Annotated in this window: 42 protein-coding genes; 23 read left to right on the plus strand and 19 right to left on the minus strand. The window is 71.3% G+C overall.

Annotation, left to right across the window (positions count from 1 at the left end):
* The 5 genes from VMR86_04275 to VMR86_04295 all read left to right on the plus strand — a co-directional run.
* Nucleotides 1-1568: 30S ribosomal protein S1 (locus VMR86_04275; protein HTO06253.1), on the plus strand; the 1568-nt coding region annotated here is incomplete at its 5' end.
* A 47-nt stretch (nucleotides 1569-1615) separates the two neighbouring features.
* A complete protein-coding gene (locus tag VMR86_04280) occupies nucleotides 1616-1957 on the plus strand; it encodes an integration host factor subunit beta (protein ID HTO06254.1) in 342 nt (113 codons plus the stop codon).
* Nucleotides 1958-1973: 16 nt separating this feature from the next.
* The gene (locus tag VMR86_04285; protein HTO06255.1) at nucleotides 1974-2486 is read left to right on the plus strand and encodes an HIT domain-containing protein; all 513 of its coding nucleotides are present in this window, start codon (nucleotides 1974-1976) and stop codon (nucleotides 2484-2486) included.
* Nucleotides 2483-2806, plus strand: coding sequence for a LapA family protein (locus VMR86_04290; protein HTO06256.1), 324 nt, complete (start codon nucleotides 2483-2485; stop codon nucleotides 2804-2806). Before VMR86_04285 ends, VMR86_04290 begins: the two co-directional genes overlap by 4 nt.
* A gap of 1 nt (nucleotide 2807) precedes the next feature.
* Nucleotides 2808-3899, plus strand: a complete 1092-nt coding sequence (locus tag VMR86_04295; protein HTO06257.1) for a tetratricopeptide repeat protein — start codon at nucleotides 2808-2810, stop codon at nucleotides 3897-3899.
* Here VMR86_04295 and VMR86_04300 read toward each other — a convergent pair.
* The gene (locus VMR86_04300) at nucleotides 3892-6567 is read right to left on the minus strand and encodes a PAS domain S-box protein (GenBank protein HTO06258.1); all 2676 of its coding nucleotides are present in this window, start codon (nucleotides 6565-6567) and stop codon (nucleotides 3892-3894) included. The two genes, VMR86_04295 and VMR86_04300, sit on opposite strands and share 8 nt — an antisense overlap.
* A 97-nt stretch (nucleotides 6568-6664) precedes the next feature.
* On the opposite strand from VMR86_04300, the gene VMR86_04305 reads away from it, so the two are divergent.
* The gene (locus tag VMR86_04305) at nucleotides 6665-7309 is read left to right on the plus strand and encodes a hypothetical protein (GenBank protein HTO06259.1); all 645 of its coding nucleotides are present in this window, start codon (nucleotides 6665-6667) and stop codon (nucleotides 7307-7309) included.
* Here VMR86_04305 and VMR86_04310 read toward each other — a convergent pair.
* The gene (locus tag VMR86_04310; GenBank protein ID HTO06260.1) at nucleotides 7299-9188 is read right to left on the minus strand and encodes a potassium transporter Kup; all 1890 of its coding nucleotides are present in this window, start codon (nucleotides 9186-9188) and stop codon (nucleotides 7299-7301) included. The genes VMR86_04305 and VMR86_04310 overlap by 11 nt on opposite strands.
* Before the next feature lie 112 nt (nucleotides 9189-9300).
* Here VMR86_04310 and VMR86_04315 point away from each other — a divergent pair, with 112 nt between their 5' ends.
* Nucleotides 9301-10866, plus strand: coding sequence for an AMP-binding protein (locus VMR86_04315; GenBank protein HTO06261.1), 1566 nt, complete (start codon nucleotides 9301-9303; stop codon nucleotides 10864-10866).
* Here the strand turns inward: VMR86_04315 and VMR86_04320 are convergent.
* From VMR86_04320 to VMR86_04340, 5 genes are all read right to left on the minus strand, one after another.
* Nucleotides 10863-11894, minus strand: a complete 1032-nt coding sequence (locus VMR86_04320; protein ID HTO06262.1) for a right-handed parallel beta-helix repeat-containing protein — start codon at nucleotides 11892-11894, stop codon at nucleotides 10863-10865. The two genes, VMR86_04315 and VMR86_04320, sit on opposite strands and share 4 nt — an antisense overlap.
* Before the next feature lie 16 nt (nucleotides 11895-11910).
* Nucleotides 11911-12345 (minus strand): nuclear transport factor 2 family protein, encoded by a 435-nt coding sequence (locus tag VMR86_04325; protein ID HTO06263.1) that lies wholly within the window; start codon nucleotides 12343-12345, stop codon nucleotides 11911-11913.
* Nucleotides 12346-12428: 83 nt separating this feature from the next.
* Nucleotides 12429-13469, minus strand: a complete 1041-nt coding sequence (locus VMR86_04330) for a hypothetical protein (protein HTO06264.1) — start codon at nucleotides 13467-13469, stop codon at nucleotides 12429-12431.
* Between the two features lie 57 nt (nucleotides 13470-13526).
* Nucleotides 13527-13997: a VOC family protein gene (locus VMR86_04335; GenBank protein ID HTO06265.1), complete on the minus strand. Its 471-nt coding sequence runs from the start codon at nucleotides 13995-13997 to the stop codon at nucleotides 13527-13529.
* A gap of 10 nt (nucleotides 13998-14007) precedes the next feature.
* Nucleotides 14008-15036, minus strand: coding sequence for a 3-deoxy-7-phosphoheptulonate synthase (locus VMR86_04340; GenBank protein HTO06266.1), 1029 nt, complete (start codon nucleotides 15034-15036; stop codon nucleotides 14008-14010).
* 215 nt (nucleotides 15037-15251) lie between these two features.
* On the opposite strand from VMR86_04340, the gene mutS reads away from it, so the two are divergent.
* From mutS to VMR86_04375, 7 genes are all read left to right on the plus strand, one after another.
* Nucleotides 15252-17804, plus strand: a complete 2553-nt coding sequence (gene mutS / locus VMR86_04345) for a DNA mismatch repair protein MutS (protein ID HTO06267.1) — start codon at nucleotides 15252-15254, stop codon at nucleotides 17802-17804.
* Nucleotides 17801-18991 carry an N-acetylmuramoyl-L-alanine amidase gene (locus VMR86_04350; protein ID HTO06268.1) on the plus strand — a complete coding sequence of 397 codons (1191 nt, stop codon included), beginning with the start codon at nucleotides 17801-17803 and terminating at the stop codon, nucleotides 18989-18991. Before mutS ends, VMR86_04350 begins: the two co-directional genes overlap by 4 nt.
* Entirely contained in the window at nucleotides 18991-21696 is a 2706-nt protein-coding gene (glnD, locus tag VMR86_04355) for a [protein-PII] uridylyltransferase (GenBank protein ID HTO06269.1), read from the plus strand. Before VMR86_04350 ends, glnD begins: the two co-directional genes overlap by 1 nt.
* Nucleotides 21693-22628 (plus strand): tyrosine recombinase, encoded by a 936-nt coding sequence (locus tag VMR86_04360; GenBank protein ID HTO06270.1) that lies wholly within the window; start codon nucleotides 21693-21695, stop codon nucleotides 22626-22628. Before glnD ends, VMR86_04360 begins: the two co-directional genes overlap by 4 nt.
* A 58-nt stretch (nucleotides 22629-22686) precedes the next feature.
* Nucleotides 22687-23550, plus strand: coding sequence for a segregation/condensation protein A (locus VMR86_04365; GenBank protein HTO06271.1), 864 nt, complete (start codon nucleotides 22687-22689; stop codon nucleotides 23548-23550).
* Nucleotides 23537-24202, plus strand: coding sequence for an SMC-Scp complex subunit ScpB (scpB, locus tag VMR86_04370; protein ID HTO06272.1), 666 nt, complete (start codon nucleotides 23537-23539; stop codon nucleotides 24200-24202). Before VMR86_04365 ends, scpB begins: the two co-directional genes overlap by 14 nt.
* Before the next feature lie 112 nt (nucleotides 24203-24314).
* Nucleotides 24315-25199 (plus strand): hypothetical protein, encoded by an 885-nt coding sequence (locus VMR86_04375; protein HTO06273.1) that lies wholly within the window; start codon nucleotides 24315-24317, stop codon nucleotides 25197-25199.
* A 1-nt stretch (nucleotide 25200) separates the two neighbouring features.
* Here VMR86_04375 and VMR86_04380 read toward each other — a convergent pair whose 3' ends face one another.
* The 4 genes from VMR86_04380 to hemF all read right to left on the minus strand — a co-directional run bounded on the left by VMR86_04380 (nucleotide 25201) and on the right by hemF (nucleotide 29341).
* Entirely contained in the window at nucleotides 25201-25683 is a 483-nt protein-coding gene (locus tag VMR86_04380) for a CAP domain-containing protein (GenBank protein ID HTO06274.1), read from the minus strand.
* Complete coding sequence (locus VMR86_04385; GenBank protein ID HTO06275.1) at nucleotides 25680-27041, minus strand: hypothetical protein; 1362 nt, start codon at nucleotides 27039-27041, stop codon at nucleotides 25680-25682. Before VMR86_04385 ends, VMR86_04380 begins: the two co-directional genes overlap by 4 nt.
* 392 nt (nucleotides 27042-27433) lie before the next feature.
* The gene (locus tag VMR86_04390) at nucleotides 27434-28366 is read right to left on the minus strand and encodes an alpha/beta hydrolase (protein HTO06276.1); all 933 of its coding nucleotides are present in this window, start codon (nucleotides 28364-28366) and stop codon (nucleotides 27434-27436) included.
* Nucleotides 28367-28420: 54 nt separating this feature from the next.
* Complete coding sequence (gene hemF, locus VMR86_04395) at nucleotides 28421-29341, minus strand: oxygen-dependent coproporphyrinogen oxidase (protein HTO06277.1); 921 nt, start codon at nucleotides 29339-29341, stop codon at nucleotides 28421-28423.
* A gap of 46 nt (nucleotides 29342-29387) precedes the next feature.
* Here hemF and VMR86_04400 point away from each other — a divergent pair, with 46 nt between their 5' ends.
* Nucleotides 29388-30158 carry a hypothetical protein gene (locus VMR86_04400; GenBank protein ID HTO06278.1) on the plus strand — a complete coding sequence of 257 codons (771 nt, stop codon included), beginning with the start codon at nucleotides 29388-29390 and terminating at the stop codon, nucleotides 30156-30158.
* Here VMR86_04400 and VMR86_04405 read toward each other — a convergent pair.
* Nucleotides 30102-30467 (minus strand): hypothetical protein, encoded by a 366-nt coding sequence (locus tag VMR86_04405; protein HTO06279.1) that lies wholly within the window; start codon nucleotides 30465-30467, stop codon nucleotides 30102-30104. The two genes, VMR86_04400 and VMR86_04405, sit on opposite strands and share 57 nt — an antisense overlap.
* A 279-nt stretch (nucleotides 30468-30746) precedes the next feature.
* Here VMR86_04405 and VMR86_04410 point away from each other — a divergent pair, with 279 nt between their 5' ends.
* A complete protein-coding gene (locus VMR86_04410; protein HTO06280.1) occupies nucleotides 30747-31829 on the plus strand; it encodes an inositol-3-phosphate synthase in 1083 nt (360 codons plus the stop codon).
* Here VMR86_04410 and VMR86_04415 read toward each other — a convergent pair.
* Both VMR86_04415 and VMR86_04420 read right to left on the minus strand, forming a co-directional pair.
* Nucleotides 31819-32364 carry a VOC family protein gene (locus VMR86_04415; GenBank protein ID HTO06281.1) on the minus strand — a complete coding sequence of 182 codons (546 nt, stop codon included), beginning with the start codon at nucleotides 32362-32364 and terminating at the stop codon, nucleotides 31819-31821. The two genes, VMR86_04410 and VMR86_04415, sit on opposite strands and share 11 nt — an antisense overlap.
* A gap of 2 nt (nucleotides 32365-32366) precedes the next feature.
* Nucleotides 32367-32720, minus strand: a complete 354-nt coding sequence (locus tag VMR86_04420; GenBank protein HTO06282.1) for a PEGA domain-containing protein — start codon at nucleotides 32718-32720, stop codon at nucleotides 32367-32369.
* 49 nt (nucleotides 32721-32769) lie between these two features.
* Between VMR86_04420 and efp the strand changes: the two genes are divergently transcribed.
* Nucleotides 32770-33318, plus strand: coding sequence for an elongation factor P (gene efp, locus VMR86_04425; protein HTO06283.1), 549 nt, complete (start codon nucleotides 32770-32772; stop codon nucleotides 33316-33318).
* 7 nt (nucleotides 33319-33325) lie between these two features.
* Here efp and VMR86_04430 read toward each other — a convergent pair whose 3' ends face one another.
* Nucleotides 33326-34540: an MFS transporter gene (locus VMR86_04430; GenBank protein HTO06284.1), complete on the minus strand. Its 1215-nt coding sequence runs from the start codon at nucleotides 34538-34540 to the stop codon at nucleotides 33326-33328.
* A 63-nt stretch (nucleotides 34541-34603) separates the two neighbouring features.
* On the opposite strand from VMR86_04430, the gene VMR86_04435 reads away from it, so the two are divergent.
* Nucleotides 34604-35383 carry a class I SAM-dependent methyltransferase gene (locus VMR86_04435; GenBank protein HTO06285.1) on the plus strand — a complete coding sequence of 260 codons (780 nt, stop codon included), beginning with the start codon at nucleotides 34604-34606 and terminating at the stop codon, nucleotides 35381-35383.
* A gap of 7 nt (nucleotides 35384-35390) precedes the next feature.
* Here the strand turns inward: VMR86_04435 and VMR86_04440 are convergent, their stop codons facing one another.
* Complete coding sequence (locus VMR86_04440) at nucleotides 35391-35852, minus strand: LiaF domain-containing protein (GenBank protein HTO06286.1); 462 nt, start codon at nucleotides 35850-35852, stop codon at nucleotides 35391-35393.
* Between the two features lie 62 nt (nucleotides 35853-35914).
* On the opposite strand from VMR86_04440, the gene VMR86_04445 reads away from it, so the two are divergent.
* Nucleotides 35915-36763 carry a hypothetical protein gene (locus VMR86_04445; GenBank protein HTO06287.1) on the plus strand — a complete coding sequence of 283 codons (849 nt, stop codon included), beginning with the start codon at nucleotides 35915-35917 and terminating at the stop codon, nucleotides 36761-36763.
* A 44-nt stretch (nucleotides 36764-36807) separates the two neighbouring features.
* Nucleotides 36808-37536: an FKBP-type peptidyl-prolyl cis-trans isomerase gene (locus tag VMR86_04450; GenBank protein ID HTO06288.1), complete on the plus strand. Its 729-nt coding sequence runs from the start codon at nucleotides 36808-36810 to the stop codon at nucleotides 37534-37536.
* On the opposite strand, the gene VMR86_04455 is transcribed toward VMR86_04450, so the two are convergent.
* On the minus strand, nucleotides 37533-38522 hold the full coding sequence (locus tag VMR86_04455) for an adenylate/guanylate cyclase domain-containing protein (protein HTO06289.1): 990 nt from the start codon (nucleotides 38520-38522) through the stop codon (nucleotides 37533-37535). The genes VMR86_04450 and VMR86_04455 overlap by 4 nt on opposite strands.
* The gene (locus VMR86_04460; protein HTO06290.1) at nucleotides 38512-39474 is read right to left on the minus strand and encodes an MBL fold metallo-hydrolase; all 963 of its coding nucleotides are present in this window, start codon (nucleotides 39472-39474) and stop codon (nucleotides 38512-38514) included. The genes VMR86_04455 and VMR86_04460 overlap by 11 nt, the downstream gene beginning before the upstream one ends.
* A gap of 58 nt (nucleotides 39475-39532) precedes the next feature.
* Between VMR86_04460 and VMR86_04465 the strand changes: the two genes are divergently transcribed.
* The 3 genes from VMR86_04465 to VMR86_04475 all read left to right on the plus strand — a co-directional run bounded on the left by VMR86_04465 (nucleotide 39533) and on the right by VMR86_04475 (nucleotide 42223).
* Nucleotides 39533-40336, plus strand: a complete 804-nt coding sequence (locus VMR86_04465) for an endonuclease/exonuclease/phosphatase family protein (protein HTO06291.1) — start codon at nucleotides 39533-39535, stop codon at nucleotides 40334-40336.
* A gap of 73 nt (nucleotides 40337-40409) precedes the next feature.
* Nucleotides 40410-41696, plus strand: coding sequence for an ATP-binding protein (locus VMR86_04470; protein ID HTO06292.1), 1287 nt, complete (start codon nucleotides 40410-40412; stop codon nucleotides 41694-41696).
* A complete protein-coding gene (locus VMR86_04475) occupies nucleotides 41693-42223 on the plus strand; it encodes a response regulator (protein HTO06293.1) in 531 nt (176 codons plus the stop codon). Before VMR86_04470 ends, VMR86_04475 begins: the two co-directional genes overlap by 4 nt.
* Nucleotides 42224-42235: 12 nt before the next feature.
* On the opposite strand, the gene VMR86_04480 is transcribed toward VMR86_04475, so the two are convergent.
* Nucleotides 42236-43517, minus strand: a 1282-nt coding sequence (locus VMR86_04480; protein ID HTO06294.1) for a hypothetical protein, incomplete at its 5' end; no start/stop codon positions are given.

Genomic DNA, 43517 nt, shown 5'->3' on the forward strand with positions numbered 1-43517 from the left:
CCACCTGGGAGTTCGCCGACGACGACGGAGTCGCGCGCATCCAGGTCGGCCAGAAGGTCGACGTCCTCGTCGAGCAGGCCGAGAACGAGGACGGAGTCATCGTCCTCTCCAAGGAGAAGGCCGACCGGCTGCGGGTGTGGGACCACCTGCAGAGCGCCTACGACAACTCCGAGGTCGTCGAGGGAGTCATCAACGGGCGCGTGAAGGGCGGCCTGTCGGTCAACCTGAAGGGCGTCAAAGCCTTCCTGCCCGGGTCGCAGGTCGACCTGCGGCCGGTGCGCAATCTCGACCGCATGATCGGCGAGCCGCACAAGTTCAAGATCATCAAGTTCAACAAGCGCCGCGGGAACATCGTGCTCTCGCGCCGCGCGCTGCTCGAGACCGAGCGCCAGTCACTCCGCCAGAAGACACTCGAGATCCTGAAAGAGGGCCTCGTGGTCGAGGGCATCGTCAAGAACATCACCGACTACGGTGCGTTCATCGACCTGGGCGGGATCGACGGCCTGTTGCACATCACCGACATGTCGTGGGGCCGCATCTCGCATCCCAGCGAGGTGTTCCAGGTCGGCGACCAGGTGCGCGTGCGCGTGCTGAAGTTCGACCCCGAGACCGAGCGCGTGTCGCTGGGCCTCAAGCAGACGCAGCCCGACCCGTGGGTCTCGATCGGCGACCGCTACCCGATCGGCCTGCGCATCCGCGGCAAGGTCGTGTCACTGGCCGACTACGGCGCGTTCGTCGAGCTCGAGCCCGGCATCGAGGGCCTGATCCACATCTCCGAGATGAGCTGGACCAAGCGCGTGAAGCACCCCTCGAAGGTGGTCGCGATCGGCGACGAGGTCGACGTGCTCGTGCTCGAGGTCGACCCGCAGAACCGGAAGATCTCGCTCGGCATGAAGCAGACCGAGCCCAACCCGTGGAGCCTGCTCGAGGAGCGCTATCCGCCCGGCACCAAGGTGCGCGGCGTGGTGCGCAACGTCACGAACTTCGGCGTGTTCGTCGGCATCGAGGATGGCATCGACGGCCTGATCCACGTGTCCGACATCTCGTGGACGCAGAAGATCCGCGACCCCAAGGAGCTGTTCAAGAAGGGCGACGAGCTCGAGGCGGTGGTCCTCAAGGTGGACACCGACAGCGAGAAGTTCTCGCTCGGCCTGAAGCAGCTGCAGCCGAACCCGTGGGACGAAGTCCCGCGCAAGTACCCGGTGGGCTCCAAGATCAAGGGCAAGGTCACGAGCATCGCCGACTTCGGCGTGTTCGTGGAAGTCGAAGAGGGCATCGAGGGCCTGGTCTACGCCTCCGAGGTCGGCCGCAACGTCGAGAACATCTCGGACGTGGTGAAGGTCGGCGACGAGGTCGAGGCCCTGGTGGTGCGCGTCGACGCGGCCGAGCAGAAGATCGCCCTGTCGATGCGCGCGATCCACGAGCGCGAGGAGCGCGCCGCGATCAAGCGCGTCGCCGCCCAGACGGGCACGCAGAAGGCGACTCTCGGCGACCTGTTCTCGTCCGACGCACTCTCCAAGCTGCGGGGCGGTGGCTCCCAGGGCTCGGGCGGCGGCGGGGATTCGTGAACGCAAAACCCTAGTACGGAGACACGCGGGTGGGGGATCTCTCCGGAATGACCAAGAGTGACCTGATCGAGCGGGTCGCGGTCAAGGTGCCGCACATCTCGAAGAAGGACACGGAGACCGTGGTCAACACGATCTTCGACTGCATGACTGAGTCACTGCGCAAGGGCGACCGCATCGAGATACGCGGCTTCGGCAGCTTCCAGGTCAAGGTGCGCGAGGCGCGCGAGGGCCGGAACCCGAAGACGGGCGAGGAAGTGAAGATCCCCGCGAAGCGCACGCCGTTCTTCAAGGTGGGCAAGGAGCTCAAGGAACGGATCGAGGCCAAGCGGAAGCAGGAAGTCGGGGGGGCGGGCGCGCGACCGAGCGCCGGCGCAGTCCCCCGCTCCTAGCTTTGCGAGTCATCCGATGAGCGCCGCCGAGGACGCGCGTCGGCCGCTCTGGGCGCCGTGGCGCATCGAGTACGTCGAGCACGCCCGCGATCCGCGCCACTGCATCTTCTGTGACTCGGAAGAGCAGGTCGAGGACCGCGCGCGGCTGATCCTGCACCGCGGCAAGAGCGCCTTCGTGCTCCTGAACCGCTACCCGTACTCGCCCGGTCACCTGATGGTCGCCCCGTTCGTGCACTCGGGGCGGATCGGCGAGCTGGACCCGGCGACCCAGGCCGAGCTCATGGGCCTGTTGGGGCGCTCGGCACGCATCCTCGAGTCGACCTACAATTGCGACGGGCTGAACGTGGGCGCGAACCTGGGCGCCGCCGCCGGCGCGGGGTTCGCCGAGCATCTGCACTTCCACCTCGTGCCGCGCTGGAGGGGCGACGTGAACTTCATGACCACCGTCGGGGAGATTCGGGTGATTCCGACCCACATCGAGCGCACGTTCGACGAGCTGGCGCCGGCGTTCGCGGAGCTCGCGCGATGAGGAGCTGGCTGTCGGTGACTTTCGGCGTGCTGCTCGCCGCGCTGCTCGTGTACGTGGTGATCAGCAACAACGACATCGTGATCGTGACGCTGCCGCTGGTGAAGTGGCCCACCAAGCTCTGGTCGGCGATGGTCGCCTCCGCGGTGGTCGGCGCGGGGGCGACGCTCCTGCTCACGAGCTGGCCGCTGCTCCGGCTGAAGCTGCAGTCACGCAAGCACACGCGCCGCATCGCGCAGCTCGAGCAAGAGGTGCACGGCCTGCGCACCCTGCCGATCGCGAGCGAAACCGCGGCGGCCCCCTCGAGCGTACAGAAGGTCTAGCTTGCGCGACTGGCTGCGCTGGGGTCGCCCGAGCAAGCCTGCGCCGGAACGCACCGCGACTGCGCAGCTGCGCAGCGCCCTGCACCTGGTGCTGGCGGGTGACTTGCCCGCTGCCGAGGCGCAGCTGGCCGAGGCCGCACGGCTCGATTCATCGTCGTCCGACGTGTATCTCGCCCTGGCCAACCTGTACCGGCTGCGCGGCGACATCGGACGCGCGATCCAGGTGCACCAGAACCTGCTGCTCAGGCCCGACATCTCCGACGAGCTGCGGCGCGAGGCGCTGCTCGGCCTGGCGCTCGATTTCCGCGCCGGCGGGTTTCTCAAGCGCGCGGGCGCGTCGTTCGAGGACCTGCTGCGGCTCGAGCCGGGCAACCTGCAAGCGCTGCGCGCGCTCGAGCGCATCAAGATCGACAGCGGTGACTGGGAGGGCGCGGTGCAGATCCGCAACCAGATCGGCTCGCGCGATCCCGCCACGCCCAAGGTGCTCGCCCATCTGTGGACCGGTCACGGCCGCGGGCGCGCGGCGCGCGGCATCGAGGCCGAGGCGCGGCGCGCCTTCAAGCGCGCCGTCGCGCAGGACCCCGACTGCGCCGAGGCCTACGTGGCGCTCGGCGACCAACGCTTCCGCGAGGGCAGCACCAAGAAGGCGATCGGGCTGTTCCGGCGCGCGCTCGGCCTGCATCCCGCGATCGGCCGGCTCTTGTACCCGCGCCTGTACGAGTCGTACGAGAAGCTCGGCGACATGGCCGGACTCGAGAGACTGCTGCGCGAGCGCATGGACGTGGAGCCCGAAGACGCCGACGCGGCGCTCTGGCTGGCGCGCGCGATCGCGGCGCAGTCACGCGCCGACGAGGCGCTCGCGCACCTGCAGCGGCTGCTCGACCGCGCGCCGGCCCAGCTCGCGCTGCACGCCGAGATCGGGCGGGTGCTGTTGCGCGAGAACCGCGAGCTCGAGGCGCGCAAGGCGTTCGAGGAGCTGCTCGAGCGCCTGCCCACGGAGCCGCGCGCGCTGGCCTGCCGCAGCTGCGGTGCGCAGGACCTGGTGCTGCACTTCCGTTGCCCGCAGTGCGGGGAGTGGGACAGCTTCAGCTGAGCGCGCGCTGGACCGTCTCGACCAGGCTCGCGGCGCTGAACGGCTTCTGCACGAAGCCCGCGATGCCCTGTGACTCGAGCCGGCGCAGCGCGTGGTCCGCGGCGTAGCCGCTGGTGGCGAGCACCGGCACGCCGGGGGCGAGCTCGCGCAGCGCCGCGTAGACCGTCTCGCCGGACTCGTTGGCGAGGGTCAGGTCGAGCAGGACTGCCGAAACGCGGCCGGCGTGCGCGCGGAGTCTCTCGAGCGCCTCGGCGCGGTCCTGGGCCACGAGCACCTCGTAGCCTGCCGCCTCCAGCGCGCGGCGCGCGACCTCGCGCACCCCGCGTTCGTCGTCGATCACCAGGATCGCGCCGCGCCCTGTCGCCGGCGCGGGCGCGCGCGGCGCGCGCTCCGGGGGGGCTGCGGGTGCGCGCTGCGTCGCCGGCAGCACCACCCGCATGCGCGTGCCACGGCCGGGCGCGCTCTCGACCAGCACGGTCCCGTGGTGCGCGCGCACGATGCCGTGCGCCACCGCCAGGCCGAGCCCGCGGCCGGCGCCCTTGGTGGTGAAGAACGGGTCGAAGATCTTCGCCAGCGCCTCTGCGTCGACGCCGCAGCCCGTGTCGGCGACCTCGAGCGTCACGGCGTGGGGAGCGGCGTCCGCGCCGTCCGCAGTGACTCGCAGCGCGACCGTCCCGCCATCGGCGGGCAACGCTTCGCAGGCGTTGGTCAGGAGGTTCATCAGCACCTGCCGGAGCTGCGTGGCGTCGCCTTCCACGCAGGCGGGCGCGGCGGGCGGAAGCCAGTCGATCTTCGCGCGCGCGGGCAGCGAGGCACGCAGCAGCGCGAGCGTGTCGTCGACCAGCCCGCGCAAGTCGAGCGGCTCGAGCTCGATCCGTTCGCGGCCGGCGAAGGCCAGGATCTGGCGCACGAGCCCCGCGGCCCGTTCGCCCGAGCGCTGGATCTCCTCGAGTGACTCGCGCAGGACGGGATCGGAGATCGAGCGCTCCAGCGCGAGCTCGGAGTTGCCCAATATCCCGACCAGCAGGTTGTTGAAGTCGTGGGCCACGCCGCCGGCGAGCAGCCCGAGGCTCTCAAGGCGCTGTGACTCGCGCAGGCGCGCCTCGAGCTCGCCGCGCTCCTCCGCGAGCCGACGCCGCTGGGTGACTTCCGCGACCACACCGACCGCGCTGCCCGAGCGCCCGGCGATGCCGTGGCCGCGCATGAGCAGCCAGCGCGTCTCGCCGCCGGGGCGCGGGCAAAGGCGGAACTCGACGTCGAAGGTCTCACCCTGCTGCGTGCGCTCGAACGCGAACGTGCGCGCGGCCTCCAGGTCGTCGGGGTGGACCAGCGCGAACACGCCCTCGGGCGAGCCCGGCATGGGCTGGCCCTCGGGCAGCCCGAAGATGCGCGCCGCGTTCGGCGACCAGCGCACGGTCGCCCCCGGGGCGTCCCATTCCCAGGTGCACATGTCGGCGCCCTCGAGCGCCAGGCGCAGTCTCTCCTCGCTCTCGGCCAGCGCGCGCTCCGAGGCCTTCTTCTCCGACAGATCAGTGAGCGTGCCGACCCAGCCCGCGAAGCGGCCGTCGGGACGGAACTCGGGCAGCGACTGGTTGAGGATCCAGCGCACCTCTCCGTCGGGCCGCACGATGCGCTGCTCGAGCACCAGCGGCCGGCCCTCCGCGAGCGCCTTGCGCGAGAGGTCGATGATCTTCGCGGCGTCTTCGGGGTGGAGCGGGCCGTTCCCGATCGTGCCCAGCGCCTGCGCCACCGGAACGCCGGTGAGCTCGGCCCAGCGCTCGTTCAGATACACGTGGCGGCCGCGGTGGTCGATGCGGAAGATCCCGACCGGTACCGCGCGCGCGAGGCTCTGGAAACGCTTCTCGCTCTCGCGCAGCGCGTCGACCGCGCGCCGCTCCTCGGTCACGTCGCGCGTGGTCATGACCATGTGCCGGCGGCCCTCGGGCGAGGTGAAGCTCTGGCCATGGGTCTCGAGCCAGCGCCACTCACCGTCGGCGTGGCGGACGCGCTGCACGAGCTCGACCGTGGGGCGCAGCTGACAGTCCTCGAACTGCGCCGCGGCCAGCGGCAGGTCGTCGGGGTGAGTCAGTCGCTCGATGCCGAGCGCCATCTCCCGGGCCCACTGCTGCGGCGTGTAGCCCAGCACGCGCTCGATGCTCGGACTCACCCACACGAGCTTGCCCTCGGCGGTGTACTCACTCACGATGTCCCAGGAGTTCTCGGCCAGCAGCCGGTAGCGCGCCTCGTTCTCGCGCAGCTCGGCCTCGGCGCGCCGGCGCGCGCGCTCGTCGCGGCCGTGCATCAGGATTGCGCGCTGGCCGCGGTACTGGATCGGCGCCAGCCAGACTTCGAGGTCGATCACCTCGCCGTCCTGCGCCACGAAGCGCACCTCGAAGAAGCGCACCGACAGACCCGTGCGGAGCATCTGCTCGATCGCGGCCTGCACGCGCGTCCGGTCGTCGGGGTGGATGAAGCCGTAGATCGAGCGGCCGAGCAGCTCGCGCCGCGTGCCGAGTCCGAGCAGCTTCTGACTCGCGCCGTTCGCGTACACCACCCGGTCGTCGACCGAGATGCCGATCAGGTTGGGCGTGGCTTCGAGGATCGCCTGGAGCCCGGGCAGCGGCGGGACGGCCCGGCCCCGGAGCAGGCGCGCAAGACGGCGGAGCATACGCGGATTCTGCCCCTCTCGAGCCGCAGAGTACCACTGGCTCCGCAGCGATCCGCTGCATTTCGGCGTACGGGGCCGAGTGGAAGCTTCCGCGCGCGTGAGCGAGCCGGTCTCTCGGGTGGCGGGTGCGTGTCTCGTCGGGGCGGCGATCGCCTTCTGGCTCGCCTGGTTCCTGATGCCCCTGCCGGGAACCACCGACACCGCCTTCATCCTGGAACAGGTCGGGGCGAGCCGCGAGCGGGTGTTCGCCTCGGTGGCGGCGCAGCTGGTGTCTTCGGCGCTGTTCGTGCCGGGGCTGCTGGGGCTCTTGGCGGGCAGCGCCCTGCGCGGCTCGCGCGGCGGCTTCGCGGCCGCCTCGCTGGTGGGCATCGGCGCGACGGGACTCGCAGCCGACGCGATCTACCACCTGCTGGCGTTCGAGATGACCGCCCCGGGAGTCACTCGCGAGGTCATGGTGCCGCTGATGGACCGCTTCCAGGGGGCCGACCTGTGGTTCGTGACTCCGCAGCTGCTCGCGCTGCTCGGGGGCACGGGCTGGCTGGCGTGGGCGGCCGCGCGCGCGGGCGTTGCGCCGTGGCGGGCGCCGCGCTGGGTGTGGCTCGCGCTCGCTGCCGTGCTCGCGGGCGCGGTGGCGGTGCGCGCGGCGGGCCTGCCGCGCCGGGTCGTGGCCATGACCGTGCTCGGGCTGTTCTCTCTGGCGCTGGTGGAGCTCGGCGCGGGTCTGTGGCGCGCTAGATCGTGATCTGCATGCCGAGCTCGACGGCGCGCCCGGGCGGGATGCCGAAGTAGCCCGCGGCCGGCTGCGCGGTGTAGTGCAGCGCGGCGAACAGCTTCTTGCGCCAGGTGGCGAGATCGCGCTTGCCGGAGGCGAGCACGGTGACTCGTCCGAGGAAGAAGCTCGCGGTCTCCACGCTGATCGGCACGCCGGTGGCCGCGATCTGGCGCACGATCTCGGAGATGGCGGGTGTCTGCGTGAAGCCGTAGCGCGCGGCCACGCGCACGAAGCCCTCGCCGAGAAACTCGACGCGCACGCGATCGTTGCGCGGCACCACGGGCACGTGCTCGGTGGTGATGGAGAGCAGCACGATGCGCTCGTGCAGCACCTTGGAGTGCTTGAAGTGGTGGCCGAGCGCGAGCGGCAGACCGTCGGGGTAGCCGGACATGAAGACCGCCGTGCCCGCCACGCGCTGCGGCTTCTCGCGTGCCACGTCGGCGATGAAGGCGGTGAGCGGCAGGGTCACGTCGTTCAGGTGGCTATTCAGGAGGTCGGTGCCGCGCTTCCATGTGGTCATGACGATCAGCAAGAGGAGGCCGGTGACGAGCGGGAACGCACCGCCGTGCGGCGTCTTGGGCAGGTTCGCGCCGAAGAGAGACAGGTCGACGGCGAGGAACACGAAGCCCAGCGCCAGCGCCGCGGGCCAGCCGATGCGGCGCGCCGCGACCGGCACGAACAGGAACGTGGTGACCGACATGGTGCCCGTGACTGCGATGCCGTAGGCCGACGCCAGGCCCGACGAGTTGCGGAACTCGAGCACCAGGAAGATGCACGCCAGCATCAGGAACCAGTTCACCGCGGGCACGTAGATCTGGCCTTCCTGCCGGCTCGACGTGTGGATCACGCTCATGCGCGGGAGATACCCGAGCTGGATCGCCTGGGCGGTCATCGAGAACGAGCCCGAGATCACCGCCTGCGAGGCCACGATCGTGGCCAGCGTCGCGACGCCCACCATCGGCAGCACCGACCACGCGGGCAGCATGTCGAAGAAGGGGTTGGTGTCGCCCGGGAAGCCCGTGCGCAGCAGAAACGCGCCCTGTCCGAAGTAGGACACGAGCAGCGCAGGCAGCACCACGGCGTACCACGCGAGCGCGATCGGCCGGCGCCCGAAGTGACCCAGGTCCGCGTACAGCGCCTCGGCGCCGGTCACGCACAGGGCGACCGAGCCCAGCACGAAGAAGCCCGGGCCCTCGCCGCTCGACAAGAGCGCCCAGCCGTGGCGGGGATCGAGCGCGTGGAAGATCTGCGGCTCCTTCAGGATCCAGGGCAGCCCCGCCGCGGCGATCGCGGCGAACCAGATCAGAGAGACCGGCCCGAACCACGAGCCGATGCGGCTCGTGCCACCCCGTTGCAGCAGGAACAGCGCGATCAGGATCACCAGCGCGATCGGCCAGATCAAAGGCGAGGTGCCGGGCACCGCCACGTCGAGGCCCTCGATCGCCGACAGGACCGAGATCGCGGGCGTGATCATGCCGTCGCCGTAGAGCAGGGCGGTGCCGCCGAGCGCGACCAGGAAGGCGATACGCCCGAAGCTGGCCGACTGGAAGTTGCGCTGCACCAGTGCCATCAGCGCCAGCACGCCGCCTTCCCCATGGTTGTCGGCGCGCAGCACGAAGGTCAGATACTTGACCGTCACGGTCAGCGTGATCGCCCAGAAGATCAGCGAGAGCACGCCGAGCACGTGCTCGGGGGAAGCGGACGCGCCGTGCGGGCCCAGGAAGCACTCGCGGACCGCGTACAGGGGCGACGTGCCGATGTCGCCGTAGACCACGCCGATCGCCCCCAGCGCGAGGCGGCGCAGCGCGAGCGACGAAGCTCCCGCGTCCGGCGACACCCCATGCTGCACTACGCGACTCGGATAGCACGCCTTGCTGCACTGCGGCAATGGACCCCGTGCGAGCCGGCGGTTGACCCTCCCCGTGAGGCGCGGTGAGAATCCGCGGGCAGGGAGACGGCACATGGCGGACGCGACTCGACCCCCGGACCTCTTGACCCTTCACGCGAAGCTCCAGCCCGACAAGCTGGCCGTGGTTCACGATCGCCCCGACGGCAAGATCGTGCGCTGGTCCTTCGCGGAGCTCGAGGCCGAGGCCAACCGGCTGGCGAACGGGCTGCTCGCGCTCGGGCTGCGGCCCGGCGAGAAGCTGGTCTGGTGCGGCCAGAACTCGCCCGGCGTGGTGCGCGTGGTGCACGCCGCGCGCAAGCTCGGCGTGGTCGCGGTGCCGCTGAACTACCGGCTCTCACCCGAAGAGGCGCAGTACGTGGTCGACAACTCGGACTCGGTGTTCGTGTATGTCGACGCCGAGTACGCGCCGCTGTTCCAGAAGATCCGCAGCGAGATCCCGAAGGTGCGCGAGATCGTGGTGTACGACGGCGCCGCGCCCGCGGGCATGCGCAACGGCGACGCCCTGGTCGCGGCGGCCAGTGACTCCGAGCCGCAGCTGACTGCAGCCGGGAACGCGGCCCAGACCATGATCTACACCTCGGGCACGACCGGGAAGCCCAAGGGGGCGGTGCGCGGCGCCGCGAACGCGGCGCAGAGCGGCGCGCTGCTCGGCATGATCGGCTACCAGCCGGACGACGTCTATCTCACCACCGGCCCGCTCTATCACTCGGGGCCCGGCGGCTTCATGGGCGTGGCGCATGCGCTCGGCAACACGGTCGTGTTGCAGAAGAAGTTCGACGCCGAGGACTGGCTGCGCCTGGTCGAGAAGTACCGGGTCAGCACCACCTTCTCGGCGCCCACGCCAGTGCGGCTGGTGTGCAACCTGCCTGCCGCCACCAAGGCGAAGTACGACAAGACCAGCATGCGCCGCTTCATCGCCAACGCCGCGCCCTGGTCGTTCGCGCTGAAGCAGATGTATCTGGCCGACTTCCCGGACGACTCACTGTTCGAGATCTACGGCTCGACCGAGCTGGGCGTGAACACCGTGCTGCGGCCCGAGGACCAGCTGCGCAAGCCCGGCTCGTGCGGCAAGCCCGCGCCCATGGTCGAGATCAAGCTGTTCGACGACGACGGCAAGGAAGTGACCCAGCCGCGCGTGCCCGGTGAGCTCGCCGTGCGCAGCGTCGGCGTCTTCGACACCTACCACAAGGCGCAGGAGAAGTTCGACGAGGACCGCCGCGGTGACTTCCACACCGTGGGCGACGTCGCGTATTTCGACGAGGAGGGGTACTACTACATCTGCGACCGCAAGAAGGACATGATCATCTCGGGTGGGGTCAACATCTATCCCGCCGAGATCGAGGCGGTCCTCGACGCCCACCCGCGCGTGCTCGACGTCGCGGTGATCGGCATCCCCAACGAAGAGTGGGGCGAGGCCGTGCACGCGGTGATCGTGAGGCTGCCCGACGTGATGCTCAGCGAGGAGGACATCCTCGTGTACGGCCGCGAGCACCTGGCGGGCTACAAGATCCCGCGCTCCGTCACCTTCGCCGACGAGATCCCGCGCAACGCCTCCGGGAAGATCCTGAAGAAGCTCCTGCGCGAGCCGTTCTGGCAGGGGCGCACGACGCGAGTCTAACGCAGTGGCTTGGGCGGGTGCTTCGGCTCGGTCTTCTTGAACGGGTCACGCACGACGTTCGAGTCACCGTCGACCTGGCACACGATGTCTGCGCCCCCGTTGCCGGGGCCGTCCGCCGAGCCCCAGTAGTTGCCGCGCGCGTCGAGCTCGTGGTGCGACGCGTTGTCGATCCCGCACGGGATGGCGGTCTTCACGCCGTTGCCCATGAGCGTCGACGTCGTGACTCGCCCGTCGCTCGTCCCGTCGAGGTAGACCCCGTACAGGCCGTTGCGGATCGCGACGTCGGACGCGAGCTCGAGCTGCGCCATGTCGGCGTAGAAGCCGCCCATGGCGTTCCCGATGGCCGAGCTGTTCTCGATCTTTGCGCTGCTGTTGACCACGAAGAAGCCGTGCTCTCCGTTGCTCTCGGCGAGGTTCCCCGAGGCCACCAGGCCGTCCGATCCGAGCTCGAAGCCCGAAATCTGGTTGCCGGTCGAGCGATTTCCGGTCACGACGGCGCCGTCGCCGTAGACCTGAAAGCCGGAGCCACCGTTGTCGGTGGCGACGTTCCCGAGGATCCGGGTGTGCTGGGCAAAGGTGACGGAGAGGCCTGCATCGAGGGAGTGACGCAGCGTGAAGCCGTTCTGCGGCCCGCCGATGGTCGTTCCGTCGGCGCCGGTACCGACCTGCAGCACCGCTCCCTCCGATTTGCCGGCATCGATGATGGTCACACCGGCGCCGTCGCGCGAACGCAGAGTGACGCGCCGCTGGATCGGGACCACGCAGAAGCAGCCCCCGATGGGCTGCGCGGGCTCCTCGCCCGGATCGTCGAAGTCACCATCTCCGTTCACGTCGCCGTAGACTCCGGGACCCACTTGGACGGTATCTCCCGGGGCGGCTTCGAAGAGCGCCCAGCTGATCGTGCGGCACGGCGCCGCGGAGCTGCCGCAGCCCGCGAAGTCCGAGCCGTTCACCCCGGTGTTGATGGTCTTGCCCGAAGCCGCGCTCGCAGCGACCAGCAGGGCAAGCGCGAGAACCCCGATCTGCATCTCGCCTCCTTCCGACTCACGAGACGCGCTGGCCGTCGGGAGTGACTCTGCCCGCGATCTGGTCGGGCGTCGGCGCCTGGCCATAGACGCGCTCGTTGGTCATGAGATCGTCGTCGTCGAAGTCGTACACCGCCCAGAGCCGCACCTCGAAGGGAGTGCCGGTCGTGCGCGGCGTGCCGCGCAGCCAGAACTCGATCTGCACGTGGGCGTCGTCCGGGTGAGTCAGCGCGATCAGCTCGTTGCGCTGGTCGGGCACGACCGCGCGGCCCTCGAGCCAGTAGCGCATCACGTCGTCGTGGCCGTCGATCACCCGGCCATCGGGCAGCTCGTAGCGCGCATGACTGAACGTCTTCATGGTCCGGTCCCAGGCCTGGACGTTCTCGCTCTGCATGTGCTCGATCACGAGCGCCTCGCGCGCGGCGCGGCGTTCAGGGGTGAGTGATCGGGACATGCGCGCCACGCTACCGCACGTCCGCGTTCAGCAGCAACGCCGTGCCGGCGAGCACGATGATTCGCATCTCTTCTCCTGCCAACTCAGCGTAGGGGCTTCAGTGAGATCTTCAGCTCGGTCTTCTTGAATGGGGTGACGGAGACACTCGAGCCCAAGCCGTCGGAGCAAGCAGCGTCGCCCGGGTCCGCGCCGGGTCCGAGCGAGGTGCCCCAGTAGTTGCCCGTGGCGTCGATCTGGTGATTCGTCAGGTTCTCCAGGCCGCAGTTCGTCTTGTTCACCAGCGCGTTCCCGACGATCGTGGAGCCGTCGACCCGGCCGTCGGAGCTGGCGTCGTCGTACTCGATTCCGTAGGAGCCGTTTCCGGAAGCGACGACCGAGTGCAGATCCATCAGGGCGTTCGAGGCTTCGAAGCCGTTCACGGCGTTGCCGATCGATGCGCTCTTCTCGATCTCGGCTCCGCCATTGATCACGATGAACCCCGTGTGCGCGTTCTTCTCCGCCGAGTCACCCGAGGCTACGACGTTCGCGGCGTCGAGCTCGAACCCGTCGAAGGTGTTGGCGAGCGCGCGGTTGCCCGTGAGCGTGGCGTTGGCTCCGAAGACGTCGAAGCCGTTCACGTTCTGCTCTGCGAGGTTTCCGATGATGTGCGTGTGGCTAGCTTCCGGCAGGACCTCGGCTCCCGCACTGTGACCACGCCGGAGCGTGAAGCCGTTCTGGGCTCCGCCGAGCGTCGCTCCGGCCGCGCCGCCGATGAGTCGAACGACGATCTCGGCCGTTCCCCCGCCATCGATCGCGGTCATGGCTGCACCGTCGCGAGAGCGGAGCGTGATCCGCTTGTCGACGCGCACGACACACAGGCAGCTTCCTTCGCCGAGCTCTGCCGGCTCTTCGCCGGCGCTCGTGAAGTCACCGTTGCCGTCGATGTCGCCGTAGAGCCCCGGGCCGACCAGCACGGTGTCTCCTGCCGCCGCCTCGGAGATGCCCATCGCGATCGTGCGACATGGGGACGTCGGGCTGCCACAGCCCGCCGAGTCCACGCCGTGCATGCTCACGTTCAGCGTCTTTCCCGAGGCCGCGCCAGCCGCGACCGCCACCAGGACCCCCGCGATCCTCGCGATCCGCATGATACGCAGCATGCTACGCGAACCGGGGCGACGGAATCAGTGAATCCGTTCACAGCCTCAGCGGGACAGCGCTGCGATCACCTCGGGCGGCGCCTGCACGAGCTCGATCAAGACTCCCTCGCCCGAAGCAGGTGACTCCGGGCTGCCCTTCGGGTGGATGAAGCACACGTCGTAGCCGGCGGCGCCCTTGCGGATGCCGCCCGGGGTGAAGCGCATGCCCTGGCTCTCGAGCCAGGTCACAGCTGCGCGCAGGTCGTCGACCCACAGGCCCACGTGATTCAGCGCCGGGTCGTGCACGCGCGGGCGTTTCTCGGGATCGATCGGCTGCATCAGGTCGACCTCGACCGCGAGCGCGCCCGAGCCCGCCTTCGCGATGTCCTCGTCGACATTCTCCGACTCGCTGCGGTAGCTGCCTGCAGGTGTGAGTCCCAGGAGATCGATCCACAGCCTGCGCAGCGCTGCCTTGTCGGTGCCCCCGACGGCGATCTGCTGCAGGCCCAGCACGCGGAATGGACGGCTCTGCGACATGGGCGACATGCTACACGAGCCGCCCGGCGGCTTCGCGCAGGAGCGACTCGGTCTCTTCCCAGCCCAGACACGCGTCGGTGATCGAGACTCCGTATGCGGGCGATCGGCCGGGCGCGAGCTCCTGGCGGCCCTCGCGCAGGTGACTCTCGAGCATGGCGCCGAGCAGCGGCGTTCCGGGCGCGCCGAACTGCTCGAGCACGGCGCGGAACACCGCCGGCTGGCGGCGCGGGTCCTTGCGCGAGTTGCCGTGCGAGCAGTCGACCAGCACCGGCCGCGGCAGGGCGAGCGGCGCGAGTGACTCCGCGGCGCGGGCGACGCCGTCCGGACCGAAGTTCGGGCCGTTCGCGCCGCCGCGCAGCACCAGGTGCGCGTCGGGATTGCCCGGAGTCTCGATGCGCGAGAAGCCGCCGTCGGGCGAGATCCCCAGGTGCCGGTGGCAGCCGCGCGCGGCGACGATGGCGTCGACGGCCGGACCGATCTCGCCCGAAGTGGGGTTCTTGATGCCCACCGGGCAGGGCAGACCGCTGGCCATCTCGCGGTGGATCTGGCTCTCCGAGGTGCGCGCGCCGATGCACGCCCACGCCAGCAGGTCGCCGGTGTAGTGGCGCACGATCGGATCGAGCAGCTCGCTGGCGCAAGGCACGCCCAGCTCGTTCAGCGCGAGCAGTGTCTCGCGCGCGCGCTCGAGCCCGGCCGCCAGGTCGCAGCTGCCGTCGAGCTCCGGATCGTTGATCAGCCCCTTCCAGCCCAGCGCGCTGCGCGGCTTCTCGAAGTAGGTCCGCATGATTAGCGTGAGCGTGCCCCCGAGCTCGTCTCGAAGCCGCGCCAAGCGCCGCGCGTACTCGAGTGCGGACGCCGGCTCGTGGATCGAGCAGGGGCCCACGATCGCCACGAAGCGCGGGTCTTTGCCGTGCAGCGCGTCGCGCAGCGCCCCACGGCCGCGCTCTACGGTGGCGGCCGCGCGCGGGCTGCGCGGCAGGCGCGCGGCCAGGGCAGCCGGCGTGGGCAAGTGACTCGCAATTTCCCGGACCTGGCTCATGGGGCCCTCCAGAACGAAAAAAGCCCCGAGAGGTCTCTCTCGGGGCTCCGCGGTTTCGGCTGTCAGCGTGCGCTAGGCGCTCGTGCCTGCTCCCTCGGCCCCCGTCTTGGGCCAAAAGAAGTAGAAGCCGAAGTAAGCCTGGCGCGAATTCACGGTGGCTGCTTTTACCAGAGGCAGCCATGCCCGTCAATCGGCCCTCACGGTAGACTCGGCCCGTGGAGCCGCGCGCCGACACGCCCATGATGCGCCAGTACCGCGAGCTGAAGCAGCGCGCGGGCGACGCGCTGCTGTTCTTCCGGCTGGGCGACTTCTACGAGCTGTTCGGCGCCGACGCCGAGCGGGCGGCGCCGCTGCTCGACCTGGTGCTCACCACGCGCGACCGCGACTCACCCGACCCGGTGCCGATGTGCGGCGTGCCGTTCCACGCGCTCGAGGGCTACGTGCGGCGCTGTCTCGCGGCGGGTCTGTCGGTGGCGATCGCCGAGCAGGCCGAGAACCCGCAGACCGCCAAGGGGCTCGTGCGGCGCGAGATCAGCGAGGTGGTGACTCCCGGGCTCGTGGCGAACGCCGACCGGCTCGAGGGCGCGGCGGCGAACTACCTGGCCGCGGTGCTCTCGGACGGCGAGCGCTTCGGACTCGCCTATCTCGACCTCTCGACCGGCGAGTTCGCGGCCACCGAGACCGACCGGCGCGAGGTCTTCCTGGCCGAGCTCGACCGCGTGGCGCCGCGCGAGATCGTCGCGCGCGACGCCGAGAAGGAGCTGCCGCCGCACCCGTCCGTGCGGCGCGTGCGCGACGCCGACTTCGACCCGCGCGCGGTGTCCGAGCGCGCCGGGCTCCTGCCGCACGGCCTGGGCGCAGACGAGCGCACGCCCGACGCGCGCGCGGCGGCTGCGCTCGTGGCGGCCGTGGCCGAGCTCCAGCCCGCTTCGCTCGCGCAGCTCGGCGCACTGCGCCGCTACCGCGCCGCCGAGCACCTGCTGCTCGACCGCGCCACGCGCCGGCACCTCGAGCTGTTCCAGAACCTGCGCGACGGCGGGCCCGAGGGGACGCTGTTCGAGACACTCGACGCCACGCGCACGCCGCTGGGCCGGCGCCGGCTCGCCGGCTGGCTGGGTGAGCCCCTGCTCGCGCCCGAGGCGATCGCCGAGCGCCAGGAGCGCGTGGCGCGCTGGCTCGAGCCCGACAGCCGCCGCGAGTCTCTGCGCGATGCGCTGCGCGGCGTGGGTGACCTGGAACGCGCGGCCACGCGCGCGCTGCTGCCGACCGGTGGCCCGCGCGAGCTCGCGGCCCTGCGCGCCTCGCTCCACGGCGTGGCGCGCGTGGCCGGGGTCACTCCGCTCTCCGACCCGCTCGAGGGCCTGCGCGCGGAGCTCGAGCGCGTGCTGGTCGACGAGCCGCCGCCCGCGCCGCGCGGCGAGCCGCACACCGGCTACGTGCGCGACGGCGTCGACCCGGAGCTCGACCGCATCCGCCGCGAGTCCGCCGAGGGTGAGTCGTTCCTGGCCGGGCTCGAGGCGCGCGAGCGCGCGCGCACGGGCATCCCCGCGCTGAAGGTGCGCTACAACCGCGTGTTCGGCTGGTCGATCGAAGTCACCAAGGCGCGGCTCTCGCTCGTGCCCGGCGACTACCGGCGCAAGCAGACCACGGCCGGCGGCGAGCGCTACACGACCGACGAGCTCGAGCGCTGGGAGGGAGTCACCCTGCGCGCGCGCGAGCTGGCGGCCGCCGCCGAGGCGCGCGCGCTCGAGGACCTGCGCGCGCGGCTGCGCGCCCGGAGCGAGCGCCTGCGGCGCACGGCCGGCGAGATCGCCGAGCTCGACACCGCACAATCGCTGGCCCACCTGGCACGCGAGCGCGGCTGGGTCCGGCCCGCGATCGACCGCTCGCTCGTGCTCGAGATCGAGGCCGGCCGCCACCCCGTGGTCGAGCGCTCGACCCGCGACGGCTTCGTGCCCAACGACGTGCACCTGGACGGCGAGGAGGCCCGGTTCGTGATCCTGACCGGCCCCAACATGGCCGGGAAGTCGACCCTCCTGCGCCAGGTGGGGCTGATCGTGCTGCTGGCCCAGGCGGGCTCCTTCGTGCCCGCCCGCGCGGCCCGGATCGGGGTCGCCGACCGGATCTTCACCCGGGTGGGGGCCTCCGACTCCCTGGCCACGGGAGAATCCACCTTCATGGTGGAGATGCGGGAGACGGCCACCATCGTGCGCGAAGGGACGGGGCGAAGCCTGGTGCTGCTGGACGAGATCGGGCGGGGCACCTCGACCTTCGACGGCCTGTCCATCGCCTGGGCGGTCGCGGAATACCTCCACGATACCCCGGGGTTGCGCCCGCGCGTCTGGTTCGCGACCCACTACCATGAGCTGGCGGACCTCGCGCGCACGAAGTCGGGAGTTCGGAACTTCCACTTCACCTGCGCCGAGCAGGACGGGGAGATCCTCTTCCTGAGGCGCATGGAGCCCGGGGCCGCGAGCCGAAGCTACGGAATCGAGGTGGCGCGTGCGGCCGGTCTCCCCCCCAAGGTCATCCGGCGTGCACGCGAGGTGCTGCGGAACCTGGAAGGGGGAGAGTTCGATGAGCGGGGAGTGCCGCGCCTGGCACAGGGCGCCGGGGCCACGGCGGAGCCGGCGCAGCTCGGTCTGTTCGCCCCCGCCCCCGATCCGCTGCGCGAAGCACTGCGCGCGCTCGAGCCCGAGCGCATGACCCCGATCGAGGCGCTGGTGGAGCTCGAGCGCCTGAAGCGCTCGCTGGGGAGCGAGTCGTGAAGCCGGCGGCGCTCGCCTTCGTGCTGCTGTTCGCGCTCGGCTCCGTGGGCGCGGGCGTGCGCCCGCCCGGCCTTTGCGACGTGAAGCAGATCTCGGTCAGCGACGAGCCCGCGCTCACGCGCGTGGTGATCGAGCTGTCGGACAAGGCGCGCTTCGAGACACACGAGATTGCGAATCCGCGCCGGCTCTACATCGACGTCGACGGCACCTGGCTCGAGGGCGCGGTCGCCGCGCCGCAGCCGGGCAGCGTCGGGTCACTGCTGCGCGTGGTGCGCGGCGGCCAGAACACGCTGACGCGCTCGCGCATCGTGCTCGAGCTCACGCGCGGTGGCGTCGCTGCCAAGGTCTACGCGCTCGAAGCGCCGTTCCGGATCGTGGCCGAGCTGCCCAAGGCGGCGCCCAAGCCGGACGTGGCCGCCGCGCCCAAGTCATTGGCCCCGGCGGCCAAGACCGTGACTGCCGCCGAGGCGGCGGCACAGAAGGACTGGGACGAACGCGCGGTGCGCCGCGTGGTGATCGACGCCGGCCACGGCGGCAAGGACCCGGGCGCGCTCGGCGACGAGGGGCTGCACGAGGCGCGGATCACGCTCGCGATCGCGCGCGAGCTCGGCCAGGTGCTCGAGTCGCGCGGCTTCGAAGTCATCCTGACCCGCGACCGCGACGTGTTCCTGCCGCTGGGCGAGCGCACCGACATCGCGAATCACAAAGACGCCGACCTGTTCCTGTCGGTGCACGCGAACGCGGCCAAGAACAAGAAGCTCGCGGGCGTGGAGACGTATCTCCTCGACACGCGCTACGACAAGCAGACCGCGCGCGTCGCCGCGCGCGAGAACGGCACCAGCGTGAAGGAGCTGTCCGACCTGCACATGCTGCTCGCGTCGCTCAAGCTCGGGAACAACGAGCGCTACGCGGCGCGCTACGCGAACCTGGTGCAGAGCTCGCTGATCCGCCGGCTGCGCAAGAGCTACACCGAGACGATCGACCTGGGCGTGAAGCGCGGGCCGTTCCTGGTGCTGTTCCAGGCCGACATGCCGGCCATCCTGGTCGAAGTCGGCTTCGTCTCCAACGCGGCCGAGGGCCGCCGCCTGGCCTCGCGTGACTTCGCGCACGCCGCCGCCGAGGGCATCGCGGACGGCGTGTCTGCGTACCGCGAGCAGCAGGAGCGCCGGATCCTCGCGAGGCGCTAGTGCAGCCGGTCTGCGAGGACTTCTTCAATTCGACGGACCGCGGCCGGCCGGGACCGTCGTCGGCGCACCTGAATCCCTCGGTGCGCGCGTATCTCGACGCCGTGCGCGCGCACTTGCTCGGCATGCACGACGCGGGCGCGCCCGCGCGGCGCGTGAACGAGGAGCACGCGGAGCTGATCGACCGCCTGGTGCGCAAGCTCTTCCGGCTGGCGGAGGACCGCTACTTCGAGAACTTCCCGCGGCTCAACTTCCGCTTCGCGGTGGTCGCGGTAGGGGGCTACGGCCGGCGCGAGCTCTCGCTCGGCTCCGACGTCGACCTCCTGTTCCTGTACCGGGGCAAGGAGAACCCCTACGTCGAGACCATCACCGAGACGATCGCGACCCGGCTGTGGGACGCGCGCGTGGTGGTCGGCGCCGCGACGCGCACGGTGTCGGAGTGTCTGCGGGTCGGCAAGGAGGACCTCTCGACCCTCACCTCGTATCTCGACGCGCGCTTCCTGGTGGGCGACCCGGCGCTGTTCGCCGAGCTCGACCGCGAGGTGCGGGCCTATCTGAAGGAGAACGCCGAAGGCTTCATCGAGGCCAAGCTGGCCGAGCAGGCCAAGCGCCACGAGGCCTTCGGCGAGTCACTCTATCTGCTGCAGCCCAACCTGAAGGAGAGCGTGGGCGGGCTGCGCGACTACCACACCGCCATGTGGATCGCGCGCGCGGCGATCTGGGAGGTGCGGCGGCCCGAGCACCTGCGCGTGCAGGGCTTCGTCGACGGCGACGAGGAGCGCGAGCTCCTGGCGGCGCTCGAGTTTCTGTGGCGCATGCGCAACCAGCTCCACCGCAAGGGCCGCAAGGACGACCGGCTGCACTACGAGGCGCAGGCGCAGCTCGCGGGCTATCTCGGCTTCGCCGAGGAGGACCCGCTGCACGGCGTCGAGGCGCTGATGCGCAGCTACTACCTGCACGCGCGCGCGATCCAGCGCGCCTCCAGGCGCGCGATCGATCACGCGCGCCAGCTCGCGATCCAACGGCGCGAGGCGACGCGCGACGCGTCGCACCCCGTGGCCGAGGGCTTCGCGATCTCGAACGGCCGGCTCGAGATACCAGCCGCGTCGCTCTTGCAGGAGCGCCCGATGCGGCTGCTCACGGCCTTCGCAGTGGCGCAGCACCACGACGTCGAGGTCTCACCCCGCGCGCAGCGGCTGATCCGGCAGCACCTGCACCTGATCGACGAGGGCTTCCGCGCCGACCCCGAGGCGAGCGCCTTCTTCCGTCAGATCCTGGCCGCGCCGATGCGCGTCTACCGCACGCTGCAGACCATGGACGAGGTCGGGCTGCTCGGCGCCTACATCCCGGAGTTCGCGCACCTGGTGGGCATGTGGCAGCAGGACATGTACCACACGTACACCGTCGACATTCACTCGCTGTTCCTGGTGGAGCAGCTGCGCCGCATCCAGCGCGGGAGATACAAGAACGAGCTCGCGCTCGCGACCGAGCTGATGCGCGAGGTGCGCAGCCCGGTGCTGTTGTATCTGGGCTGCATCCTGCACGACATCGGCAAGGGCCGCGGCGGAGGTCACTCCGGCAAAGGCGCGGCCATGATTCCCGTGCTGGCGAAACGCCTGGGTCTCACGGCCGACGAGACGGCGATCGTCGAGTTCCTGGTGCTCCACCACCTGACCATGAGCGCCCTGGCCGAGCAGCGCGACGTGCACGACCCGCGGCTGATCCTGCGGCTCGCCAAGCTGTGCGGCTCGCGGCTGTTTCTGCGGCTCCTGTATCTCGTGACCGTGGCCGACATCCGCAGCGTGTCGCCGGTGGCGTGGACCTCGTGGAAGGCGGGGCTGCTCGAGCGGCTGTACCGCAACACCGCGGAGTGGCTCGAGGCCGGCCAGGAGACCGAGAGCGCCGAGCAGTTCCTGCTCGAGCGCGCCATGAGTCAGGCCAGCGCCACCTCGGCGCGCGCGGTCGAGATGCTCGCCCAGGACGGGATCGAGAAGGCCGACGCGGAGGCGTTGCTCGACCAGATGCCGCGCCGCTACCTGCTCGAGAACGCGCCGGAGGAGGTGGCGGCGCACCTGCGCACCGCGTTCGCGTTCCTGGCCGACCGCCCGCCCGCGCGCGTCCAGCCGTTCCGGCCCACGCTGCAGAATCCGCGCTCGTGGGGGCTGGTGGTGGTGGCGCCCGACCGGCCGGGTCTGTTCGCCACGATCGCGGGCGTGCTGTCGAGCTGCGGTCACAACATCCTCGCCGCCTCGGCTTACACCACGCGCGACGGGCTCGCGCTCGACGTGTTCGACGTGGACCCGATCGCGGGCGGCACCGAGGAGCACGAGCTCGAGCGCGCGCGCATCGAGAAGCGGCTCTCGGCCGTGCTGTCGGGTGAGTCGGAGATTCCCGCGCCGCAGCGCCCGAGCCTGCCGCGCGTGCTGCGCGTGCAGGCGCCGAGCGCGCGCGTGGACAACGACGACTCGGACTTCTACTCGATCATCGACGTCGAGGCGCTGGACCGGCCAGGGCTGCTGTACGACATCTCTCGCGCGCTGTTCGAGCAAGGTCTCTCACTCGTGGTGGTGCGCGCCTCGACGCGCGCCAGCCGCGCGACCGACGCCTTCTACGTGACCACCGTCGACGGTCACAAGCTGGTCGAGCCGGACCTCCTGCGCCGGGTCGAGGAATCCGTGCTGCGCGCGATCGGGCAGGGCGGCGAGTGACCCTGGGCCCGGCGATCGATGCGTTCCTCACGCATCTCGCCGTCGAGCGCGGTCTCTCGCCGGCCACCGTCGAAGCGTACGGGCGCGACCTGGCCCGGCTCGCCGAAGGCGTGGGCGAGCTGGCGGTGGCGCGGCTCGACGCGCGCGCGCTGCGCGCCCACATCGACGCGCTCGAGCGGCGCGGCCTGGCGGCCTCGACGCGCGCGCGCTCGCTCTCGGCCTGCGCGCAGCTCCTGGCCTGGCTGCGCGCGGAGAAGCTGCTCGAGAGCGATCCGCTCGCCGACCTGTCGCGGCCCAAGCGCGGGCGGCGCGTGCCCAAGGTGCTGTCGGCCGAGGAGGTCACAGCGCTGGTGCACGCGCCCGACGAGAGCGACGTGGGCATCCGCGACCGCGCGCTGCTCGAGCTGCTCTATGCCGCCGGCCTGCGCGTCTCGGAGCTCACGTCCCTGCGGCTGGCCGACCTGCGCATCGCCTCCCGCGCCTGCACGGTAGAGGGCAAGGGCCGGCGCGAGCGGCTGGCGCTGTTCGGCGAGCCGGCCGCGCGCGCGCTCGAGCGCTATCTGGCCGAGGTGCGGCCGCGCTGGCTGCGGCGGGGCGAGGCGCCCGAGGTGTTCGTGAGCGCGCGCGGGAAGCGACTCACGCGGCAGGCCGTCTGGTACCGGATCCGCGCCTACGGCCGGGCCCTGGGCATCGCGCACAAGCTCACTCCGCACGTGCTGCGACACTCGTTTGCGACGCACCTGCTCGAGGGCGGCGCCGACCTGCGCATCGTGCAGGAGATGCTCGGCCATGCCGACATCGGCACGACCGAGATCTACACCCACGTGAGTCGTGCGCGGCTGCACGAGCTCGTGAATCGCCGCCACCCGCGCGGCGACGCGCGCCGCGCTGGCCGCACGCGGGGCGATGGGTTAGGTTCGCGCTCGTCGTAGGGGGAACGACCTGACCGCCGAGAGCTCACCGGAAACGCCTTCGGCTGCGTCGCCAGCGATGGACCGCGAGGCCACCGCCGTCGGCCGGTTCTCGTGCGCCGTGAAGCTGCCCGCGTTCGAAGGCCCGCTCGACCTCTTGCTGCACCTGATCCGCGCGAACGAGGTCGACATCGCCGACATCCCGATCGCGCTGATCAGCGAGCAGTATCTCGCCTATCTCGAGCTGATGCGCATGCTCGATCTCGACGTGGCGGCCGACTATCTTTTGATGGCGGCCACGCTCGCGCACATCAAGTCGCGGCTGCTCCTGCCGCCCGACCCCGATCTCCTGGCCGACGACGGGCTCGGGGATCCGCGCGCCGAGCTCGCGCGCCGCCTCGCCGAGTACGCGCGCTACAAGGACGCCGCGGTGGAGCTGGCGCGCCGGCCACTGCTCGGCCGCGACGTATTCAGCGGCGCCGCCGACACGAGTGACCTGCCCGAGAAGGAGGGCGTGCTCACGGTCAGCCTGTTCGGCCTGCTCGAGGCCATGCAGAGCGTGCTCGCGCGCATTCCCGCGGAGCAGGCGCGGCACACGGTCGCGCGCGCGCGACTCACGCTGCAGGAGTGCATGGTCCAGATCATGGACGCGCTGCGCGAGGCGGACCCGTCGAGCGTCCGCTTCGAGGACCTGTTGCTCGGGCCCGAGCCGACGCGCGAGCGCGTGGTGCTCGCGTTCCTGTCGATCCTCGAGCTGGCGAAGATCCAGGCGCTCCTGATCTTCCAGAACGCCGAGGAGTCGGGCCGGCCCACGGGGCCGATCCGCGTGCGGCTGGCCGTGGCGCTCGACGACGCGGCGATAGAGGAAGCGGGCGCGCGCGCCGACGCCGAGCTCGAGGCGCGCAGCAGCGACCAGGAAGGGGAGACCGATGGCGGAGTCTGAGCTGGACCGCAGCGCGCTCGAGGCGCTGATCTTCTCGTCGGAGGGCCCGCTCGGGCTGGCCGCGCTGAAGCGGGCGTTCCCGCGCGTGACTCCGGGCCAGATCAGCGCCGCCGTGGCGCAGATCAACGCGGACCTCGCGGCCACCGGCCGCCCGTACGAGATCGCCGAGATCGCCGCGGGCTGGCAGTTCCGCACGCGCCCGGCCTTCGCCGAGGTGATTCTCTCCGCCACCCCCGACCGCAAGCTCCGGCTCTCGCGGCCGGCGCTCGAGACACTCGCCTTGATCGCCTACCGCCAGCCACTCACCCGCGCCGAGATCGAGGATCTGCGCAGCGTCGACTGCGGCGCGGTGGTGAAGAGCCTGCTCGAGCGCGACCTGGTGCGCATCGTCGGTCGTCGCGATGCGCCGGGCCGTCCGGCGCTGTACGGCACGAGCGCGACCTTCCTCGAGACCTTCGGTCTGCGCGCGCTCTCCGACCTGCCGGCGCTGCGCGAGATCGAGGCGATCGTCGCAGCGCCGTCCGAGGAGCTGCCCGCCGACGAGAGCGCGCTCGAGCCCGGTGAGAGCGGCTCGTCTGAGCAGCCCGACGCGCTTCCCGACGAGGAGGAGTCACTCGCCGACGACGCTGCCGGCGAGCTGCTCCTGCACTAGCGCGCAGCCCCCGCGCAGGCCCCGCACCCAACCCTGCGCCTCGGCGCAGCGCCCGCTGGTTTTATCAACCTTTGCCGAGACTTGCGCTGGATTCTTCGAGTAGAATCCGAGCGTGACCCCACGCTTGATCACCCGCTCGCTCGCAGTCTCCCTGGCTGCCGCCGCTGCGCTCGCCGCCAGCGCGCGCGCCGACACGTCACTGTCCGGTGTATGCCCGGACGGCAGCTTCTTCGTGGTCCAGAGCCGCGAGTCGGTGCCGTGCGCGAACCCGCACTTCGCCGATCCCTCCGAGCTGCCGCCGGTCCGGCCGTATCTCCTGCCGCGCCCGTACACCTGGTACGTCGACCAGGAGGCGCGCAGCGCGAACAACCCCTACAACCTGCTCGAGACCGCGCAGAAGATCCGCGCGGCGCGCGCCGGGATCGCAGGCGCGGCGCAGGCGCCCGATGGCAGCGCGAACGCCCCCCAGGCCGCCTCCGGGCCCGCGCACAACCCCGCACCCGCTGAAGCTCAGTCCAACCGCGCTCCCGCGGCGGCCCCGCTCGTGTCACTCGCCGACGACGACCTGCGCGACCTGGTGCGGCTGATCGCCCTGCGCCAGGAGGCCGCGCCCGCCACGCTCGACCTCGAGGACGTGCACGGCAAGCGCACGCTGAAGATCGAGATCGCCTACTCGGCGGCCTTCGAGGCTTACGCGCTCCAGACACTCTCCCACGAGCCGGCCGCGAGCCACGTGATCGTGTGGAGCGCGCAGGCGCAGCGCGACGTGGACTTCCGCGCGAACTTCTTCGTGGTCCAGAACGGCCGCACCTACCGGCCCGACCCGCAGACCCCGGCCGAGGCCGGCTTCCTGCTGGGCGCCCCCGGCACCCTGCCCACGGGCGAGATGGCCGTCGGCTATCTCGTGGTGCCCGCGAGCTTCGACCCCAGGGCCCCGCTCGAGGTGTTCTGGAACGACCGCAGCGTGGAAGCCACGCTCGCCGCGCCTGCGCCCTGAGTCAGTTGTAGGTCGCGTACAGCTCGACGACGAGGGTCTGGCCGTCGGGCCCTTCGACCACGCCCACGCCCGCGGTGTTGAACGCGGGGTTGAGCAAATTCTCGCGGTGGTCGTGCGAGCGCATCCACTCCTCGACGATCGCGTCGAGCCGGTCGCCGCTCACGGTCGACGCGCCGATGTTCTCGGCCAGCAGGCGGAAGCCGGTGATGCCGGCGCCAGTCACCCGGTTCAGGGCGTTGTGACCCTCCGGACTCTCGTGCGCGAAGTAGCCGCGGCGCGCCATGTCCTCGGCGTGCGCGCGCGCCACCTGCGCGAGCTCCTGCGAGCCGCGCAGGGGGATCAGGTGATGCTCCGCTCGCACGCGGTTCACGCGCGCGAACAGCTCCGCCTCCGGGCCCGCCAGCGCCTCGAGCGGGGCGGTCCCGAGCCAGACCGCGGTCGTGAACGCCGCGGCGAATCCGAACAGGCCGCGCCAGCTGGTCACTTCGCGGGGCCCTCGTTCTCCCACTTCTCGAAGGCCTCGGCCGAGCTGGCCTCGCGGCTCACGAGCTTGCCGTTCTGGTAGTGAGACACCACGTCGGGCGTGCCGTCGAAGTCGAGGTCTTCACGTTTCTCGACCAGCTGGCCGTCGCGGTAGAGCGACACGACGTCGGGCCGGCCGTCGCCGTTCCGGTCCTCCTCTTCGCGCTCGATCTTGCCGTGCGAGTAGATCGTGACCTCGTCGCGGAAGCCGTCGCCGTTCTTGTCGATCTCGGTGCGCAGCAGCTCGTCGCCGTTGTAGAAGCTCCAGGTGTCGGCCTGGCCATCGCCGTTGGAGTCGGTGCGGCGCCGCACGAGCTTGCCGTCCTCGTACACGCTCGTGGTCTCCATCACACCGTCGCCGTTCAGGTCCTCGTCGGCCGATACCAGCCGGCCCTTCGCGTCGTAGTGGCGGATGCGGTCGACGCGGCCGTCGAAGTCGTCGTCGAGCGCGTCGGTCACCGGGCGGCCGTTGGCGGTGTAGATCCACTCGTCGGGCCGCCCGTCGCCGTTGCGGTCGAGTGTGTCCGGCGCGCCGAGGCCGGGCTGGTTCGGCAGGAGCGGCCGGTTCGCGGGGGCGGTATCCGGCGTCGTCGAAGGCGAGGGCGCGGGGCTGGTGCTCGGGTTGCGCTTGCCCAGTGACCGCTCGAGCGCCGCCAGCTCGTCGCCGATCACCGGGTGCGAGGCGCCGGGCGCAGCAGACACTGCCGGCGTCGCGCTCTGGGCGCGCTGCTCGAGCTCCTTGCGCAGCGCCTCGTTCTCGCGCACGAGCCGGTCGCGCTCGACGTCGTCGGCGGTGTGCACGGTGCGCGCCGCGGCCTGCGGCTTGGGCTCCATCTGCTCCTTCTTGGCCTCGTCGGCTTTCTCGCCGAGTGTCTGGCCGAGGAAGAAGAACGGGTACCCGAACAGCGGCCCGATCGGCAGGAACTCCTTCTTCTCCTGGGTCGACGACGCCTCCTCGGTGGTCTGCCCGATCAGCGTCAGGTTCGAGCCGCCGGGCGCGCCCGCGGTCGAGCCCGAGCTCGAGCCCGAGGCGGAGCCGCCGGCCGGCACGCCAGTCCCGGAGGAGCTGCTGGAGCCCGAGCTCGTACCGGGCGCCGAAGCGCTGCTCGACGAGGTCGAGCCGGCGGGGCCGATCGCCGAGCCGGGCATCGCCGGCGCGGACTCACCCGGGTACATCACGGTGGCACCCATGCCGGTGATGATCTCGGGCCGCTGCTCCTGGGCACCGTTGCGATACCCGATGCCGCAGCCGCACAGGACGAGGGAGACGAGCACGAGGAATGGGAGTCTCTGCACCATGGTTCGGACCTTCCGCTGCAAGTTCAGCGCCTCGCGGTCCGGATCACGAGATTTCAGTGAGGTGCGCGGCGAGCTGCCGGCCGGCTGCCGACGCGCTGCGCAAGCGCTGTGAAAAGTCTTGCTCACCCGGTGGAAACGCACGTCCCACGACCGCGGTAGGGGGCCGTACACGCAGGGATTTTACTACGTGTGCGCGCCGAGCGCGGTGCGCCGCGGCGCGTCAGGTCTGCGCGGGCGCCTTAAACCGGGACACGGCAGCGACGAATCGCTGCCGTGTCGAGCAAGCATCCCTCGGGTGCATCACGTCCAAGGGCGCCCATCCCAGGGCCTTTGGTTGCTTCTCTTGGAGGGAATGCAGCCAAAGTAAACGACCGCCGCATACGCTGCAACTCGTCTGTGAAGGTGCGCAGTTCTCATGCGTTTTCGCGAAGCCTGCGCTCCAGCCACGCGAGCAGGTCGCGGCTGACCTCGTCGCGATTTTTCTCGTTCAACATCTCGTGCCGGCCCTCCGGCCAGATGCGCACGTCGACGTGCTCGAGACCGGCGGCGCGCAGCTCGGCGGCGAGCTTCTCGACACCCGCGCGCCCGCCGACGGGATCGAGCTCGCCGGCGACGAGCAGGATCGGGAGCGCGCGCGGAATCTTCGCGAGCACGTCCTTGCGCTGGTAGCGCGCGAGCCCGCGCGCCATGTCGCCGAAGCTGCGCGCGGAGAGCACGAAGCCGCAGCGCGGATCCGCCACGTAGCGGTCCACCTCGTCGGGGTCGCGCGACAGCCAGTCGAAGGGCGTGCGCGCGGGCTCGAAGGCCTGGTTGAAGCGGCCGAACAAGAGCTTCTGGAGCACCGGGCTGCGCGCGCGCTCGCCCAGCCGCAGACACTCCGCGCGCGCCACCGCGCGCAACGCAAAGCCGAGCGGGCCCATGCTCGCCGCCGAGCCCGACAGCACCGCCGCGCGCAGCCCGACGCCGTGGCGAGTCAGGTAGTCGGCCGCGATGAACGATCCCATGCTGTGGCCGAGCAGCGCGTAGGGCAACCCCGAGTGACTCGCCGCGGCGCGCTCGCGCACCGTGTGCACGTCGCCGACCACCTTCTCCCAGCCATCGGCGTCGGCGAAGTGACCCAGCAGCGCTGCGCTCTCGGCGGTCTCTCCATGGCCCCGGCAGTCGGCGGCGTAGACGGCCCAGCCCGCGGCCGTGGCCTCGCGCGCGAAGCGCTCGTAGCGCGCGGCGTGCTCGCCCATGCCGTGCACGATCTGCAGCACCGCGCGCGGCGCGCCGTCGGGCAGGAACGCGCGCACCGACAGCTCGACGCCGTCGGCGGAGCGCAGCCGGAAGGGCGCGGCCCTCAATCTGATGGTCGCATGGGCACCCTACCCATGCTCCGGCATGGTCGCATGGGCACCCTACCCATGCTCCGGTCCGCCTGCCCAGTCACGCGGCTTGAGATACTCGCTGGCCAGCCGCTCCTCGGCGCTACCGCGCTCGGCGTGCCAGTCGTAGCGCCAGGCCGCGAGCGGCGGCATCGATGCGAGCACCGACTCGATGCGCCGGCCCGATTGCATGCCGTACTTCGTGCCGCGATCGTAGACCAGGTTGAACTCCACGTAGCGGCCGCGCCGGTACAGCTGGAAGCCGCGCTCGCGCTCGCCGTACGGGGTGGCCTTGCGGCGCTCGACGATCGGGAGATAGGCGCGCAGGTAGTGATCGCCCACGCTGCGCACCAGCGCGAAGGCCTGCTCGAAGCCCCCTTCGGCGAAGTCGTCGAAGAACAGGCCGCCGATGCCGCGCGCCTCGCCTCGGTGGGGCAGGAAGAAGTACTCGTCGCACGCCTTCTTGAAGCGCGCGTACAGCCCGGCGCCGAAGGGCGCGCAGGCGGCGCGCGCCTCGCGGTGCCAGTGCACGCAGTCCTCGTCGAACGGATAGTACGGAGTGAGATCGAAGCCACCGCCGAACCACCAGGCGGGCGGGTCGCTCTCGGCGCGGAAGAAGCGCAGGTTCGCGTGCGAGGTCGGCACGTAGGGATTGCGCGGGTGCACGATCAACGAGAGAGACACTGCCTCGAAGCGTTTGCCCGCGAGCTCGGGCCGGCGCGCCGTCGCAGCGGGCGGAAGCGCGGGCCCGCGCGCGTGCGAGAACAGCACCGCAGCGCGCTCGAGCAACGCGCCGTCGGAGAGCACCATCGGCCGTGACTCGACGCCCTCGCCGGCGTCGCCTGCGGGGCGCGTGAAGCGCGTGCTGCCGTCCGCGCCTTCGAGCCCGGCGCAGATGCGCTCCTGCAGGCCCGCGAGATACGCGTGCACGCTGGCGCTGTCGGGCTCCCCCACGCGGCCTCCCTTCTCTTGCACCAGAGGATGAACCAGAATCGCCCCGATGCCCAAGCCGCTGCGGGTCGCCTCGCGCTTCTGCGGCCCCCCGGGGATCGCGAACGGCGGCTACCTCGCGGGGCTGCTTGCGCGCGACCTGCCGGGCGCCGTCGAGGTGCGCCTGCGCGCGCCCGCGCCGCTCGACCAGCCGCTCGAGCTGCACAGCCACCCGGACGGATCACGCACGCTGGAGCACCAGGGGACCGAGCTCGCCCGCGCCGTGCCCTCGGCGCTCGAGCTCGAGCCGCGCCCGGCGCCGGACCCCGCCGACACCCTGGCCCGCGCCGGGAGCTGTCGCGCCATGCGCACGCACCCGTTCCCCGGCTGCTACGTGTGCGGGCCGGCACGCGAGGACGGCCTGCGCGTGTTTCCGGGCATGGTGGCGGGCAGCGACGCCGTGGCGGCCGTCTGGACGCCGGGCGCCGAGCTGTGCGACGCGACCGGCCGGGTCGCCCCGGAGTTCCTGTGGGCCGTGCTCGACTGCCCCTCGGCCTTTCCGCTGCTCGAGTCCGAGGCCGCGCGCGCGCTCGAGCCCATGGTGCTCTCGAAGCTGTGCGTCGCGCTCGAGGGCGAGCTGCGCGCGGGCGAGGCCGCGCTCGTGGTCGCGTGGCCCATCGCGCAGGATGGCCCGCGCGGCAGCGCCGGCGCGGCGATCTTCGGCGCGAACGGCCGGATCGTCGGCCGCGCGCGCGCGACCTGGGTCTCGCTCGCGAAGCGGGCGCTAGACCGCGACCCGCCAGCCCTCGTCGAGGAGCTGCTGCCGCGTCGCGCGCAGTGACAGCGGGCGCACGTCGCCGCGCTCGCCGTTCAGCCGGGTGAGCAGCTGGCGCGCGAGTAACTCGGCCTCGGCCCGGTCGTGGACCAGCGGCGTGAAGAAGGCGTAGGCGCTGTGCTGGCCGATCACCGTGGCGTCTTCGGCGTGCGCCTGGTCGGTGTAAGTCCGCGTAGTGGGGTCGAAGGCGAAGTACACGCGCACCTCGTTGTAGGCCTTCGAGGCGCCCAGGCCCGTGCCGTACTCGGCATCGATCGCGGCGGGGCGGCCGCAGGCGGGGCAGACGAAATCGAGACAGATGGGAACCAGCGGCACGAGTTTCTCGCGCTCGCGGCAGTCGCGGCTGCGGCAATGTGCGGCTCCGCGGCGAATCCGGACCATGTTGACGAGCCCTCCGTGAGGATGCGATCGGCCTCTCCAAGTTCCGTGCCACGCAGCCCGCGCGCGGAACTCGTGGAGCGCGGCCCGCATGGGTGGTTTCTCCCTTGGAGCTCCTCAAAAGTGGAAGCGCTCCACCCAGTCCGCCCCAAGACTCGACGCGTGCCGTAGACTGAGTGACGCTGGACCGGGAACGGCGGGGAGCACCGAAACCGAATGCCGACGCTTCGACTGGCGATTGCCGGCGTGGGGAACTGCGCCAGCTCGCTCCTTCAGGGACTCGAGTACTACCGGACGCAAGATCTCGCGCGCGCCAGCGGCCTCCTGCACGCGCAGATCGGCGGCTATCGGCTCGAGGACATCCGGGTCGTGGCGGCGTTCGACGTCGACGCGCGCAAGGTCGGGCGGCCGCTCGAAGAGGCCGCTTTCGCGCCCCCGAACTGCACCAAGACCTTCGCGGAGAAGCTGCCGGCTTCCGGAGTGACCGTGCAGATGGGTCCGGTCCTGGACGGGATCGCGGAGCACATGGCGCGCCATCCCGCGGACCGCGCCTTCCGGGCCGCGCAGGCCCCGCCGGTCGACGTGGCCCAGGCGCTGCGCGAGAGCGGCGCCGAGGTGCTGGTCTGCTACCTGCCGGTCGGCTCCGAACGCGCCGTACGGCACTACGCCGAGGCGTGTCTCGCCGCGCGCGTGGCGTTCGTGAACTGCGTGCCCGTGTTCATCGCGTCGGACCCGGCCTGGGCCGAGCGCTTCCGCGCCGCGCGCATTCCGATCGTCGGCGACGACATCAAGAGCCAGGTCGGCGCCACGATCGTGCACCGCACGCTGGCGCGGCTCCTGGCCGACCGCGGAGTCACTCTCGACGCGACCTACCAGCTGAATACCGGCGGAAACACCGACTTCCTGAACATGCTCGAGCAGGAGAGACTCGCCAACAAGCGGCTCTCGAAGACCGAGTCCGTGCAGTCACAGCTCGACGAGCGGCTCGCGGCCGAGAACATCCACATCGGTCCGTCGGACTACGTCGCCTGGCAGAAGGACAACAAGGTCGCGTTCGTGCGCATGGAGTGGCGCGGGTTCGGCGACGTGCCGATGAATCTCGAGCTGCGGCTCTCGGTCGAGGACTCGCCCAACAGCGCGGGCGTGGCGATCGACGCGATCCGCTGCGCCAAGCTCGCGCTCGACCGCGGTCTGGCCGGGCCGCTCGAGGCGGCGTCGGCGTTCTGCATGAAGCGGCCGCCGAAGCAGATGCGCGACGTCGACGCGACGCGCGCGCTCGACTCCTGGATCAGCGCTTAGCCGCAGCCAGGTGCAACGGCTCGCGCAGCGCCTTGTGGAACTTCTGCGACTTCGGGCCGACCGGGTCGGGGTTCTTGGCCGTGAGCAGGCGCTGCGCCTCGGCGCGGTCGGCGTCGGAGAACGCGCGCGTGGTGGTGCAGAACTCGACCAGCGTGCCGTTGGGGTCCGTGGTGTAGATCGACGTGCACCAGTGGTGGTCGATCTCCATCACGTCGTAGCCGGCGTCGAGCCAGCGCTGCTTGCGTGACTCGATCTCGGCCAGGTCGCGCGCCGTGAAGGCGATGTGATTGACCCAGATCGGCAGCCCGAAGCCCTCCGAGAGCGCGGTCGGGAAATCGCTGCCGATCTTCTCGTCGTGCAGCTCCCAGAACGCGATCATGCCGTCGGAGCCCGTGTCGTAGAAGAGGTGCTTCGCCCAGCCGTCGGGCGTCGAGCCCACCTCGACCTTCACCAGCTCGAAGCCCATGACTCGTGCGTAGAAGACGTCGTTCGCGAGCGCGTCCTTGGTCGCCACTGCCAGGTGATGGAAGCCCATGCTCACTCCCTCGGTTTGTCGATCTCGATCTTCAGGTTGCGTTCGAGCTCCGGGTCGGAGCTCGGCCCCGGCGCGAGCCGCTTCACCACGTCGGCCGGGGTGAGGAAATCGATGCCGTCCTGCGCTTCGTGCAGCTCGAGCGGCACGGGCTCGGGCCGGTAGCCCTCGCGCTTCAGGTACACCATGTGGGCCGCGTCGCGACTCACCTCGAGCTGCATCGGCGTCTGGCCGACGAGGTGCCCGTCGAGATAGATCTGCGCGCCGGGCGGATCGGTCTCGACGCCCACGTACTGGTAGTGCGCGCAGGCCAGGCCCAGGCATGCCGCGGCCAGGGCCGCCAGGAGTCCACTCTTCACGGCGTCCGAGTTTACAGCTCCCGGGGGAGCGGGCTAAGGTGCGCGTCCCTTGGCGTTGATCGACACCACGCAGATGCGGCAGGGCACGTTCGTCGTGATCGGGCAGGACCCGCACGTGATCGTCTCGTACCAGCACGTGAAGCCGGGCAAGGGCGGCGCGTTCGTGCGCATGCGGCTCAAGAGCCTGACCAGCGGAGCCGTGCTCGACAAGACGATCAAGAGCGGCGAGACCCTGCCCGCGGCCGAGATCGCCAAGCGCCAGATGCAGTTCCTGTACGAGGCGGGCGAGAACATCGTGCTCATGGACCAGGAGAGCTACGAGCAGCTCGAGATCCCGCGCGCGAACATCGAGAACGCCGACCTGATGGCCGAGAACTGCACGGTCGAGGTGCTCCTGCACGAGGGCCGGCCGATCGCGGTCGAGCTGCCCAACTTCGTGATCGTGGAGGTGGCCGAGACCGACCCGGCGACCAGCGGCGGCAAGCTCAAGGCCGCGAAGCTCGCGACCGGCGCGGTGATCCAGGTGCCGAGCTTCATCGCGCGCGGCGAGAAGCTGCGCATCGACACGCGCGAGCGCGTGTACGTGGAGCGCGCCTAGCCGGCAGTCACTCGAGCTCTCTGATCCGGCTGCCGGCGAGGAAGCCGAGCACCACCAGGAGCGTGGCCGCGCCCGACAGCGTGCAGGCGGTGAGCGGCCCGAACTGACTCACCACCAGCCCCGAGAGCGGCGCGCCCACGACCCCGGACGCACCCATGCTCGACAGGCTGAAGACCGAGAGCACGCGCCCGCGGTGCGAGGCCGGCGCCTTCTCCTGGAACAGCGTGCGGCTCGCGTTCATGAACACCGCCGCGCCGACGCCGAACACGAACACGGCCGCGAGCGCGCCCCGGAAGGGCAGCCCGAGCCCGAGCGCCCCCATGCACAGGCCGCCGGCGGCCAGCGCCGCGAGCTGCGCGCGCCCCTTCCGGCGCAACCCGCGGCGCGCGATCAGCCACAGCGTGCAGGCGATGATGCCCAGCGGAAAGCAGCCCAAGAGCAGCGACAGGTCGGTCGTGTCTCCCCCGTAGTAGTCGCGCACCAGGAGCGGAAACACGACCAGGAGCGGCCCGACGAACAGCACGCCGATCGCGATCGAGAGCAGCGCGATCGGACGCAGGATGGGCGAGCGCAGCACCTCGACCACGCCCTCGGAGAGCTCGTGCAGGGAGAGCGTGCGCGGCGGCGAGTGACCGTGCGCCAGGGGCGGCAGGCGCCAGACCGCGACGGCCCCGGCCAGCACGATCGCGGCCTGCGCGCCGATCAGGGCGGCAAGGCCCGCGCGCTCGCCGATGCGCGCGGCGAAGGAGCCGATCGCCTGCATGCCCCATTGCGTCACCGTGAGCAGACTCACCGAGCGCATCAGGTCGCCGAAGGCGAGCTCCGAGAGCAGTGAGTCGCGTGCGGGCATCAGGAAGGCCGAGAGCACGCCCAGGGCCGCCACGTAGGCGACCACGAGCGCGAGCGAGAGAGCGCCGGCGGCCACGCGCGCCGCGAGCGCGGCGGTGAGCGCGGCGCTCGCGAGATAGAGACCGAGCAGGACGCGCCGCCGGTCCGCGCGGTCCGCGACCACGCCCCCCAGCAGGATCAGGAGCAGCGTCGGGACCTGTCCCGCGGTCTGCGCCGTGGCGAGTGACCCGGCGCCGCCGCGCAGCTCTTGAGTCACCAGGGCGGGCACGATCACCTGGTTGAGGCCGATCGACAGGAACCACGCGCCGACCGCGACCACGTACCAGGTCCAGGCCCGGACCGCGGCCGGCTCGCTCGCGACGCGCGTCTCCACGGCCGGATATTGGCACAGCGCGCGGGCTCGACAGCGCGGGGCCCAGGCGCGAGGTTCAAGCGCGTGATTCCCGACGTGTCCGATCTCGACGAGGCGTACGGCCGCACCACCGCGCGCTTCTACGACGCCGCTTACCAGCACAGCCCGCAGATCGGCCGGGACATCGACTTCTACCGCGCGCTCGCCCGCGAGTGCGCGGGGCCGGTGCTCGAGCTCGGCTGCGGCACCGGGCGCGTGCTGCTGCGCATGGCCGAGGACGGCTTCCCTTGCACGGGGCTCGACGCCTCGCGCCACATGCTCGACGCGCTGCGTGCCAAGTCGCGCTTCCCGAACCTGCGGCTGGTGCACGCGCCCATGCAGCGCTTCGACCTGGCTCACGACCGCTTCACGCTGATCTACTCGGCGTTCCGCGCCTTCCAGCACCTGTACACGGTCGAGGACCAGCTGCAGTGTCTCGCCTGCGTGCGCCGGCACCTCGCGCCAGGCGGCGCGCTCGCTTTCGACGTGTTCGCGCCGCGCCTGGCGCGGATGGCGGCGCCGGACCCCGCGGAGCAGCTCGAAATGCGCTTCGAGCTCGACGGCGAGTCGATCGAGCGCTGGGCGCGCGCCGTCCCGGACCCGGTCACGCAGCTCCTCCAGGTGCACTTCCGCTACGAGCGCAGCCGCGCCGGCGAGCGCGTGGGCAGCGAAGAGGCGCACTTCCACATGCGCTGGTTCTGGCGCTACGAGCTCGAGCACCTGCTGGCGCGCGCGGGCTTCGGCCAAGTGACCATCTACGGTGACTTCGACCGGCGCGAGGTCGGGCCGGAGACACCGGCCTTCGTGATCGTCGCCCGGGTCTGATTCCCGGCTAGCGCACTCTGACGATGATCGCGCCGCAGATGGCGCGGCCTTCGATCCGCACCAGCGGCGCGTCCTCGGGGTCCACGGGCTCGGGGGCCGGCCGCCGGCGCTGCTCTCCGTCGGGGTCGAGCGCGCGGCGGATCTGCTTGGCGATGAAGCGGCCCATCTTGCCGCCGGCGTCGCGCTGCTCGACGGCGCCCAGGATGGCCGAGGCCGCGAGCTCGACCTCGAGCTTGGGCGGCACGATGATCTCGACCGAGCCGCAGAACGCCAGACACTCGATGGTCGTCACTCCGGGCGCGAGCAGGGCGTGGCGCAGGTCGAGCGTCACGTTGCCGAAGAGGGCGCGGGCGCGCACCTCCTCGGCCGGCAGCCACTCGCCGCGGCGCATGGTCGCGGAGAACAGCGCGGAGATCGTCTCGGGCCGCAGCGGATCGTCGAGCTCGTGGTGCCGGGACCGTTCCTGCATGGCGCCCAAGGATGGCACGAAACCCTTGGGTTTTCATCGCGCATCGCGCAGAATGCGCGCCCATGCGACTCACCCGGGCAGTCACGATCGGGCTTGCCGTCTTCGGTCTGCTGGCCGGCGCGGCTCGTGCAGGCGCGCCGAGCGGCAGCTACACGCTGCGCCCGCCCGACGACGCGGAGCTGATCGACGATCCCGACTTCCACGCCTGCACGGTCTTCATCTCACCCAACATCGTCGCGTGCTTCAAGGGTCATCTCGTGGAGGACGTATTCGGCAGCGTCAGCGCTTCCGACGGCGAGGCGTGGGTCCAGTACCAGCATCTGGGCCCGCCGTTCTACGCGACCTTCCCCGTGACTCTGAGCGGCAAGATGGGCGGGACCTTCGCTCACCCGCAGCTCAAGCTTCCGATCCGGGGCTCGGGCACGTTGCAGCTCGGCGACGACGTCGGCACGGGCAAGGGCTCGGTGACCCTCAAGTGCTCGCGCACCCCGCAGGCCGGGCTCTGGGGCTGCCGGCCCACCTCGATGCCGTTCTGCGTCGATGTCCCCGGAGTGGGAAAGGGCTGCGGCGTGCACAAGAAGATCGCGGGAGCCGCGATCCGGGTGAAGGTGAGCGCCTGGACCTTCAGCTTCGAGCTGGCCACGGACGCCTCGAACGCGGTGACCGGCACGGCCACGCTCGACCTCGATACCGGTGAGCACGTCGACCTCGTGGCCAGCGGAAAATACAACCCGCGCAGCCAAAGCTCGAGCCTGCGCTTCGTGAGCACGCCCGTGGCGGGCATCACGTTCGCGATCACGAAGCTCGCGGACACGGGGCCCGGGTCGATCCCGACCGGACTGCTCGACTACAAGCTCACGGGCGAGGCGCACGGCCGCATCGACTTCTCGAAGGTGCTCGTCTTTCACTAGGCTAAGATGGCCGGCCCGGACGCCTGCCGGGAGATCGGAGACACATGCGGCCCCGCCTCGCGTCCCTCGTCCTGGCTGTCTCGCTCGTCTTCGCGCCCCTCGCGCGCGCGCAGCAGCCCGAGACCGAGGAGCAGAAGACCATCTACGCGCTCGGGCTCGCCGTCGCGCGCAACCTGAAGAGCTTCGATCTCTCGCCGGACGAGGTGAAGATGATGGAGGCGGGACTCACTGCGGGACTCACCGGGGCGAAGCCGGCAGTCGACTTCGCGACTTACGAGCCCAAGCTCGACCCGCTGGCGCAAGCCCGCAACGGGGTGCGGACCAAGCGCGAGAAGGACGCCTCCGCGGCGTTCCTCAAGAAGGCGGCCGCGGAGTCGGGCGCGAAGGCGCGGCCGAGCGGCGTCGTCTACCGCGAGCTCAAGGCCGGCAGCGGGGAGCACCCGACCGTGAACGACAAGGTCCGCGTGCAGTACACGGGCAAGCTGCGCGACGGCAGCGTGTTCGACAGCTCGGTCGAGCGCGGCCAGGCCGCCGAGTTCCCGCTGAACCGGATGATTCCGTGCTGGCAGGAGGCGCTGCCGCTCATGCGCGCGGGCGGGAAGGCCGAGATCACCTGTCCCTCCGACTCCGCCTACGGCGACAAGGGCATGCCGCCGGGCACGGGCGACCGCATCCCGCCCGGCGCGGCGCTGTCGTTCGAGATCGAGCTGCTCGCCGTCCAGAAGGGCGGAGCCACCAAGGAGTCACTCCCGCCGCAGATGCCGCCGGACTAGTTGGCGGGCGGGAGTCTCTCTGGGCCGCGGTGGCGCAGGCCTTGGGCGCCCACGATCACGCCGGCCAGCACGAACATGAAGTCGGTCAGCTTGCTCCAGTGGGTGAAGTGCGCACCCATGGCGATGCCGATGCCCAGGCCGATCAAATGCCACCCCCGTCCCAGGCGCCGGGCGCGCGCCCGACCGAGTGAGAGACCCACCAGCACGGCTCCTGCCGTCGGCAGCACGCCCGCGCTTTCGAAGCCGTACTCCCTGCTCGCGATCAGGAACCCTCCGATCACGAGGGGAGTGAGGATGTCGGGCCTCACGAGCCCCGCCAGCAGGCCGCGCGTCGGGGGCAGGTCCGCAGCGCGCGCAGTGGACTGGGACCGGCCGCGCTGGGCCAGCCGGCGCTCACGCTGCTCCCGCCGGCTGGGCGGGCGCACGCCGGCCGGAGCCTGCGAGGGCACGAGCGACGAGGGCACCAGCGAGTACACGCGCACCGGGTGCTCGATGTTCTTCAGAGAGCGGAAGCCCTCGTCGCGGAACTGCGCCGGGATCTTGTTGCGCACCTGCTGGTAGACCGCCTCCGATACCAGGATGTGTCCCGGCTGGGCGAGTGACTCGAGCCGCGCCGCGATGTTCACGCCGTCGCCGTAGACCTTGTACTCCTCGACGATCACGTCGCCGACGTGCACGCCGATCCGGGTGTCGATGCGGCGCTCCGGCGGCTGCGACTCGTTGGCGGCGGTCTGGTCCTCCTGGATCGCCTGCGCGCAGCGCGTCGCGTTCACGACCGAGTCGAACTCGGCGAACACCGAGTCACCCGCGGTGTCGACCACCCGGCCCTCGTGCTGCCGCACGCGTGAGTCGGCGCGCGCGTGGAAGGCGCGGATCTCGCGCGTGGTCCACTCCTCGTCCTGCTCCATGAGCCGGCTGAAGCCGGAGACGTCGACCATCAGGATCGCGGCGAGCTTGCGGCGCGAGCGCGGGGCCTCAGCCTCCACGGCGCGCCCCCGCGCGCTCCAGCTCGCCCATGAGCTCGAAGAGCTGCAGCGGGTTGGCCGCGCCTTGCTGGCCGCCGCTCCACTCGCGGTACAGCGTGTGGACGTTGACCGCGATGCGCTCCGAGTCGCCCCAGGCAGCGAACTCGCCCAGCGGCACCGCGCGCGCGGCCTCGACGGGGGAGAGGCCCGCGTCGAAACACTCGCGCGTGCGCTCGCGGATGTGCACGAGATAGTCGCGCACCGCGAGCGCGCCTTTGGCGTCGGTCAGCGGGCCGTGACCCGGCACGACGACCTCGGGATCGAGCGCCGCGATCCGCTCGCAGGCCGCGACCCAGTTGCCGACCGGGCCCTGCCAGATGATCGGCGTGCCGCCGATGAACAGGATGTCGCCGGTGTAGATCACCCGGTCGGCGGGCACCCAGACCAGGATGTCGCCGCGCGTGTGCGCGGGGCCGACTTCGAACAGCACGACCTCCTTGCCGCCGACCCGCAGCCGCAGCTCGCCGTCGAAGGTCTCGGTGGGCGGCGTGTGGCGGATGCCGTGGAACTCGAAGGGCGCGAAGACGCGCGCGAAATACTCGCCGGCGGCACCCAGCGAGGCCGCGCCGTCGCGGAAGCGCGCCATCGACTCGGGCGGGAGCTCGTCCATCTCTTCGGCGCTCGCGCGCGAGGCCACGATGCGCGCGCCCTCGACCAGCTGGTTGCCGTAGCAGTGGTCGCCGTTGGCGTGCGTGTTGACCAGCGTGCCGATCCGGCGCGCCTCCGGGACCTTCGCGCGCATGGCGTCGAGCATCTCGGCGGTGAGCCGCAGGTCGAACAGCGTGTCGACCAAGAGTGACTGGCCGGAGTCAGTGACCAGGCCGGCGTTGCTCCAGCCCCAGCCGCCGTCCGGCTGCAGCCAGGCGTAGCAGCCGCGGCCCAGGTCGTGAAGCCCCTTGCTGAAGCCCGCCATGGCGCGAAGCGTAACACGCGGGTGACACGAGCCGGCGCCGGCGTGGTAGAAACCGGGCATGCTGCGGGTGCTGACGCTCAACGTCTGGAACGACTCCGGGCCCTTCGAGGCGCGCGCGCTGCGCATCCGCGAATGGATCGCGCGGCTCGCGCCCGACCTGATCGCCTTCCAGGAGGTGCTGCAGTCGCCCGGCCGCGACCTGGCGCACGAGCTGGTGGGCGAGGCGGGCTACGAGCTCGCCTTCGCCCGGGCCGGCAACTTCTGGAAGTCGCCCGAGGTCACGTTCGGCAACGCGATCGCCTCGCGCTGGCCGATCCAGAAGCGCGACGTGCTCCCGCTGCCCGACAAGGGCGACGGGGAGACTCGCTGCGCGCTGCTCACTCACATCGAGTCGCCGCACGGGCCGCTGGTGTTCGCGTGCACGCACTTGAACTGGAAGTTCCACCACGGCGCGGTGCGCGAACGCCAGGTGGTCGCGCTCGCCGACTGGGTGCGGGCGCAGCGCGTGCACCGCGCGTTCCCGGCCATCATCGCCGGTGACTTCAACGCGGAGCCGGACTCCGACGAGATCCGTTACATGACCGGCCGGCACTCGATCGACGGCCGCAGCGTGTACTGGAACGACGCCTGGCTGCTGGAGGGCCGTGACTCGGACGGAGTCACTTGGTCCAACCGCAACGCCTACGCGCGCATGGCGCTGGAGCCGGACCGGCGCATCGACTACGTGTTCGTCGACTACCCGCTGCGCGACGGGCGCGGCAAGGTCGAGGCCTGCCGCGTGGTGTGCAACGACGAGCGCGCGGGGGTCTGGCCCAGCGACCACTTCGGGCTGGTCGCGGACCTGCGCACTGACCCGCTCTAGCAGCGGGTGCGCAAGTGCCCGGAGCGCGGGTAGGGTGCCCGCGCGACCATCGGATTTGCACTAATCTTCGCCCATGAAGTTCCGGCTCTTCGCCCTGCTCGATCCGCCGCTCTCGCAGATCGGCGACAGCAACTCGGCGAAGCTGGCGTGGGTGGTGCGGCTGCGCTGGATCGCGCTGTTCGCCCAGGGACTCTCGATCCTGCCCGCGCTGCAGTTCGACCTGCTCGAGCCCGGGCGCGTGCCGGTGTTTCTCGGCGTGGTGGCGCTGCTCGCAGGGCTGAACGCAGTCACTTGGGCGCGGCTGCGGCGCGGCCCCGAGGTGTCACAGCTCGAGCTCGGCGCGCAGCTGTTCGCCGACATCGCGGCGCTGTCCGCGCTGCTGGGTCTCTCGGGCGGGGCCTGGAACCCGCTCGTGCCGCTGTTGTTCTTCCACGCCGGTCTGGGCGCGCTGTTGCTCGAGGGCCGGGTGTCGCTGGGCTTCTTCTGGAGCCTGGTCGCGTGTCTGGCCTTCGTACAGGCCTTCGGTCACGTGCCGCCGGGCCTGGCCGAGACCCGCGTGTCTCCCGCCGTGCTGTTCCCCGCGCAGTTCCTCGTGGCCGGCGTGTTCTGGCTGTTCACGACCTGGCTGTCACACACGCTGGCGGCGCTGCAGGCGCACGTGCACGCGCGCCGCCAGGAGCAGGGCCGCATCGACCGCCTGCGCGCGGTGGGCGCGCTGGCCGCGGGTCTCTCGCACGAGTTCGCCACGCCGCTCAACACCGCCATGCTGAAGCTCGAGAGACTGGCGCGGAAGCTCGACCTCGCAGCCGATCCGGCGCTGCGCGAGGCCAGCGAGGCGCTGGCCCGCTGCGAGGAGGTGCTGCGCCAGATGGCCGGCTCTCAGCTGCGGCCCGACGCGCTCAGCCTCGAGGTCGAAGACGTGGGCGACCTGGTCGAGAAGGTCTGCAGCGGCCTGCGCGCCGAAGACCCCGCCGTGCCGCTGCGCTTCCAGCGCGAGCGCGGCCCGGCGCACGTGGTGGTGCCGGCCGTGGCCTTCACGCAGGCCGTGCTGAACCTCGTGGACAACGCGCTCGAGGAGAGCAGCGCCGACGCACCGGCCGAGGTCGAGGTGCGGGCGACACCGGAGCGTGTCAGCGTCGAAGTGCGCGATCACGGGCCAGGCTGGCCGGAGCTGGTGCGCGCGCACCTGGGCGAGCCGTTCGTGACCACGCGCCCGGGCGGCGTGGGCCTGGGGCTCTACTTCGCCTACACGCTGGCCGAGACGATCGGCGGCACGCTCGAGCTCGACGCCACGCCCGGCGGCGGCGCCATCGCCCGGCTGGTGCTGCCCGCCGCGCAGGTCGCGGAGGCCCGGCCGTGAGCCAGGGCCAGTCACTCCTGATCGTGGACGACGACGCGCGCTTCGCCGAGACGCTCGCGCTCGAGTTCGCCGAGCGCGGTTGGCGCGTCGAGTGCGTGGCCGACCTCGACGAGCTGCGCGCGCTGCCGCCGTTCGCCTACAAGTTCGCCAGCGTCGACCTGCGCCTGCGCCACCAGAGCGGGCTCGACGCGATCCCGCTCATCCTGGAACGCGCGCCCAAGGCGAAGATCGTGGTGCTGACCGGCTACGGCAGCATCGCCACCGCGGTGCAGGCGGTGAAGCTCGGCGCGTTCAACTATCTCACCAAGCCCGTGCACGTGGAGGACCTCTTGGCCGCGTTCCGCAGCGAGCCGCAGCTCACGCCGGTGACCGGCGACGCGGGGCAGACCCTGGCGCGGCGCGAGCGCGAGTACATCGAGTGGGTGCTCGCGGAGTGCGGCGGCAACATCAGCCGCGCCGCTCGTCAGCTCGGGCTGCACCGCCAGAGCCTGCAGCGCAAGCTGCGCAAGTTCACGCCGCGCGTCTGACTCGCGGCCCGCTCACAGCCCGTCGATCTTCCAGGTGCCGTTCTCGCCCACGATGCGCGCCTTGCGCGACTCCTTCGAGACCGTGCTCCACACGAAGAAGTTGCGCTCCTGACGAGTCACCGTGACTCCGATGTCGATGTGGCCGGTCTCGAAGCCGGCCATGAAGTCGATCGTGACCTGCTGGCGCACGTTCTTCTTCTCGAATTCGCTCTGGTACTTCGCGAGCTGACCCGCGCGAAGCTTCTGCACCGCCGGCAGGGCCGACCAGTTGCGCCCGTTCAGCGCCTGGTTCCAGGCGTGGACCAGCTCCTCGATCGCGCGGCGGTCCTCGGCGTGATCGGCCGCGGGAGGCTGCCGCGTCCCCGGCGCAGGGCTCGCGCCCGGGGCGGTGCCGGCCTGAGCGGGCGCAGACACCGGCGGCAGCGAGGCGGCCGCAGCCGGCGGGGCCGCGACCGCGGCCAGCTTCGAGGCGTCGGCGCGCACGGCGTCGGCGGCGAACAGGCGCGCGCGCTCCGCCTCGGCGCCGGGACAGCCCGCGTCGGACGAGGCGGCGGGCAGCGACTTCGCGCGCTCGGCCAGGTCGGAAGGCGGCGAGGCCAGCGTCCCGACCGCGGAGCGCGCGGCACTGACCTCGCCGTCGGCGAGCTCGCGCAGCCAGCGGTCGAGCAGCGACTGACACGCGCGCGTGTAGCCTTCTGCGGCCCTGCCGAAGCGCTCCGCGGCGCCCGCGTAGTCGGTCGCCGCCAGCGCCTTGTCGGCGTCGTTCTGCTCCTCGAGCGCGTACTCGATGCGCCGCTTGGCGTCGTCGATCGCCGCGGCCCCCGCGTCGCCCGCGCGCGAGCCGAGACCGGCCACGAGCGCCGCGGCCTGGGCGTGCGCCGCCTCGGCGGCCGCGCGCGCGCTGCGCGCGTCGGTGCGCTTCCCGTACGAGCCCAGGCCGATCCAGAAGCCCAGCGCGAGCACCGCCGCGCCCAGTGCGGCGATCGCGGCCACCGCCAGGCCGCGCCGCGCCGGTGACTCGGCCGGCCGCTCCGGGCGCAGCGCCGCGCCGAGCGCCGCCGACATCGCCTCGGCGCTGGGGAAGCGATCCTCGGGGTTCATGCGGCAGGCGCGCCGGACCACCGCGCGCAGCGCCTCGGGCACGGGGTCGGGAAACTCGAAGCCGAACTCCTGCGACGCGCCCTGCAGGCTCCACAGGTGGCGCAGCACGGCCATGCTGTTGGTCGAGTCGGCGCCGAGCGCCGCGTCGTACACGGTCCGCCCGGTGAGCACGCGGTAGAGCGCGAGCCCCAGC

This window comes from Myxococcota bacterium, from assembly GCA_035498015.1.
Taxonomy (GTDB): domain Bacteria; phylum Myxococcota_A; class UBA9160; order SZUA-336; family SZUA-336; genus VGRW01.

What these genes read in the sequence shown, in the direction of transcription:
- VMR86_04320 (HTO06262.1), bottom strand. Translation starts at nt 11,894, where the DNA reads ATGCAGATCGGGGTTCTCGCGCTTGCCCTGCTGGTCGCTGCGAGCGCG.
- VMR86_04440 (HTO06286.1), bottom strand. Translation starts at nt 35,852, where the DNA reads ATGCAGGAACGGTCCCGGCACCACGAGCTCGACGATCCGCTGCGGCCC.
- VMR86_04410 (HTO06280.1), top strand. Translation starts at nt 30,747, where the DNA reads ATGCCGACGCTTCGACTGGCGATTGCCGGCGTGGGGAACTGCGCCAGC.
- VMR86_04315 (HTO06261.1), top strand. Translation starts at nt 9,301, where the DNA reads ATGGCGGACGCGACTCGACCCCCGGACCTCTTGACCCTTCACGCGAAG.
- VMR86_04465 (HTO06291.1), top strand. Translation starts at nt 39,533, where the DNA reads ATGCTGCGGGTGCTGACGCTCAACGTCTGGAACGACTCCGGGCCCTTC.
- VMR86_04450 (HTO06288.1), top strand. Translation starts at nt 36,808, where the DNA reads ATGCGGCCCCGCCTCGCGTCCCTCGTCCTGGCTGTCTCGCTCGTCTTC.
- VMR86_04290 (HTO06256.1), top strand. Translation starts at nt 2,483, where the DNA reads ATGAGGAGCTGGCTGTCGGTGACTTTCGGCGTGCTGCTCGCCGCGCTG.
- VMR86_04445 (HTO06287.1), top strand. Translation starts at nt 35,915, where the DNA reads ATGCGACTCACCCGGGCAGTCACGATCGGGCTTGCCGTCTTCGGTCTG.
- VMR86_04325 (HTO06263.1), bottom strand. Translation starts at nt 12,345, where the DNA reads ATGTCCCGATCACTCACCCCTGAACGCCGCGCCGCGCGCGAGGCGCTC.
- VMR86_04300 (HTO06258.1), bottom strand. Translation starts at nt 6,567, where the DNA reads ATGCTCCGCCGTCTTGCGCGCCTGCTCCGGGGCCGGGCCGTCCCGCCG.
- VMR86_04460 (HTO06290.1), bottom strand. Translation starts at nt 39,474, where the DNA reads ATGGCGGGCTTCAGCAAGGGGCTTCACGACCTGGGCCGCGGCTGCTAC.
- VMR86_04285 (HTO06255.1), top strand. Translation starts at nt 1,974, where the DNA reads ATGAGCGCCGCCGAGGACGCGCGTCGGCCGCTCTGGGCGCCGTGGCGC.
- VMR86_04335 (HTO06265.1), bottom strand. Translation starts at nt 13,997, where the DNA reads ATGTCGCAGAGCCGTCCATTCCGCGTGCTGGGCCTGCAGCAGATCGCC.
- VMR86_04330 (HTO06264.1), bottom strand. Translation starts at nt 13,469, where the DNA reads ATGCGGATCGCGAGGATCGCGGGGGTCCTGGTGGCGGTCGCGGCTGGC.
- VMR86_04365 (HTO06271.1), top strand. Translation starts at nt 22,687, where the DNA reads ATGGACCGCGAGGCCACCGCCGTCGGCCGGTTCTCGTGCGCCGTGAAG.
- VMR86_04470 (HTO06292.1), top strand. Translation starts at nt 40,410, where the DNA reads ATGAAGTTCCGGCTCTTCGCCCTGCTCGATCCGCCGCTCTCGCAGATC.
- VMR86_04340 (HTO06266.1), bottom strand. Translation starts at nt 15,036, where the DNA reads ATGAGCCAGGTCCGGGAAATTGCGAGTCACTTGCCCACGCCGGCTGCC.
- VMR86_04400 (HTO06278.1), top strand. Translation starts at nt 29,388, where the DNA reads ATGCCCAAGCCGCTGCGGGTCGCCTCGCGCTTCTGCGGCCCCCCGGGG.
- VMR86_04415 (HTO06281.1), bottom strand. Translation starts at nt 32,364, where the DNA reads ATGGGCTTCCATCACCTGGCAGTGGCGACCAAGGACGCGCTCGCGAAC.
- VMR86_04280 (HTO06254.1), top strand. Translation starts at nt 1,616, where the DNA reads ATGACCAAGAGTGACCTGATCGAGCGGGTCGCGGTCAAGGTGCCGCAC.
- scpB (HTO06272.1), top strand. Translation starts at nt 23,537, where the DNA reads ATGGCGGAGTCTGAGCTGGACCGCAGCGCGCTCGAGGCGCTGATCTTC.